Source organism: Cupriavidus pauculus, from assembly GCF_002858765.1.
In the GTDB taxonomy this organism is placed as follows: Bacteria; Pseudomonadota; Gammaproteobacteria; order Burkholderiales; family Burkholderiaceae; genus Cupriavidus; species Cupriavidus pauculus_B.
The window spans coordinates 224,710-282,380 of the sequence record NZ_PJRP01000008.1; the positions used below are offsets into that span (position 1 = coordinate 224,710).

A 57,671-nucleotide genomic window follows, 5' to 3' on the forward strand; every position below is an offset into this window, starting at 1 on the left:
GGCGTGGCCCGGCGAGGTCAGTGGGCTGGTGCTGGTCAATACGAGCATGCGGCCGTTCAGCCATCCCGCCGAACGGCTGCGGCCGCGCAACTGGTTGGCCATGCTGGGCATGGCCCGCCACTGGCACGACCGGGCGCGCTGCGAGCGCGTCGTCCACCGGCTGACCTGCGAACGGCTCGATACCCGAGACGCTGACCTGGCGCGCTGGGTGGACATCGGCCAGACCGCCTCGGTGTCGCGCGATGCGGCGTGGCTGCAACTGGTGGCCGCGGCGCGCTTCCGTGCGCAACGCCAGGCGCCGGGTTGCCCCACGCTGGTGGTGTCATCCGACGCCGACCGGCTGGTCAATCCCAACTGCTCTGCCCGCCTGGCGGCAGCCTGGGGGGTATCGCACGCGCGCCACCCCTGGGCCGGACACGACCTGCCCCATGACGATCCGCAGTGGCTTTGCGAAACGGCTGGCGCTGCGATGGATCGCCGCTGAGGCAACCGTCCGCTTCGTTTCCCCCCTGAATCCGACACCTGAAAGCACCTTTCACATTGCGAAATTGGTGCCGGGACGCCCTGCCCTCACGGTTTCGTTCTGAGAAAACGCGTTCCACATTGCAAAATTTGTCTTCTATCTTATTGAAACATAAGGATAAACAAAGTCTTATGTCTTATATAAGAGTTGGTTGCTGCGCAGCAAAAACCCCATACAATTATTTCCACGCTGCTTGCTTCGAGATACCCGGCGGCACACGCAACCCCTTACTCAAACGCGCTTACCTCTTAGGAAATTGACATGTCCCAGTACCAAGACGACATCAAGGCAATTGCTGGCTTGAAGGAAAACAACGGCAGCGCATGGAACGCCATCAACCCTGAGTATGCCGCCCGCATGCGTGCCCAGAACAGGTTCAAGACGGGTCTGGACATTGCCAAGTACACCGCGAAGATCATGCGCGCCGACATGGCTGCCTACGACGCCGATCCGGCCAAGTACACGCAGTCGCTGGGTTGCTGGCACGGCTTCATCGGCCAGCAGAAGATGATTTCCATCAAGAAGCACTTCAACAGCACCGACCGCCGCTATCTGTACCTGTCCGGCTGGATGGTGGCCGCGCTGCGCTCGGAATTCGGCCCGCTGCCCGACCAGTCGTTGCACGAGAAGACCTCGGTCAGCGCGCTGATCCGCGAACTCTATACGTTCCTGCGCCAGGCCGACGCCCGTGAACTGGGCGGCCTGTTCCGCGAACTGGACGCGGCCCAGGGCCCGGCCAAGGCTGCCATCCAGGCAAAGATCGACAACCACGTGACGCACGTGGTGCCCATCATCGCCGACATCGATGCTGGTTTCGGCAACGCCGAAGCCACGTATCTGCTGGCCAAGCAGTTCATCGAAGCGGGCGCCTGCTGCATCCAGATCGAAAACCAGGTGTCCGACGAGAAGCAGTGCGGCCACCAGGACGGCAAGGTCACCGTGCCGCACGAGGACTTCCTGGCCAAGGTCCGGGCCATCCGCTACGCCTTCCTGGAACTGGGCGTGGACGACGGCATCATCGTGACCCGTACCGACTCGCTGGGCGCCGGCCTGACCAAGCAGATCGCCGTGACCCACACGCCGGGCGACCTGGGCGACCAATACAACGCCTTCCTCGATTGCGAGGAAATCTCGGCCGACACGCTGGGCAACGGTGACGTGGTGATCAAGCAGAACGGCAAGCTGATGCGTCCCAAGCGCCTGCCCAGCAACCTGTTCCAGTTCCGCGCCGGCACGGGCGAAGCGCGTTGCGTGCTGGACAGCATCACCTCGCTGCAGAACGGCGCCGACCTGCTGTGGATCGAAACCGAAAAGCCGCATATCGAGCAGATCGCCGGCATGGTCCGCGAGATCCGCAAGGTCGTCCCGAACGCCAAGCTGGTGTACAACAACAGCCCGTCGTTCAACTGGACGCTGAATTTCCGCCAGCAGGCCTATGACGCGATGCAGGCCGCAGGCAAGGATGTGTCGTCTTACGAGCGCAGCCAGCTGATGAGCGTGGAATACGATCAGACCGAACTGGCGAAGCTTGCCGACGAGAAGATCCGCACCTTCCAGGCCGACGCGGCGCGCGAAGCCGGCATCTTCCACCACCTGATCACGCTGCCGACGTACCACACCGCCGCGCTGTCGACCGACAACCTGGCCAAGGAATACTTCGGCGAACAGGGCATGCTGGGCTATGTGGCTGGCGTGCAGCGCAAGGAAATCCGCCAGGGCATCGCCTGCGTCAAGCACCAGAACATGTCCGGCTCGGACATCGGCGACGACCACAAGGAATACTTCAGCGGCGACGCTGCGCTGAAGGCGGCAGGCAAAGACAACACCATGAACCAGTTCTGATACGAGTTCTGATTCTCGGTAGTACCTGGTCGAAACGCCAACCCATGACGGGTTGGCGTTTTTTTACGCTCGAAGCGTTGACTTTCCGAAAGTGGCTGGCGCGCCATTCATTAGCTGTCTTTATAGGCTCATGCCGTTCGGGGTTCTTAATCGCCCGCGTTCCCGCTGCTAGTCTTATGACCACGGCGTTGAACTCAGGAGAACCCCAATGCAAGCATTTGGCTACGCCACCCATTCTGCCGATTCCGAACTCGGACCCTTCCGCTTCGAGCGTCGCGAACCGCGCCCCCAGGATGTCGCCATCGACATCCTCTATTGCGGCATCTGCCATTCGGACATCCACTCCGCCCGTAACGAGTGGGGCGGGACGACCTATCCGTTCGTACCGGGCCATGAAATAGTCGGCCGCGTTTCGGCGGTCGGTGCCGGCGTCACGAAATACAAGGCCGGTGACCTGGTCGGCGTCGGCTGTCTGGTCGATAGCTGCCGCCATTGCCAGTCGTGCAGCGACGGCCTGGAGCAATACTGCGAAAACGGCTGGACGGGAACCTATAACGGCGAAGACAAAATCGGTGGCACCCGGCACACCGTCACATACGGTGGATATTCCGACAAAATCACAGTCGACCAGCGATTTGTACTCCGCATACCGGAGAACCTGGACCCGGCGGCGGCTGCGCCTTTGCTTTGCGCGGGCATTACCACCTACTCCCCGCTAAAACACTGGAAGGTGGGTCCCGGCCAGCGGGTTGGCATCGTCGGCCTTGGCGGGCTCGGGCATATGGGCGTGAAATTCGCGCATGCCATGGGCGCCCACGTCGTCATGATTACGACTTCACCCGAAAAAGGACAGGACGCCAGGAAACTCGGTGCGGACGACATCCTGATTTCCAAGGATGCCGACGCCATGGTGAATGCGGCCGGCACATTCGACTTTCTTCTGAATACCATCCCGGTTGGCCACGATACCGACCCATATATGAACCTTCTGAAGCGTGACGGGACGATGGTGATCGTCGGTGCCGTTGAAACGCTGACCCATACCAGCGGGGTTCCCTTTATTTTCCGACGTCGCTCGATGGCCGGTTCCTTGATTGGCGGCCTGCCGGAAACACAGGAGATGCTTGATTTTTGCGGCGAGCACAACATTACGTGCGACATCGAAATGGTGGCCATGAAGGACGTCAACACCGCCTATGACCGGACAGTGGCCGGCGACGTCAAATATCGCTTTGTCATCGACATGTCCACGCTCGGCCAGGCCGCAACGGCCAGCCCCACGGCCTGAATCTACCTGCGGAGAAACAGATGGCCAACGTCATCGTCGTCATCGGCCCGGGCGCCATCGGCATGGCCATCGCACGGCGCGTCGGAGTGGGCCGGCACCTTCTGCTTGCCGACCTTCACCAGCAGAATGCCGATGCCGCCGCGAAAACCCTGGCTGAAGCGGGATATGACGTCTCGACCACGGTTGTCGATATCTCGTCGCGGGCCTCGATCGAGGCATTGGTCGCTCAGGCAACATCGCTTGGGCCGGTGAATGGCCTGATCCACGCGGCGGGCGTCTCCCCCTCGCAAGCGTCCCCCGAGACGATTCTGAAAGTCGACCTTTACGGTACGGCCGTCATCCTGGAGACGTTCGGGACGGTCATCTCGGATGGGGGCTCGGGCGTCGTCATCGCGTCGCAGTCCGGTCACCGCCTGGCGCCGCTGCCCGAGGAACAATGCCGTGCGCTCGCGACGACCCCGACCGAGGCGTTGTTGCGGCTTCCCATGCTGCAGGGCGACCAGGTCAAGGATTCGCTTCACGCCTACCAGCTTTCCAAGCGCGGGAACGCCCTGCGCGTCATGGCCGAATCGGTCCGTTGGGGCGCGCGCGGGGCGCGCCTGAATACCATCAGCCCCGGCATCATCATGACGCCATTGGCCAAGGACGAGCTTTCAGGGCCTCGTGGTGCGGGCTATCGGCGCATGATCGAAGGGAGCACCGCGAAACGACCGGGCACGCCCGATGAAGTGGCCAACGTGGCGGCGCTGTTAATGGGACCGGACGGCGGCTTTATCACGGGCAGCGATTTTCTGATGGACGGCGGCGTCACCGCCGCGTACTGGTTTGGGGATTTGGCGCCACGGTGATTGCCGCTGTTGCTATCCGGTACTATCACCGTCGACAACAAAAACGGAGACAAACCTTGGCACGCGTTCGCGTTAATGGCTTCACGATCTCGCTCGACGGATACGGCGCCGGCCCCGATCAGGACATCGACAATCCGCTGGGCGTGGGTGGGACGGCATTGCACCAGTGGCTGCTTCCCACACGCACCTTCCAGCGGTCCCTGTTTGGCAAGGACGGCGGTACGACCGGCATTGACGATGACTTCGCCGCCCGTGGGTTTCAGAATGTCGGGGCCTGGATTCTGGGGAGAAACATGTTCAGCCCCATTCGGGGGGAGTGGCCGGACGAAAACTGGAAAGGCTGGTGGGGCGATAATCCGCCGTATCACGTTCCCGTCTTTATCCTGACCCATCACGCTCGCCCCTCCATCCAAATGGAAGGCGGGACGACATTCCATTTTGTGACGGGCGGCATTCGGGAGGCCCTCGACCGTGCACGCGAAGCCGCAGCCGGAATAGACGTGCGCATCGGTGGTGGCACCGACACCATCCGGCAGTATCTTCGCGAGGGCCTCGTCGATGAACTGCATATCGCTATCGCACCTGTCCTGCTGGGTCGGGGGGAATCGCTGTTCGGCGGGCTCGACCTGCGGGCGCTGGGATACCAGTGCGTGGAGTCCGTCGCCACGCAGAAGGCCACGCATGTCGTCCTGCGTCGTCAGGGCCACGCCATGCCTTGACGATCTCCCACCCTTGCTTTCATTATCGGTATTCAGCGTTTGATAACGACACGGAATACCATGCGTCTCGAGGATTTGAACTACTTTGTCGCCGTGGCCCAGGCAGGCCAGATAGCACGGGCGGCGGAGCAAATGGGACAAAGTCAGCCCGCGTTGACCAAGGCCATTCAGCGCCTGGAGCAACAACTGGGTATCCAGCTGTTTGTGCGATCGTCCCGGGGCATGGATCTGACCACCTCGGGTACGGTCTTTCTCGAACGCATTCTGAACGTCCGCAGTTCACTGCACGATGCGATCCGGGAAGCCAACGATCTTCACCTTGGCAAACTGGGCGTGGTTCGGGTGGGCGTACCGTCGTCGCTCGTCGGCTCGGTCTTCTCGGACGCCTTCGCAGACCTGATCCAACAGCGTCCGGCAGCGCGTGTACAAGTGACGATCGGCCTGAACGACCCGCTGGTGACTGGCTTGCGCCGCGGCGAGCTTGATCTGTGCATCGCCACGCTGCCACACAAGTCGGATGCCGAACTGAAACAGACACAGCTGTTCGACGACGATCTGGTCGTCGTGGCCCGTGACCAGCACCCGCTCCATGACAAACGGTCACTGCGCCTGGCACACCTTGGGGACTTTCCGTGGTTGCTGCCCAACGCCGACGTCATCGCCCGCAAGCTGGTCGATGCCTGCTTTACCGAGGCGGGCCTGCCGCCCCCGACTGTCGCGCTGGAAACGAACTCTTCGGCAGAAGGCCTGATGGCAGCGATTCGTAAAACCGACCTACTCACGGTGATTGGGCACGGCACGCTGGTGCAGTCCACGCGCGGATTGCGCGCGCTTGACATACCTGACCTCAGATGGTCGCGCAGCGTCGGCATCCTGCGTCGCCAGGACGGCTACCATTCTCCGCTGGCGAACCGGCTGGTGGAAATACTCATCAAGCGGGCCGCTACGCTTCGCACCGCAAACAGCAAGGGTTGAGATCACCGGCGCTGTCCGCGGGTTGTCTTCAATCGCCGTAGACGCCGACACGCCGGACCAAATCCCCCCACGCGGCGGCCTCGCCCTGCATCTGGCGCGCGATGTCGTCCGGCGCCATGGGTTTCCAGCTTGACCAGACTTCCGCGCGCTTGCGGCGCCATTCGTCCGTGGCGCTTGTCCTGTCCATGGACTGGTTGATTCGCTGCACCACGTCGGGCGAAGTGCCGTGGCGCGCCATCAGGGCGGTCCAGCCCGTCCGGTCATAGCCCGAAAAGCCTTGCTCCTTGAACGTGGGCACATCGGGCAGGTGCGGTGAGCGCTCATTGCCGGTCACCGCCAGGATCCTGACCTGCTGCTTCGCCAGAAGCGGGCGCAGATTCACGATGTCCAGCATCATGAACGATATCTGCCCGCGCAGCAGATCCATCAGCCCTGCGCCGGCCCCCTTGTACGGGATATGCGTGGCTGCGAATCCGAAGTCGTTGGTCAGCTGAAATCCATACAGGTGGGGAACGGTTCCGTTGCCGAGCGACGCGTAATTCAGCGCACCGCCCTGGCGACGTGCCCATGTCGTCCATTCGCGCAGCGTGCGGCTGGGGTTCGACGCAGGAATGGCCAGGCCGACCGGCGCGGAACCCGTCATGGCCACGGGTGTAAAGTCCGCCATGGGCCGATACGTCAGCTTGCGAAAATAGCTCTGCGTGATCGTGAAGTTCGCGCTGGCCAGCAGGAAGTCATAGCCTTCCGGCGGCGCCAGCAAGACGGACTGCGCGGCGATCTGGCCAGCGGCTCCCACCTTGTTGTCGACGATCATCGGCACGTTGCCCAGCGCCGGCGAGAGCGACTTCAGGTACTCGCGCAACTGCAAGTCCACAGGGTCGCCGGCTCCCGACGCGGTCACAAACCGGATCGGCCGGGAAGGCCATTTGTCCGCCATCGCCGGGCCGGCGAGGGCCAGCGCCAGGGTGCCACCTGCCCGCACCAGAAACCGCCGTCTCGCCATGCACGTGCCATACGTCACCGATTGATTTCCCACCGTCAAGCTCCTTCCGTCTTTCTGCATGTTACTCAGCCCTGCCCGTCCGCCAGACTGCGGTGTATCGCCAATGCCGCCGCTATCAGCGCGGCAGATGCCTCCAGCGCGCGCGCGGGATGGTCCGATCGACGGATATCGGCTGCGCTCGTGGGTCGTGCCGCGTCGTCCGGGCTCGACGAAAACTTGACGACGACCAGTTCCTTGCGCGGATTGATGTAGATGCGCTGGCCAAACCGGCCGCTGGCCTCGACGCTGCCGTCCCCGTCGTTGCATTGAAACCAGTAGTGGCGATAGCCATAGCCGTCGCGCCCCGATACCAGGTTGCCATTGGCGAAGCGGGATTGGTTGTCGGCTGGCTGGAATGCGATGCGCGCGGCAGCGGGCGGCATCGGGCCTGAGGCGTCGCCATGCATGGCGCGGCGCACCGCCTCTGCAAAGCGCGCCGCGTCGCGCAGCGTGGAATTCAAGCCGCCACTTGCCATCTCGGTGCCCACTCTGTCCACGCTGGCGTAGGCGTCGTCATCGGCCAGCATCGACCAAAGCCGGTCCGTTACGAGTTGCGACCAGCGCTGGTTCGTCAGCCGGCGCAGCGCCCAGGCAATCGCCTCCGCCGAGCCATTCTGGTAATACCAGACGGGCGCGTCGCTGGCCGCGCCGGTGGCGTGTGCGATCTTCAGGAAATCGTAGATGTTGTCGGGCGCCCCGTCCTTTCGCGGGACGATACCGACGGCCGCAAACAATCCCAGGTCCGGCGGCAGCGCCGGCGGGTAACCAACTGGCACCTCCATGTCGAGGTTGCGCTGCACGGTGGCGTCGCCGAACGGATTTCCCTTCAGCTCCGGCACGTATTGGCACAGCGGTGCCTGCGGGTCGAGCCGGCCTTCGTCGATCAGCATCGCCGCCAGCAAGCCCGTCACAGATTTGGTCATCGACGCCCAGATATGGGGCTGGTGCCGATGGAAGTCCCCAAAGTACCTTTCGCAGACCACGGCGCCCCGATGCAATGCGATGAAGCCATCGGTGTGGGTGGCGCGAAGGTAGTCGTCCAGACGCAGGCGCTGGCCGGCCACGGTCAAGGCGATAGCGTCCAGGTCGGAGCCCGGCGCCCCCGGCAACGGCAGGGGCTGCACGGCATGCCGGATGCCTGTCGTGGGCGCCAACTCCCGGGTATGGCTCAGGGTCCACCGCATGAACGGCGGACGCAATCCGCCGCCTCGCACCACCTGTTTGTCAGGGGGAGGCGGAAAACCCTTCATGACGCTGTCGTCCACATCCTGGGCGGGATGGGGTGCCGCGCCAGCCAGCGATGAGCCTGGCGGCATGGCGCGCAGCGCTGGCGCGAGGATAGCGAAAGGACGGCCGATCTTCATGATTTCTCTACCGGGGACGCGGGACATGGGCCATGGTGGCGTAGCGGACGGCGATTCGATATTCCGCAATGGAATGTATCCATGAATTAATGGAAGCTCGGGGGCCTCGGGTGGGCGGACATCCGTCAGGAAGGCCAATGCCCGCCGAGCGTGCGCCAGCAGACAGATCGAAGCGTCAGGGTGGCATCCCATGCAACGACACGCGCGATGGCCGCCTGACCGAACGCCCCGCGTCTGCCCGTGGCGCCGCAAGGGACGTGGATCCCTTGACCGACACGCCAGGCGCCAGCGCGAAACACGGGGCCGCCGGATTGCACACGCCGTGACATACCCATAACACATCGAGGAGGAGCAGACATGAGACTGAGACTTCTTGCACTTGTGGCGTTGCAGGCCCTGGCTTGCCAGGCGCACGCGCAATCGAGCGTGACGCTCTATGGCGTGGTGGACGTCAACGTCGAATTCGTCAATCACCTTGGTGCGGTACCGGTGGCCGCAAACGGCTTCAACTCCGGCCCGTCGCACAATGTCGTGCGGATGGATTCGGGCGGCGTATCCGGGTCGCGCTGGGGGCTGCGGGGCACCGAGGCCCTGGGGATGGGCCTCAAGGCGGTGTTCGTGCTGGAAAGTGGCTTCAATGCGGACAATGGCACCTCTCAGCAAGGCGGACGGCTGTTTGGGCGCCAGGCCTTCGTGGGCCTGCAAAGCGAGTTTGGCCAGTTGTCGCTCGGCCGCCAGTACACGTCGATGTTCGAGTCGCTGGCGAACTTTGTGCCGGCCGCCTATGCCACGCAATACGAGCCCGCCGTCGTGCTGGCCGGCGCCAATTTCCGCGAGGACAACACCGTCAAGTACACCGGCACTTTCGGCCCGGTCACGGCACTCGCGCACTGGTCATTCGGTACCGGCCTGGCGCTGCCGCCGACGGTTGGGGCGCCGTTCATTCTCGGTGGCAATGGCGAAGTACCGGGCCAGTTCCGACGCGACACCGCCTACGGCGCATCGGTGATCTATGCCGCGGGGCCGGTCGGCCTGGTCGTCAGCTACGACCAGTTCAATCCAACCATCGCCCCTGTCGCGGCGCCGGCCAACGCCGGCAGCGGTACGTTCAAGAAGGCGGCCGCGGGCGTCAGCTACGCGTTCGGCACCGCCAAGGTCATGGGCGGCTACCGCTGGGGCCAGAACAAGAATCAGGTGGGTGCGGAATTCTTCCGTGACAACTTCTACTGGATCGGCGGGACTTATCAACTTACGCCGTCAATCGGGCTGATGCTCGAATACAACTACGACGACGTCAAAAACCAGTTCGGCAATGCGAGCCAGCCCAATCCCTGGCAGATCGCGTTCATTTCAAACTACGCATTTTCCAAGCGCACGGACATTTACATCAGTGCGGCCTACGCGAAAAATGCGGGCCTCGGCCTGGAATCGGCGGCCATCTTCTATGCCAACAGTCTCTCGCTCGGCAACAGCTACGCCCTGGCGAACGGGCAGAGTTCCATGCTGGGCGTCGCATTGGGATTGCGCCACAAGTTCTAGATGAAAGCTGCGCGGTCAGGCGTCTTCCGCACACCCAAATAGCGACTACTATGAACGAGCGCAACGCTGCGTGGAGTAACGGCAACACTGATGGAGACCGCAATGGCGAAAAGACTGAGCCGGCTCGCAGTGACGGCTACGGCACTCATGACATTGGCACTGGCGACAGGCGCCCGCGCCGATGAAATCCCGCTGATTACCGGCAAGCAGTGGACGGACTCCACTGAACAGGCAAAGAAGGCCTATCTCGTTGGCATTGCCAACGTGGTCCAGGTCGATATCGCCTATCACGAAGGCAAGCCGCCGCCCGACACGCAGAGCATCGTGCCGCGCTTTGCAAGAGGGCTCAGGGGCCATTCGCTGGACTCCGTGCGCCAGGGCGTGGATCGCTGGTACGCGGCGCATCCTGACCAACTGCAGCGGCCGGTCATTGAAACGATCTGGTTCGAGATGGTCGTACCCGGCCTGCAGACCAAGAAGTAAGGTGACGCCATGAAACGACTCCAACTGGTGGGTGCGGTGCTGATCGCCGCCGGCGCTGCGGGATGCACGAATATGACACCCCAGCAGCAAGGCACCGTCACCGGTGCCGGCATCGGCGCCGCAGCGGGTGCCGGCATCGCCGCCATCGCGGGCGGCAGCGGCTGGACGGGCGCGGCAATTGGCGCCGTGGCTGGCGGCGTAGCGGGCAACATCAAGGGCAAGCAACAGCAGCAGTGGTAAATCGCTGTCGCCCCTAGGCGCCGATATCGTTCGGCGCCGATTCTGCATCCGATGGCCGCGCTGCCTGGCGCGTGCAGGAGGCCGTGCGAGGCGCTGCATGGCCATGCAGCGCCTCGCCAGGATGAATCGTCTTCCCCGGTGGCCACCCCCATCGACCTTTGCTCGCGCCACACGCGCACCCGCCCGTACTTGCCGTGGACGGCGCGCCGATCTACGCCTGCGCTACGCATCCCCCATTCCACACTGGACCAAGGGCCACGCCGCCACCCGGCCAGCGTCTCCAATAGCCCTTTGGGCCAATTGAGCGCCACATCGAGACCGGCTAGCGTGGCAATTCGGAAATGGTGTGGCAATAGGTGCCTGCGTGGATCACGCATTCCCACACGCCAGGTTGACGACCACCGCAAGCAGAGCGAAGGCACGAACGATGAAGGCGGTGCAAGAAGGTAGTCACGTTGATCGGGGCCAAGGCATGACGCATCCTCCAGGGCTCGGCAGGCAGCATCTCTGCGTCGCCATTCTCCTTGCCATCGCTACCGGCTCGGGACATGCCGAGTCGCCAGATGCGAACGGCTGGAAATTTGCGATTGCACCGTACCTCTGGCTACCCAACGTCAGCGGGGCCTTCAGCTTCTCCGGCAACGCATCGACCGGCGGTGGCAGGCTTGACATGGGAACCGGGCCCGACAGCTATCTCCAGAACCTGCAGTTCCTTTTCATGATGCAGGCCGAGGCCCGCAAGGGAGACTGGGCGATCATCGCCGATGCGGCCTACCTTGACTTCAGCAACCAGAACACCACCCTCAACACCGTCGGCACCGGCGGTGGCGCCGTTGCCATCCCGCGCGAACTGGCGACCAATACCGGCAGCAGCCTGAGCGGCGGGGTGTTCGGACTCGCCGCAGCCTACACGGCGTTGCGCGCCGCATGGGGCACGGTCGAGCCCCTCGGCGGGGTTCGATACCTGAACCTCAGTGCCAGCGCAAACTGGACGCTCTCCTCCACGTTCGTCCAGCAAGGCGCCACGCTGGCAACGCAGGGAAGCGTGGCCCAGACCGCGAATATCGTTGACGGAATCATTGGTGTCCGCGGGCGGATACGGCTTGGCAACAACGAGCGCTGGTATCTGCCGTATTACCTCGACGTCGGCACCGGCGCTTCCAGATATACCGTGCAGGCGTTCGGCGGGGCCGCCTATGCGGCATCGTGGGGGGACGTGCAACTGACCTATCGCTACCTGACCTACCAGCTCGGTGGTAGTGATCTCGTGCAAAGGCTTACGCTGAAGGGGCCCATGCTGAGTGTGGCGTTCCGCTTCTGAATTCCCGCGATGCCATAACCTGCCTCCCAAAGAAAAACCGCCCGATGGCGCAAACCATCGGGCGGTTTTTTTTTCAGCGACTTGGTGCAAGTCTGGGGCCTACAGCGATCCGCAAGTCACCTGGGATTCAAGCAAGGCCTTCGCACGCTGGTTGCACAGCGCGCCCAGCAGCGTCTCGGCCGCGGCGTCCAGGCGCTCGTGCGTACCAAACAGGCGCGCCGCGATCAGGCCGCTCTGCAGCGATCCGTAGATCACTTGCGCCAGCATGGCCGGGGGCACCGGATATGGCGTCTCACGCTCGTGCTGACCGCGCTCCAGCAGCTTTGTCAGCCACGATTCATTGATGTGATAGAAGTCCTTGAGCACATGGTGCACCGATTCGGGCAGGCTCAGGATCTCGGTGGACAGCATGCCGGCCAGGCAGATCTGCCCGGAACCGCAGGTCTGGCGCAGCGGGTCCAGATACTGGCGCGCCTGTTCCAGCACCGGCAGGCTCGAATCGATACCAGCCAGCCGCTCGGAAATGCGCCGGCTGTATTCCTTTACCGCTTCCAGGACCAGATCGTCCTTCGAGGGAAAGTAGTAATGGATGCTGGAGGTCTTGACCCCCACCAGCTCGGCCAGGTCACGATAGCTGAATCCATTGAAACCGCGGCTGCGGATCAGGACCAGCGTATGTTCGAGCAGTTGCTCGCGGACGGGTTGCGTTTTCATGGCTGGAACTTTATCTACACGAAGATAGATACTCAACCGGGATTTTCCCGGAGTCAACTGCCAGGCGGTTCAGGCCAGTGTCTGCACCACAATTGTGATGGCTGCACCACTGGCGGCGCAAAGCGCCAGCCATCCGCCCATGACCAGGGCATCGTGCCCGATCGCTTTCATGGTAGTTCGCCTGCAAAAACGCAGACGGACACCCTTGTGGGGTGCCGTCTGCGTCGGGGTCATCGCCAGATCATGGCGAGATTACTGGTCGTGGCCGGGATCAGGCCAGGGCGCCGTCGGTGTACACGTCAGCCGAGCGGGCACCGTCGAAGTACGGGTTGCGCGGGCCGTTGCCACGGGCACCGTCCAGGTACGGATCCACCTTGCGGGCCGGGCTGGCGGAAACGCCCTTGGTGTCCAGGCCGGCGACGAAGCGCGCACCGTCCAGGTACGGATCGGCCGTCCGGGCACCGTCGGTAAAGCCATCGCGGTTCGTGATACGGGCACCGTCGCTGTAGACATCGCGCTTGCCGACGCTGGCTACCAGGCCGTCGCGGTTGGTCACGCGGGCACCGTCGGTGTAGGCATCACGCTTGCCGATGCTGGCTACCAGGCCGTCGCGATTGGTGACGCGGGCACCGTCGGTGAAGGCATCGCGGTTACCGATGCGGGCGCCGTCGGTAAAGGCGCTGCGCTGGTCGTTCACACGATACGTATAGCCGTAGGCTTCGCCGCGCGGTTGTGCGGCCTGGGCAGCACCCGTCACGAAAGCGGCTGCGAGGGTGGCGGCGGTCAGGATGGTCTTGGCGTTCATGATGCTCTCCTTGCTTGGCCGGGTGATCTGGTTCGTTGGTCGATCGCCGGGCAATGGGTCTGTGCTGCAATTTCAGCGGCCTTCTTTTTGGTCCTCACCGTATCTACTATCTACTGCTAGATAGAGGACCAGGGCTAAAAAAAAGACCGCCTCCGGTTACTGAAACTGCCTGGTGTTGCTTGGACCGTTTCGCGTTGCCTTGCCGTCTTTGTCTGCCGGTTCGGCGCTGCGTCGCTGTCCATGGCTCGAATACTATCTACCTATAGATAGATAAGCAAGAAGGAATTCGGGATTCGGGTCAAAAAGATTTCTATCGGTCCGATTGAAGGCGTTAATTTCGCGGATATGTGATTGATCCATAAGGATTTATGGCATCCAAGGGGGCTTCACCTCGCACGGCGGCTGCTTCCTATTGGTATCACAGATGCTAGGGTTACCACACCTGCCCCGTCTTTTACATCGCCCCATGCCGCCCGTGTCGACCGCGCAATCCGCCCCGCTCAACTACCGACGCTGGTTTGCCGGCGCAATTGGCCTGGCCGGGCTGGCCGTGATGGCCGGCGTTGGCCGCCTGCTGCTGTACCGCGCCATCGAGCGCGAGGCGTTCGGGCCCGGCCAGGTCGGCACACTGTTGCCTGACGATCTGGGTGTGGCGTCGCGACAGTTCACGTTCGATAGTGGCGATCGGGCGTTGCATGCGTCCTGGGTAGCAGCCGCCGACCCGGCCGCCCCCGCGCTGGCGGTCTTCCATGGCGACGAGGAATGCCTGGCCGACTGGGCCCCCGTGCAGGCGTTGCTGCACGCGGCAGGCATCAGCTCGTTCGTGTTCGATTACAGCGGCTATGGCACCAGCACCGGCACGCCAAGCGTGAGCCACCTGCGCGAAGACGCGCTGACCGCATTCGCGCACTTCCGCGCGGCCACCCCGCAGGCGGCACGGCACTATGTCATGGGATATTCGCTCGGCAGCGGCGTGCTGCTCGATGTATTGGACGAACTACGACCCCTGCCCGACGGGCTGGTGATCGGGGCGGGCTTCTGCTCGGCCCGCGCGGCGGCCGTGGCTACCGGGCTGGTGCCGCGCTGGCTGGCCTGGGCGCTGCCGAACCCGTGGGACAACATCGCCCGGCTGCGGGGATCGACGCTGCCCGTGATGCTGATTCACAGCCGGCGCGACGAGACTATCCCGTTCCACCAGGCCGAGCACCTGGCCCGCGCGGCGCATGGCCCGAGCCGACTGGTGATTTTTGAAGACCTGCCGCACAACGCCGCCATCGAGACGCCGTTCATGAAGACGTTCTGGGCGCCCGTCATCGCGTGGCTGCAAGGCGGCAGGCTCTAGGACGACTGCACCCGGGCCTGTGCCCGGGCAGGCAGACGACTACAGCCTGAATTCGCCCACCACCCGCTGCAGTTCCTGGGCCTGATCGGCCAGCGCCGCCGACGCCGCAGCCGCCTGTTCCACCAGCGCGGCGTTCTGCTGCGTCACGTCATCCATCTGCGTGACGGCCACATTCACCTGTTCGATGCCTTCGCTCTGGTGCTCCGACGCCACGGCGATCTCGCTCAGGATCTGGGTCACACGACGCACGGCCTGGACGATTTCCTCCATGGTGTGGCCGGCCTGGCCCACCAGCGCCGAGCCATTTTCCACCTGGCGCGCCGAATCGCTGATCAGCACGTTGATTTCCTTGGCCGCCGCCGCACTGCGCTGGGCCAGCGTGCGTACCTCGCCCGCCACCACGGCGAAGCCTCGGCCCTGCTCGCCGGCACGTGCCGCTTCCACCGCGGCGTTCAGGGCCAGGATGTTGGTCTGGAACGCAATGCCCTCGATCACGGCGATGATGTCGGTCACCTTGCGCGAGCTGACGCTGATGGCGTCCATCGTCTGTACGACGTTGCTGACGATGGTGCCGCCGCGTTCGGCAATGCCCGACGCCGACGCGGCCAGGCCGTTGGCCGTACGGGCGCGTTCGGTGTTCTGCTTCACCATGGCGGTGAGTTCGCCCATGCTCGACGCGGTTTCCTCCAGCGTGGCCGCCTGTTCCTCCGTGCGCTGGGAAAGGTCCGTATTGCCCACCGCGATCTGCTGCGAGGCCGACGAGATCGAATCGCTGGCGCCCTTGATGCGCGTCACCAGGTCGGTGAGCATGTCTTCCATCTCGCCCAGCCCGCCCAGCAACCGGCCGAAATCGCCGCCGCGCTCGGTCTCGAAATCCTTGCTCAGGTCACCCGCCGCCACGGTTTCGGCGATGAACTCGGCCTCCTTGAGCGGCTCCTCGATCGCACTGGCCAGCCGGAACCAGCAAATCACGCTGAAAACCAGCACGACGATGGCCAGCGTCCACAGCCAGCTGCGCGTGCTGCCATCGGCCACCTGGCCCAGCGCCAGCACCAGCATGGCCGCCACCAGCAGCACGATTACCCCAAATGCCGCACCCAACCGGGTGCGCATACTCAAGTTGTCCCAGGCCATGCTCGGTTCCGCTCCTCGATTTTTGCCCCACGTTGTCCGGGGCTATCGATGGGCTAACGGCTGGTCTGTCGTAAAACTTTAGGGCCGGCTCTGCAGCGAATCGGCGGTCTGGAGGTCCGCGCCCCAGGCTTGCGCCAGTTGCCGGCAGCGACCCAGCGGCAGCGCCTGCCGCTCGACATCGACCACCACCACGTGGTCGGCCCAGGCCGGACGCGCCGGCGATTCGGCGCTGCGGCCATCGGTCAGCAGCCACAGCCAGCGCTGCTGGGCGGGCTGGCGCCGGGCTTGCCAGGCCAGCAACTGGTCGGCGCGCGCCGTGCCAAGCGACAGGGGCGTGCCGCCACCACCGGCAATCGGCCGGATCCAGTCGTCATTCCATGGACGCGCGCGCGATGGCGCCAAACGGACTTCGGCATGCCGGCCCGCGAAGCAGACCAGCGCCACATCGGCGCGCGCCTGATAGGCCCGTTCGAGCAGTCGCGCCAGCACGCCCTTGGCCTGCGCCAGTTGCTCGCCGTGGGCCATCGAGCCGGAACAATCGAGCACGAAGCAGTGCAGCACCCCGGCCCGGGCATCGGTGCGCCGGTAGCGCAGATGTGCGGCATCCAGCCACGCGCGCCGCTTGGCCGCCAGCGTGCGCGGCCAGTGAATGCGCGTCCCGGGCGTGGCGCCGTGCGCGGCATGGCGCGGCGATGCTGGACGGATGGATTGCCACCGATGGCCGCCGCGCCGGTCCTGGCCGGACGGCCCCCGGTGGCTCAGGCTTTTTTTGGCGGAAGCTTCCCGAAAGGCTTCAGCGCCTTGACCTCGGCCATGCCGGCCGCTTGCGGCGGGGGCAATGCACCCCACGGGTCGGCGGCCTCCGCTGTCTGGGGATGGGGCTGGGGCTCGGACTGTGCATGGGGCTGGGACGTCGGTGCCGGCCCCGGCTGCTGCGGCGCGGCCGCATGGCGGCGGTGATGCAGCACAAGCTCGGCCACGGCTTCCACATGGCTGGTATCGATATCCGCCGCGCCCTGCCAGGCAGCCAGCGCGCGGGCAGCGCGCAGCATCACCAGGTCAGCGCGCACACCGTCCACGGCGGCTTCCAGGCAAAGGGCGCTGACGCGGTCATGCACGGCGTCGCCGAATGCCAGCGCCCCAAGCGCCGCGCGGGCACGCACGACCTGGCCGGCCAGCGCCTGCTGGCGCTGTGCCACAGTGGCGCGGAAACCAGCGGGATCGGTATCGAACGCCAGACGGGCACGCACGATCTGCTGGCGCGCGGCCGGATCGTCGTAGTTCGACAGGGCCAGCGCCAGCCCGAACCGGTCCAGCAATTGCGGCCGCAGTTCGCCTTCCTCGGGATTCATCGTGCCAACCAGCACGAAGCGCGCCGGATGCTGGTGCGACACACCATCGCGCTCCACCACGTTGACGCCGCTGGCCGCTACGTCAAGCAACTGGTCCACCAGCGGATCGGGCAGCAGGTTCACTTCGTCGACGTACAGCACCCCGTCGTGCGCCCGTGCCAGCAGGCCGGGCTGAAACCGCACCTCGCCCTGCTGCAGCACGTGGCCCAGGTCCAGCGTGCCGGTCAGCTGCTCTTCGCTGGCGCCCAGCGGCAACGTCACGAACTGGCCATGCGGCAGCAATTCGGCCAGCGCCCGCGCCGCCGTAGACTTGGCGGTGCCGCGCGGCCCGGTGACCAGCACGCCGCCGATGCCGGGGTCGACGGCGGCCAGCAGCAGTGCCTGTTGCAGGGCTTCCTGCCCCACCAGGGCGCTGAACGGAAAGATCGGGCGCATGGCCGCGCCCTGGGCAGTGTGGGTCATTGCATCCCTTCCAGACGCTGTTCGTTGTCGAGCAGATGATGGGCGATGCGCTCGCGCTGGTCGCCCGGTTCCTGCCACAGTCCGCGCTCCATCGCTTCCAGCAGGCGCTCGCAGATGCCCTGCAGCGCGCGCGGATTGTGCCGCGCCAGGAAGTCGCGCGTGGCAGCGTCATGCACGTAGGCGTCGGCCACCAGCGCGTACTGGTGATCGCCCACCACGCGGGCGGTGGCGTCGTAGCCGAACAGGTAGTCCACCGTCGCCGCCATTTCAAACGCACCCTTGTAGCCGTGCCGCTTCACGCCATCGATCCACTTCGGATTGACTACGCGCGTACGGATCACGCGGGCGATCTCCTCGCCCAGCGTCCGCACGCGCGGCGCCGCCGGGTTGGCGTGATCGCCATGATAGATGGCCGGCTGCGTGCCACCCAGGTGGCGCACGGCCGCCACCATGCCGCCCTGGAACTGGTAGTAGTCGTTGGCGTCCAGGATGTCGTGCTCGCGGTTGTCCTGGTTCTGCAGCACCACGTCGATCTCGGCCAGCCGCGTGGCAAACGTGTCGCTGGCCTCCACGCCATCGGCCCGCTGGCCGTAGGCATAGCCGCCCGCGTGCAGGTAGGCATGGGCCAGGTCCCCATCTGTCTGCCAGCGTCGCCCGTCGATCAGCGCCTGCAGGCCCGTGCCATAGTCGCCCGGCCGCGCGCCGAATACGCGCCAGCTGGCCCGCTCCAACGCGGCGTCGGCATCCATGCCCTGCTGTGTCAGCGCGTGCTGTTCGGCCAGCACGCGGGCGCGGACCGGATTGATGTCCTCAGGCTCGTCCAGCGCCGCCACCGCCCGCACGGCGGCATCGAAGATTGCCACCAGGTTGGCGAACGCATCGCGGAAGAAGCCGGACACCCGCAGCGTCACGTCCACGCGCGGACGGTCGAAGATGGCCATCGGCAGGATCTCGAAATCGACCACGCGATGGCTGCCGTGCGCCCATTTCGGCCGCACGCCCAGCAGCGCCATGGCCTGCGCGATATCGTCGCCGCCCGTGCGCATGGTGGCCGTGCCCCAGACCGACAAGCCCACCGCTCGCGGGTACTCGCCGTGCTCCTGCAGGTGCCGCTCGATCAGCTGGTCGGCCGCACGCAGCCCCAGCGTCCACGCCGTGCGCGTGGGCACGGCGCGCGTGTCGACCGAATAGAAGTTACGCCCCGTGGGCAGCACGTCGGGCCGGCCGCGCGACGGCGCGCCGCTGGGGCCGGGCGGCACGAAGCGGCCCGCCAGCCCGCGTTCCAGTTGCAGCAGTTCCTGCGCGCCGCAGGCATCCAGACGCGGGGCCACCTGTTCGCGCAGGCGGGCCAGCACGGCACCTGATTGCGGGCCGACCGCCGCGTCCTCGTCCAGCAGGCGTAGCGCCAGCGCTTCCAGCCGCTCGCGCGTATCGCCATGATGGCGCCACGGCTCGTCGTCGATGTCGGCCAGCGCCGCCGGGCGGGGTCCGTGCCAGGGCGCGGCCCAGTCGGCGTCGAGCGGATCGAAACCATCACCCAGAGACAGGTCCGCCGCCAGCGCGGCCAGCAGGCTGGCGCGCCCATCCAGCCCATCGCCCACCGGATAACGCGCCAGCGCGGCCAGCGTATCGCGGCGCTGGCGCCCTTGCGGCGACATGCCGAACACATGCAGGCCGTCGCGGATCTGGGATTCCTTGAGTTCGCACAGCCAGGCGTCGGTCCGGTTCAGCAGCGCATCCTCTTCCTCGCCGCTGGCCGGGGCGTCGATGCCCAGTTCGCGGTGCAGCTGCTGGCCGACGATCGATTTCAGGATCTCCCGGCGCAACAGCTTGGCGCGGCGCGGGTCCACGGTCAACGCCTCGTAGTATTCGTCCACCTGGCGTTCCAGGTCCTGCAGCGGCCCGTAGTTCTCGGCGCGCGTGAGCGGCGGCATCAGGTGGTCGATGATCACGGCCTGGGCACGCCGCTTGGCCTGCGCGCCCTCGCCCGGATCATTGACGATAAACGGATACAGGTGCGGCAGCGGCCCCAGTATCGCGTCGGGCCAGCAGGCGTCCGACAGCGCCACGCTCTTGCCCGGCAACCACTCCAGGTTGCCATGCTTGCCGACGTGCACCACGGCGTCGATGGCGAAGGTGTGCCGCAGCCAGAAATAGAAGGCCAGGTAGCCATGCGGCGGCACCAGTTCGGCATCGTGATAGCTGGCGTAATCGTCCACGCCATAGGCCCGCGCGGGCTGGATGCCGACAAACACGTTGCCGGTGCGCACGCCGGCGATCATGAAGCGGCCATCGCGCACCATCGGATCGGCCTCGGGGCTGCCCCACCGGGCGGCGATGGCATCCTGGTTGGCCTGCGGCAACCGCGCCAGCCACGCCAGGTAGTCCGCCATCGCCACGCTCTGGAACGCGGGGCGCCACGCATGCTGCGCCAGATCGTTGGTCACGCCGCGCGTCAGGCCCTGCATCAGGGCATCGCCATCGGCGGGCAGCGGCCCCACGGCATAGCCGGCATCCTTCAACATCGTCAGGATCTGCACCACCGACGCCGGCGTGTCGAGCCCGACACCATTGCCGATGCGCCCTTCGCTGGCCGGATAGTTGGCCAGGATCAGCGCCAGGCGCTTTTCCGCGGCCGGCAGCGTGCGCAGCCGGCACCAGCGGCGCGCCAGCTCGGCCACGAAGCCAATTCGTTCCGGGTCTGGCCGGTAGCGCACGACATCCACTTCGGTATGCGGGCAGCGATAGGCCAGCCCCTTGAAGCTCACGGCGCGCGTGATGATGCGGCCGTCCACTTCGGGCATCGCCACGTGCATGGCGACGTCGCGGGTGCCCAGGCCCTGGCTGTCGGCCAGCCAGTCCTCTCGATTGCCACCGCTCAGGATCACCTGCAGCACCGGCGCGTCGTTGGCCAGCGGGGCGTCTGCGCCCGTGCCTGCAATGGCTGCGTCCTGGCCGGCGCTGTCGAGCGACGCCACCGAGAACGCCGTGGTATTGAGCACCAGCGACACGCCGTGCGCGTCGCACAGGCGCTGCAGCACCTCGCGGCAGATCGGTTCCTTGAGCGAGCTGACGGCCAGCGGCAGCGGGCACAGGCCCGCGTCGAGCAGTGCCTCGGCCATCGCATCGAACACATCGGTATTGCCGGCCTGCAGGTGCGACCGGTAGAACAGCAGCGGCACCACGGGCGCGCCGTCGAGCCCGCGCGCCGCCCATTCGCGTTGCCAGTCCTGCACCGTGGCCACGCCGTGATTGCGATGGTAGAGCGCGGCCTGCGGCAGCACCTGCGCCGGCAGCACCGGCAGGGTGTGGCCATAGGCATGCTGGCCCAGGCAGCGGAAGAACTGCTCGGCATTGCCCGCCCCGCCCTCGCGCAAATAGCGCCAGAGCTGGTGCGACAGCGCCGGCGGCGCATTGCCAAGCCGCGCCAGGTTGTCGTCCTCGTCCAGGTCGCCCGAGAACATCACCAGCAGCTGGCCGCGTGCGCGCGCCAGTTCGGGCAGGCGCTCCAGCCCGTAGGCCCAGTCGCTGGCCCCGCCCAGGTGGTCCACCACCACCACCCGCGCGTGCTGCAGCACCTCGTCGATATAGAGATCGAGCGACGCCGGCTGGCGCAGGTACATCTGGTTGGCCAGCCGCACGGTTGGATAGCCGTCGCCCAGTCTGGGCACGGCGGCGGCCAGCAGCGACAGCGTGGTATCGGCCGCGCTCAGGATGACAATGTCGCCCGGCGTCTGCTCGATGCGCAGCACCACGGCGCTGTCTTCGACAAAGCCGCCGGGCCGGGTGGACAGCAGGTGCATCGCTTCGGTCGCCTCGACTGCGTCAGCGGTCAGGCCGCCAGCGCGGCATCCAGCGACGCCTGCAGCACGGCGCCGTCGAGTTCCTGGCCGATCAGCACCACGCGCGTGCCCTGCGGCTCGCCGGCACGCCACGCGCGATCGAAATAGCTGTCGAAGCGCTGACCCACGCCATGCAGCACCAGCCGCATGGCCTTGCCCGGCAGCGTGGCAAAGCCCTTCACGCGATAGATCGTGTGCGCGGCCACCAGCTTCTGCAGCGCGGCCACCAGCGCATCGCGGTCTACGGTGCCGGCCTGCACTACCACCGAATCGAACTCGTCGTGATGGTGATCGGCGTGGTCGGGGTCATCGGCGCTGCCGTGATGATCGACGCGCAGGTGAATCGTGTCTTCCGACGCGCGCTGCAGGCCCAGCAGCATGCTCACGTCCAGCTTGCCGGCCTGCGCGGGCACGATCTTGACCTCCGCCGGAATCTCCGGCCGCACCAGCGCTTCCACGCTGGCGATCTGCGCGGCGTCCATCAGGTCGGTCTTGTTCAGGATCACCAGGTCGGCGCTGGCCAGCTGGTCTTCAAACAGTTCATGCAGCGGCGACTCGTGGTCCAGGTTCGGATCGGCCCGGCGTTGCGCATCAACCGCCACCGGATTCGCGGCGAACTGGCCGGCCGCCGCCGCGGGGCCATCGACCACGGTCACCACGGAATCCACCGTGAACGCATTGCGGATGCTGGGCCAGTGGAAGGCCTGCACCAGCGGCTTGGGCAGGGCCAGGCCAGACGTTTCGATCAGCACGTGATCGATCTGGTCGCGGCGCTCCAGCAACTGTTCCATGACCGGGAAGAACTCCTCCTGCACGGTGCAGCACAGGCAGCCGTTGGCCAGCTCGTACAGCTGGCCCGTGGGCTCGCCCGCGTCGTCGCAGCCGATACCGCATCCCTTCAGGATTTCGCCGTCGATGCCCAGTTCGCCAAACTCGTTGACGATCACCGCGATGCGGCGGCCGTTGGCGTTGTCGAGGATATGGCGCAGCAGCGTGGTCTTGCCGCTGCCAAGGAAGCCCGTAACGATGGTGGCCGGAATCTTGGAGGTTTGCATGCGGAGGCTCGGACGGAATTTGCGAAGGCGATCAGGATACGGAGATCCGAAGGGGCTGTCTATTTGCGTGTGGCGATGGGCTGCGCCTTCTCCTGCCTGCTGGAGAGGCCCAGCGATGCAATCCACGACGGTTGCGACTTGATTCGCCGCGCCCTCTCCCCCAGCCCCTCTCCCGCGCGCGGGAGAGGGGCTGGGGGAGAGGGGGAGCGCATCCCCCTCCATCAACGTCTCGCCCTGCGCCAACCGGCGTAGGCACCCGCGCCGATGGTCAGCGCCGCCAGCATCAGCGCGAGCGTCAGGTGACGGGCGCGTTCCGCCGGGGCCGCTGCCACCGGCATGGCCTGCGGCGCCAGCCGCTGACCGGTCACGTGTTCCGTGTCGGCCTGTGCGATTGCCGGCCCCGGCAGAGGAGCAGGCGCGACAGGGGCGGCAGGCTCCTGACGCACCGGCGCGGCCTTCGGCGCCGATGGCGTGGATCGCACCCCCTTTGTGCCCTGCCCGGCCGGCCCCACCACCGCATCGGCCAATTCGCGGCCCAGCGCCTTCATGTCGATGCGCGCGGCCTTGCCCTGTCGTGCGATATGCGCCATCAGCACCGGGTTGCCGCAGGTGTTGGCCGTGCAGGACAGCCCGTCGCGCCGCACGCTTTCCGCGTACTGGCGCAGCAGTTCGCGACGCTCGGCATCGGTAAAGCGGTAACTGCCCTGGCGGTCCACTTCGAGCAGGCGCGCCAGGATGCCCTGTTGCGCGTGCGGATTGTTCGCGCGGAAGAACGCATCCATGTCCATGCCGAGCTTGTCGGCCACATAGACGTCGTAGGTCCGTTGCCAGAACGCGCCGGGCATCTGCTCGGGCACCGTGGCCTGAAAGCCGTACAGGTGCTCCACTTCCTTGTACATCTCGCGGGCACCCGCATAGCCCGAGCGCTGCATCGCGCCGATCCACTTCGGATTCCACTGCCGCGCATTGAGTTCGGAAGCCAGCCACGTGCGCGCGTCCACGGTCTGCGTTTCGCCCGCGCGGCGCAGGTTATGCAGCCAGAGCGGCGGCGCCGTGCCGCTGACCGCCCGCGTGGCGGCCGTCAGCCCGCCCGCGTACTGGTAGGTGTCGTCGTTGTCCAGCGCCCCGTAGAGCGTGCTGGTGCGCGAGAACAGCACCGCCTGGTTCGATTTCAGGTGGGTGGCCAGCGCCGCCGGCGCCGATTCGCCCCAGCCATCGGCCGAATAGGCAAAGTTCATATAGCGCAGGTACTGCCGGGCCAGGCCGTCAGGCGGCCCCTGGGCGTCGCGGCTCTGCTCGACCATCTGCTGCACGCCGATCGCGTAATTGCCCGGCTTGGCGGCGAATACGCGCGCCCTCGCCAGCCTGCCGGCCTGTTCCGGGTCGACCCCCTGCCGGGCCAACTCCGCTGTCACGTCCCGATCATGGCGGCTAATTGCATTATTGCCAGCGGCGGCGGCCAGGCGAGCGGCCTTGTCCAGCAGCGCGATCTTGTCGCCAAACCCGTCGCGGTAGATGCCGGACGTCGTCAGCAGCACGTTCACGCGCGGCCGGCCCAGCTCGGCGTCGGGAATCAGCCGCACATCCTCGACATTGCCGCGCGCATTCCAGACCGGTTCCACCCCCATCAGGTACAGCGCCTCGGCTTCCATCGCGCCCTGATGGCGTTCGGTCTCGCCATACCAGAGCACCATCGACACCGACTCCGGCCATTTGCCGTGTTCGCGCCGAAAGCGCTCCAGTGTCTGTCCGGCCATCGTCTTGCCCAGCGCCCAGGCGGCGCGCGTGGGAATCCGGGCCCCGTCGAAGGCGTGCAGGTTGCGCCCCGTGGGCAAGCTGTCCGGAACCCGCACGGGGTCGCCCAGCGGCCCGCTGGTCAGGTAGCGGCCAGCCAGCACGGTGATCAGTCCATCCAGTTCCGACTGGGGCGATGCACGCAGATCCGCCAGCCATTGCCGGCCGGCCTCCAGCGCGCGGCGCACATCGTCGCTGGCGCCTGCCGGCAGGGCCGGTGGGCGGCCCGCTACCAGATCGGCGGCCCAGGCATGCAACTGCGCCGCATCGGCCTGGGTCCGGGTGCCCAGCATCATGGCCAGCGCGTCGATCTGGTCGGCTTGCGCCGGCATCTGACCCAGCACATGGATGCCCAGCGGCATCGGCTCGGCTTCCACCTTGTGCAGGAAGGCATGCACGACCGGCTCGATGGTGTCCCACGGGGCGTTGGCGTCCAGCCCCAGTTGCTGGTCAAGCTTCAGTGTCCGGATCTGTTCCAGCGCCTGCTTCCGGTACTGCGCCGACAACTCGGGCGCGCTGTCTTGCGTGGCATCGGCCTGTTCGATCGCTTCGTCCAGCGACGCCAGCACCGGCGGCTGCCCGGCGGCGGCCAGCAGCGGCGCCAGGTGACTCACCAGCACCGCCGCGTTGCGGCGCTTGGCCTGGATGGCCTCGCCACCGCCATCCTGGATATAGACATAGGCATTCGGCAGATCGCCAAGCAGGACTTCAGACGCATCGTCGCCAGACTGCCCCACCTGCTTGCCCGGCAGCCATTCGAGCGTGCCGTGCCGCCCCACATGCACTACGGCGTCGGCGCCAAACGCATGGCGATACCACAGGTAGGCGGCCACATAGGAATGCGGCGGGGGCGTGATGGTGTCGTGCGCGGCATCCGTCGCCCTGTCGAAGGTGGATCGCAGCGGTTGAGGGCCGATGAAGACATTGCCGAAGAACAGCCCCGGCACCACGAAGGCCGGGGCGCCGTTGGCATCGCGCGCGAGCATCAGCGGATTGCGTTCCGGCGGGCCCCAGGCGCGCAAGACCGACTCGCGGAACGGCGCGGGCAAGGCGTCGAACCATCGGCGGTATTGCGCCAGCGGCACCAGCTTGACGTGTCCGGCGCGGACCATGCGGTCAAGCTCGCCGGGCGACCACGTTTCCACATTGCGGCCGTTGGCTTCCAGCAGCGCGGTCAGCGTGGCGGTGTCGGGCATGTCGCGCCCGGTGTCGTAACCCGCCGCCTGCAGCCGCCGAAGGATCTGCGCGAGTGTGGGCAGCGTGGCCAGGTAGCTCGCGCCAATATTGCCCCGCCCCGGCGGATTGTTGTAGTAGAGCACCGCCACATGCTTGCGCGCGGCCGGCTTGTCTTGCAGTGCGATCCAGCGCTGCACGCGCGCGACAATCGCGTCGACGCGCTCGGGCACGGCGGCGCTCGCCTTGGCACCGTCGCGATCTTCCTGCGTGGCAAACAGCACCGGCTCGGTGGCCCCGCTGCGTTCGGGCGCACCCAGCAACAGCGGCAGCCGCTCGCCGGCAATGCCGCGCACGTCGCCATGCCAGGCCGCGGCGCTGTCACGCGTGGCAATCAGGTTGATGGTATGCAGGCCGTGGCGCGCCAGCCAATCCTTGTCCTCGGCGCGCGGAATCGTCAGGTTCAGGGCCAGCAGCGCGCGCAAGGGCGTGGCGCCGTCCTGCGTCAGCAAGGCATCGAGCCCCGACACCGGCCAGCCAAACACCGGCACGGCGCCGATGCCCTGCCGCTCCAGCGCATTCACCAAGGCATCCACATGGGCCAGATCGCGCTGGCGGTAGAGGGTGGCGTAGAACGAAATGCCGACCAGCGGTGCATCGGCGCGCATATGGCCCGTCGACCGATACCAGCGCAGGTAAGCGGCCAGCGACGCGAATGGTTGCGGTGCACGCGGATGGTAGATGCCGGCGGCGGGTGCGGGCCTGACCGGCGGCACGGCGATCGGTGTCACACCGGCGGCGCGCTGACGTGCGGCGACGGCCGCCGCGAGAGCCGCTGCCAGGTTGTCGACACCTCCCGCTTCCCAATAAGGCTGGACGGCGGCATTCAGCGCGGCGTCGGTGTGGATGCGCCATGCCGCTTCGGCCACGTCGGCGGGCACGGCCGATACCAGCGCGCCGCGCGCCTGCGCCCGCTGCACGCCCGGCGCCATCTGGCGCAGCACCGCAGCGGGCACGAACCACGCCTGGATGACGTCGGCCCGCGCCAGCGCGCCGGCATCGGGCGCGGTCGTCGCGAAGGTGAATTCGGCGACATCGTTGCCATGCGCGGCGCGGAATGCGTCGGCCGCGGCTGGCAGCAGGTGCGTTTGCGATGCCACGACCAGCACGCGCACCGGTGCCCCCCACGCCAGGATCGGCAGGATCAGGCACAGGCCAAAAATGTAGGGCAGCAGGCGCCGCCAGGCGGCAGGAATCGCGGACACGTCAGAAGCGGACTGGGAAGGCTTGAAGAGGGGCGAGAGAAGCGGCGCAAAAGGGACGCCGGCGCGGCATTTTAACCGCCAGGCAGGCCCGACCGTCATACCGCTGTGATGCAGCGGCCATCGGTACCGGGCCGGGTCTGCCCGCGCTGTTGCACGAGGCTGACGCTATGTGGTTTTTTTACCGACGGCAGATTTTTGCCATGTCCACCGCCGATAACGTTTTCAAACGGCAGCTTTCGCCACAATCTGCAAGTTCGCCGCAAGGTCCGATGTAAAAAAGACAAAGCCGGGACGTGCCCCAAGGCAGTTCCCGGCTGATGGGCGGTAAATCTACCCCACCATTCGGGTGACGGCAATCATTCTTGTGGGCGACCCCACATGATCCATGGTGACCCATCGTGTACCTTGCGCCGGATCGTCTATATTTGACCGCATGGCGCGCACACAACCGAAACGACTCACCAGCCGTACGACAGCCCCGGGAGGTAACTGCCATGCGTTCGCTTGCAAACTTGTTCAGTCCGCCGACGCCAGAGAAAATCGCCGAGAAGGAACTGCAAGACATGAGGCTGACGCTTTTCCAGGCAGAACGTCGCCTGCTTGAAGCGCAGATGCAAGTCGATTACTACCGCAACATGATCGCCTTCCTCGAAGAGGTTCACGCCACCGGCGTGGAAGGCGTGGCGGACCGGCGCTTTGCGGCGCCTCCGCAACCCGGCATGCCGCAACTGCAGGCGGCACCGGCCCGCAGCACGCCGGGCCTGGCCACGATTCCGATCGTCCCCTCGGCCGCCTGACGCCGCACCGAAGCCTGACAAGTCATCGCACGGACGCCTTGGCGCCCGTGCGATACTGGCCGCTTTCCCGCATCCACTGGAACGGCCATGAGCTTGCTGCCCGCGATTGAAATCGAAACCGCCCCCCATCCGACCCACGCCGTGATCTGGATGCATGGGCTGGGCGCGGACGGCAGCGACTTCGTGCCCGTGGTGCCCGAACTGGGCCTGCCCGACACGCTGGCCGTGCGCTTTGTCTTCCCGCATGCCCCGGCCATTCCGGTGACCTGCAATGGCGGCTACGTCATGCCCGCCTGGTACGACATCTATTCGCTCGACGAAGCCAGCCGCAAGGCCGACGTGTCGGGCATCGAGCAGTCGCGCGACGCCATCCGCGCGCTGATCGATCGCGAAAACGCCCGTGGCATTCCTGCCGCGAACATCGTGCTGGCAGGGTTCTCGCAAGGCGGCGCCATCGCCTACACCACGGCCCTGACGCATCCGCGGGCACTGGCCGGCGTAATCGCGCTGTCCACCTATATTCCGTCGCCCGAACTGATCGCGGCCGAAGCCACGCCGGCCAATGCCACCACGCCGATCTTCGCCGCCCACGGCACGGCTGACGATGTGGTGCCGCCGAGCCTTGGCACCCGCGCCCGCGATTTCCTCACCGAACGGGGCCAGCCGGTCGCCTGGCATGCGTACGCCAACATGCCGCACTCGGTCTGCCTGGAAGAAATCGCCGATATCGGCGCATGGCTGCAGGCGCGCTTCGGCTGACAGGCCTTAACGGGGGTTGCGCCACCGGTTGCGTTACCATCGCGCGCCCCGCCATTCAGAATTTTCGCCAATGATTCCCGCCTCGCCGCCGCCCCGCATCGACTTCAACACACGCAAGGCGCTGATGTTTGCGCTGATGGCCGAACGGCTATCCGCTTTCTATGAACACGGCCAATGGATGACCGAGGCACAGGGCGCCACGCTGGCCGGCAACTGGCTGTCACGCTCGAAGCTGCAACTGGCGCTGTCCGAGCGCCGCCTGCTATCGGACCTGAGCGACCAGCTGGCCCGCCAACTGGCCGCCACGCTGTCGCGCGAAGCCGGCCTGTATGCGTCGCACGAGATGATGGAAGCCCTGGACCCCAACTACCAGTCAGCCTTCGCCCACGACATGCTGGACGAATGCGAACGGATGCTGCGGGAGAATGGGGTGGAGGAGTAAAGTTGCTTAATAGCAACCTTGAGCGCCATAGACGGCCGAATTACTGACTTTTATCCGCGTTTCAATGAGTTATCCAACTCAGGATAATTTCGGATAAAACGGATGCGCCAGGTTCAAGTCACTCAGCGACCAGGACGGCTGGCCGCCGTCCGAAGACTGAGCGCTCCTACCGCCCCTACCAACCCTACCGCGCCTGCACCGCCGCGCGTTTCACGCTTTTCGGGTTCAGTCGTTCGGCATCGAGGCGGCGGAACACCAGGGCCGAGAACAGCGTGATGATGCCCACCGACAGGAATGCCAGGCGGTAGGCCGGCGCCGCGACACCGAATTTCACCGAGAACAGGCTCACGAGTCCGCCACCGATGGTGACGCCCAGGCCGATGGCCAGCATCTGCACCATCGAGAATAGGCTGTTGCCGCTGCCGGCGTCCTCGCGCGTCAGCCCCTTCAGCGTCACGCTGTTCATCGCTGCGAACTGCATGGAATTGGCGGCGCCAAAGATCGCCAGTTGCACGATCGACATGGCCAGCGGCCAGCCCGGCGACATGGCCGAGAACGACGCGATGGAAGCCCCCACGATCACCGTGTTGACCAGCAGGAACGTATCGTAGCCGAAGCGGTTCACCATCGGCACGATCCAGCGCTTGGAGATCGTTCCGGCAATCGCCACCGGCAGCAGCATCATGCCCGAGTGCAGCGGCGAATAGCCAAGCTGCAGCTGGAACAGCAGCGGCAGCAGGAACGGCACCGCGCCCGATCCGATACGGCAGACCAGGTTGCCGATCAGGCCCACGCTGAAGTTGGGCTCGCGGAACAGCGCCAGCCGGAACAAAGGCGTGGCATGGCGGCGTGCATGCGGTATATAGAGCAGCGCGCTGCTGATGCTGATGGCGGCCAGCAGGGCACTCCAAGCGCTATGCACGCCGTTTTCGAGCGCCAGCGAGAACGTGACCATGCATAGCGACAGCAGGCCGCAGCCGATCCAGTCGAACGGCGGCGCCTCGCCGGCCTCGCCCGCCGGCAGGTAGCGGCGCACCGCGAATAGCCCCACCAGGCCCACCGGCGCGTTGATCAGGAAGATCCAGTGCCACGACGCGCTCTGCACCAGCCAGCCGCCCAGCACCGGGCCAAAGATCGGTCCCACCTGCCCGGCGATGGACACGAATGCCAGCGCGGCGATGTACTGCTCGCCCGGGATATTGCGCAGCACGGCCAGCCGGCCGATCGGCAGCAGCATCGAGCCGCCAACGCCCTGCAGCACCCGTGCAATGACCAGTTGCGTGAGCGTATGGGCCGTGGCACAGAACACCGAACCCAGCACGAAGATCAGGATGGCGCTGAAGTAGACGCGCCGCGTGCCGAACTTGTCGGCCAACCAGCCCGATGCCGGCGTCAGCATCGCCATGGTCAGCGTATAGGCCACCACCACCGGTTTCAGGTCGAGCGGTCTTTCGCCCAGGCTGTGCGCCATCGACGGCAGCGCGGTATTGACGATCGTGGTGTCCAGCGTCTGCATGAAAAAGCCGGCGAAGACGATCCACAACATGGCCTTCTGGGAAAAGGCCGGGTTGGCGGCGGGGGCGGAGGCGGTATTCATTCGGGAAAATCCAGCGGTAATGCCTGTCCGGGGAAACCCGGACCGTGCAAGCATGGTACGCACCCGGCACCCCATCGGGAACCCCTCTGCCTTTATTGACTGCCATTGGAAAATCCGATGACAATGCCGCGATGCTCAATCCCGTCTGGATCCGCACCTTCGCCACGGTGGCCACCGCGCACAGCTTTACCGATGCCGGCCGCCAGCTTGGCTTGTCGCAATCGTCGGTCAGTGACCACATCCGCCGCCTGGAACAAAGCGTCAACCGGCGCCTGTTCGTGCGCGACACCCACTCGCTGGCGCTCACGCCCGATGGCGAGGCCCTGCTGGTGCATGCCCGCCTGATCCTGGAATCGCTGGCGCGCGCCGAGCAGCAATTCAGCGCGCCGCGCCTGCAGGGTCGCGTCCGGCTCGGTTGTTCCGAAGACCTAGCACAGGGGCCCTTGCCCAATGTGCTGGCGGCCTTCCGCGCCACGCACCCCGACGTGGAACTGGAAATCACGATCGGCATGACAAGCAAGCTGTACGAATGGATCGAGGCCGGCACGCTGGACCTGATCATCGGCAAACGGCGGGAGGGGGAACGGCGCGGCGTGCCGCTGTTTCGGGGCCAGCTTGAATGGCTGGCGCGGCCGGGCACCGTGGTCGATGTGGGGCAGCCGCTACCGCTGATCCTGGTCAACGAGCCCAGCGTCACGCGATCTGTGGTGCTCGACACCCTGGCCACGGCCGGCTGGCGCTGGCGCGTGGTCTGCACCAGCAGCAGTCACTCGGGCTGCATCGCCGCCGCACGCGGCGGCCTTGGCATCACGGTACGGGCGCAGAACCTGACCGGCGGCGGGCTGGTCCCCCCGGTCAACGTCGATGCCCTGCCCGCCCTGCCCGACGTCGAATTCATCACGCTGGCCGCGCGGCGCCTGTCGCGCCCGGCCGATACGCTGTTGCAACTGATCCGCAAGAGCGACCTGCGGGCGCGGATGGACTGACGCGCCAACCGGCCGGGCCGTTAGCGATCGGCCCGACGGTCAGGCCGCCGGCAGCAGCGTGCGCAACGCCTGCCAGGCCGTCAGCAGGTGATAGGGCGTGGTCGACGGCATTTCGGCGCGCACGACGGCGCCGTCCGGCGCTAGGCACTCGTGCCAGCCGCCGGCATGCAGAAAGCGCGCGCGGAACCGCTCGATCCAGGTTTCCAGTTCGGCCAGCGCCGCCGCGTCCTCGTCGACCGATGCCTTGACCATCAGCGCCCGCGCGAATTCGGTCTGCGCCCAGATCCGCTCGGTGGCGTCCTGCAGCGCGCCTTGGCCGTCCAGCGCGGCACAGACGCCAAAAGTGTCATCGGCCACGCCATGGCGGCGCGCGAACGCAAACGCCTGCGGCAATGAAGCGGCCAGCGGACCATCGGCAAATAGCGACGGGGCCGTCATGACCAGCGAATACCACTCGAACTGATGGCCGGGCTCGATCCGGTTGCCCACAGTGCCTTGCGGCAGTTCGGCAACGCACCCGTCGGCCGGGTCGACAAAACGGGTGTGCACGGCATCGGCCAGCGTTTTCAGGCGCTGCGCCATCCAGGCATCGCCGGTGACTTCCTGCGCCGCCAGGTAGGCCTCGGTCAGGTGCATGATCGGATTCTGCTGCACCCCGCTTTCGTTGGGCCAGAAGTTCTGGGCCAATGCCGCGTGATACAGGCCGTTGCCGTCGGCAAAGCGTGCCTCGATCACGGCGATGGTGCGCTGCATGACCTCCAGCGCGGCGGCGTTGCCACTGGCGCGGTAGTAATGCGCGCAGGCAAAGACCACGAAGGCGTGGGTATACAGATCGCGCGTGTTATCCAGCGGGGCGCCTTGCGCGTCGATGCTGTAAATCCAACCACCGGCGCCGTCGCCAAAATGGCGAACCAGCGAGTTGAACAGCGTTGCCGCGTGCGCCAGGTTGCCCATCGTCGCAAAGACATAGAGCTGGCGCGCGCAGGCCATGGCGCGATAGCGCTTATCGGGCAGGGGCTGGCCGGACACGCCGTCCAGCGCCTCGTGCGCGAGTTCCATCGACGCATTCCAACCCGGCCCGGTCCAGGCCGGCAGGACGGCGGTGTCGAAATGCGCCAGCAGCGCGGCAATGCGGTCGGTAAGGGTCGTGGAAACAGGCATGGTAGAGGTCCGGTCTTCCGTCCCCGGGCGCGGCATGGCACCCAGGAACCCAAGGCCGCACACGATATCAGGACCGATGCCCCCAGCATAGGCCGCCGACGCCGCACCGCATCATTTCCTGCTGGAAATGCCGCGCTGCGGTGCTATGTTGAAAGTCCACCGGGGCCGCCCGCCTCCGTGGGGAATCAAGGGAGTACCGCCATGCAGACCCATCCAATGTCCCTGTCCGACCAGCGCCGCACCCTGGTCATGCATGTCATGGAAGACCCGCCAGGACGCTACACCTGGCGCATCGTCGTGGAGGAAAAATGCGGCGGGGCCGATTGCGACAGCACCATCGAGGCCCACACCAACTACCCGTCGCACGCCGAAGCCGAAGCCGCCTGCTGGGCCGCCGGCAACGGCATGCTCGATGGACCGCGCACCACAAGCGAAGTCACCGGCTCCAGACTGCCCCACTGACCGAGCCACAGAGCATTGCAATGCGTGAATATGCGTGACATTGCGTGATGATGCGACCCAATGAGCGCTTGAAGCACCACTAAGCCCCTTGAACATGGCCGGTGTCCGCCATAGGCTGAAAACCCGTAGGGAGAAAAGCGATGGACAAGCCGACCGTTAGCCCCAACCGCTTTGTCGAAATCCTGAACGAGCGGCTGACCCAGCATCCCCTGTATCGCGAGGGGATGCATGTCTATGCCATTCCGGCCCATTCGGACACCCCGCGCAGTCTGGTCTGCGTGGGGCCACGTGGCACCGAGGGGATTTGCGCCACGATCGAAAACATCGTGCGCGGCGAGTGCGACGTCTTCCCGGACATTGCACAGGAACGGCATCGCCAACGACAGGGCCCGCAACGCGCGCATCAGGCACGCTGAACGGCAAGGTCATCCGATGACTGGCCATGGCCGGCGCACCGCGTCGGCCTGCCACGCCCCCCCCTTTTACCGCCCCACCAACCATCGCGCCGACCGGCCCGCTGACTGGCCCGCCGGCTGGACTGTCTTTTTCGACACAATCCTGCACCAACCGCTCCGGCTGGATACAATGACTGCCGCTATCCCTGCCCGGAGCGCCGATGAAGAAAGCATTCGATATCGAAGGCGAGGTAGACGGCTTGCCCGTTGCTCGCGCCAAGTCGATCCAGGAAACCAGCGAGGCCCGCGCCGCCGCCGTGGCCGCCACCATAGCCCGCGCAGCCATCGACCAGGCGGACCACGCCATGCGCAACTGGACCGATCCGCTCGACGGCTCGGTGCGCATCGGCTCCACCGAGCATCTGCGCATGTTCTGCAACATGTTGCTGCAGACCCACAACCCCTATAAACCGTCGGTCATCGACTGGCCGACACTGTCGCCCGACGCGCTCAAGCGCGTGACCTCGCTACCGATCTGGGATATCGCCGTGCAGACCGAGGGGCGCGCATCGGTGCGCGTGCACAGCTTTGCCGCCCGCCAGAAGGACGCCCTGCTGCGCAGCGCGCTGGAAATGGACGGCGACGAAGAGTCCCGCCACAAGGTAGTGCTCTCGAAGCTGGTGCAGGCGTATGGCATCACGCTGGCACCGGAGCCCGAATACGTGCCGCCCGCCGACGCGGAATGGGGCTGGCTGGTCACCGGCTACAGCGAATGCATCGACAGCTTCGCCGCGTTCGGCCTGTTCGCGGCGGCGAAGGATTCGGGGTTTTTCCCGGCCGAGCTCGTAGAAACATTTGAACCGGTGATCCAGGAAGAAGGCCGCCACATCCTGTTTTTTGCCAACTGGGTGGCCTGGTATCGAGCCAGCCTGCCCTGGTGGCGCCACCCGGCCTTTGCGCTCAAGGTCGCGCGCGTCTGGCTGTTCCTGATCCGGGAGCGCATCGGCCTGGCCAAGGGTATCGACGTCAAGGCGGACGGCACCGCGCAGGACGCCAACTTTCCGATGAACGCAGCCGAATCGCTAGGCCAGACGCTGTCGGCGGGCGCCATGATCGATCTGTGCCTGACCGAGAACGAACGGCGCATGGCGGGGTATGATGCGCGGCTTGTCCGGCCAACCACCGTGCCCAGGCTGGCCCGCCTGGCGCGGCGTTTCATCAAATAAGAACCCATGCTGCTGTTTGGATTGTCCCTGCTGACCCTGGTGGTCTGGTGCGTGCTTGTCTTCGCCCGCGCCGGATTCTGGCGCGTGCGCAAACCCGCGCCCTCCCCCCAACCAGCCCAATGGCCGCCCGTCATCGGCGTGATTCCGGCCCGCAACGAAGCCGACGTCATTGCTCGCGCCGTGACCGGGGTGTTGAGCCAGCAATATCCCGGCCGCTTGCAGTTGGTAGTGGTGGACGACCACAGTACCGACGGCACGGCCGATATTGCGCATGCCGCCGCCGTTTCGATCGGCAAGGGCGACGCGCTGGCCGTGATCGGCGCGCGGGACCTGCCGGCCGGCTGGAGCGGCAAGGTCTGGGCGCAGTCCGAGGGGCTGGCAGCCGCCGACCAGCGCATGCCTGACGCCGCGTTCGTGTTCCTGACCGATGCCGACATCTGGCACGGTCCGCAGACCGTCCGCGAACTGGTAGCCCGCGCCGAGCACGAGCAGCGCGACCTCACCTCGCTGATGGTGCGGCTGCGCTGCGAATCGTGGTGGGAACGCATGATCGTGCCGGCTTTTGTCTTCTACTTCGCCAAACTCTACCCCTTCAAGAGCGTGGCCGACCCGCGCAGCAAGGTGGCCGGTGCAGCCGGCGGCTGCATGCTGGCGCGCCGTTCGGCGCTGGCCCGCATTGGCGGGTTCGCGGCCATTCGCGGCGAGTTGATCGACGATTGCAGCCTGGCGGCGAAGATCAAGGCGGGAGGTTCGATCCGTCTGGATCTGGCCGACGACAGCGTGTCGCTGCGTCCCTACGACGACTGGCAGAGCCTGTGGCACATGATTGCGCGCAGCGCCTATACACAGCTGCACTATTCGCCGTTGATGCTAGCGGGCGCCACCCTGGGCATGATCCTGACTTATCTGGCACCGCCCGCACTGGCACTGGCCGGCGGTTCGGCAGCGTGGCCGGCCTGGCTGGCATGGATGCTAATGGCGGTCAGCTACCGCCCGATGCTGCGCGAATACCGCCAGCCCGCCTGGCTGGCGCCGCTGCTGCCGCTGACGGCCCTGTTCTATCTGGGTGCCACGCTCGATTCGGCACGCCGCTTCTATCTGCGCCGAGGCGGCCAGTGGAAGGGCCGCAACCAGGCGCCCGTCCGCTCCTGAGCGTCTTGGACGTCGGGCCGGCCTCGGCCCGACCCGACCCGACCGATCCGCCCGCTACTTCAGGTGGCCGTTGTCCCGGAACCAGTTCAACGCATCGCGCAGCGCCTCCTGATAGGGGCGCGCGGTGTATCCCAGTTCGCGCTCGGCCTTGGCCGAGGTAAAGAACATCCGGTATTGCGACATCTTCAGGCCGTCAACGGTCACGAACGGCTCTTTTTTCGTGAATTGCGCGACAGCTTCGGCCACCCGTGCAATCGGATACAGCGGCCAGCGCGGCAGTTCGATGGTGGGCGCCTTGCGGCCAGCCATGCCGGCGATGTCGGCCAGCATCTGCCGCAGCAGCACGTCCTGGCCGCCAAGGATGTAGCGCTCGCCGATGCGGCCTTTGTCCAGCGCCAGGAAATGACCGTTCGCCACGTCGTCCACATGGGCCAGGTTCAGGCCCGTATCGACAAATGCCGGGATCTTGCCGGTGGCCGCCTCGACGATGATCCGGCCAGTTGGTGTGGGCCGTACGTCACGCGGACCGATGGGCGTGGACGGATTCACGATCACGGCGGGCAGCCCTTCAGCCACCAGGCGCTCCACCTCGCGTTCGGCCAGCACCTTGCTGCGCTTGTAGGCGCCAATGGCCTCGTGGCCCGCCATGGCCGCGGTCTCATCCACCGGTCCGGTCGCACCGGCCACCCGCAGCGTGGCCACGCTGCTCGTATAGACGATGCGCTCCACACCGGCGTCGCGGGCCGCGTTCATCGTCGTGACCGTGCCGTCCACGTTGGAACGGACGATTTCCTCGGGATCAGGCGCCCACAGGCGGTAATCGGCCGCGACGTGGAACAGGTAACGCACCCCGGCCATGGCCCGCGCCATCAACGCCGGATCGCGCATGTCGCCCTCCACGACCTCAACCGGCAGGCCGGCCAGATTGGCGCGCGGGCTGGTGGCACGGACCAGCACCCGCACCTGGAAGCCGCGCTCCAGTGCCTGGCGCATGATCGAGGAACCCAGGAAGCCCGAGGCCCCTGTCACGAGAATGCAATTGTGAATTTCAAATCCCCTATGGGCGTTGCGGACGCGTTGAACGAGAATCCGCCGTTATACAAGTAGCAGGGCCGCATTTTCACCGGAATGACCCTGTTGGCAACAGCCAACGCGGCGGCATGAAAATCCGACCCGGTATATAGTACCTACCGTGAACCGGAAAAGTGATGCCGGAATACCAAAATAACTGATGTCTTCGAATCTTCACAAGAGGGTCGGGGGGCCGTCTCTATGCAGGTGATACTCGCCCAACCCAGGGGCTTTTGCGCCGGCGTAGTCAGAGCGATCGAGATCGTCGACCGTGCCCTGATCAAACACGGCGCCCCCGTGTATGTGCGCCACGAGATCGTGCACAACAAGCATGTTGTCGCGTCATTGCGGCAAAAAGGCGCACGCTTCGTCGAGGAACTCGACGAAGTGCCGAGTGACGCCGTCACCATTTTCAGTGCCCACGGTGTCTCGCGCAGTGTGATTGCCGAGGCACAGCGTCGCGAATTGCATGCGATCGATGCCACCTGCCCGCTCGTCATCAAGGTGCACAAGCAGGGCCGCCAGTACGCGGCCGCCGGTCGCCATGTGATCCTGATCGGCCACGCCGGCCACCCCGAGGTGGAAGGCACGATGGGGCAGATACCGGGCAAGGTGCTGCTGGTACAGAACGAGGCCGAAGTGGCCCGTCTGAACCTGCCCGCCGACGCACCTGTGGCATATATCACCCAGACCACGTTGTCGGTAGACGACACCCGTAATATCATTGCGGCGCTCCACCAGCGATTTTCCGATCTGGTGGGACCCAGCACGCGCGATATCTGCTATGCCACGCAAAATCGGCAAAGTGCGGTACGGGACTTATCGGCGCGGGTCGATGTCATTCTCGTGATCGGGGCGACCAACAGCTCGAACTCGAACCGGCTGCGCGAAATCGGCACGGAAAGTGGCGTGCCGAGTTACCTGATCGCCGACGGCAGCGAACTGGACCCGAACTGGGTCCGCAATGCCGAAGTGGTTGGCATTACCGCGGGTGCCTCGGCACCCGAAGACATGGTGGAAGACGTCATTGCCGCCCTGCGACGCCTTGGTCCGGTCAACGTATCGGTCATGGAAGGCATCGAGGAGCATGCCGAATTCCGCCTGCCGGCTGAACTAGCCGATGCAACGCTGGCCCCAGGGGCCAGAAGAACAACTGATATCAGTGACGTCCAGCTTGCCGACCACACGGCGGCCGGTTGAATGACACACTGAACCTGACAGGAAGCACCCCCTTGGCCATTCCGTTTCTCCAGGTCGCCCGCGTAGGCGCCTACATCGCACGCAAGCATCTGTCCGGGCAAAAGCGTTACCCGCTGGCCCTGATGCTCGAACCCCTTTTCCGCTGCAATCTGGCCTGCTCCGGCTGCGGCAAGATCGACTATCCGGACCCCATCCTGAACCAGCGCCTGTCGGTGCAGGAATGCCTGGAAGCGGTTGATGAATGCGGCGCACCCGTGGTGTCGATCGCCGGCGGCGAGCCGCTGCTGCACAAGGACATGCCGGAAATCGTGCGTGGCATCATCGCCCGCAAGCGTTTCGTCTACCTGTGCACCAACGCCCTGCTGATGGAAAAGAAGATCGACCAGTACGAGCCCAGCCCGTATTTCGTGTGGTCGATCCATCTGGACGGCGACCGCGAGATGCATGACCACTCGGTGAACCAGGAAGGCGTGTACGACCGCTGCGTCGAAGCCATCCGCATGGCCAAGGAACGTGGCTTCCGCGTGAACATCAACTGCACGCTGTTCAACGATGCCAAGCCGGACCGCGTGGCCAAGTTCTTCGACTCGGTCAAGGCCATGGGCGTGGACGGCATCACGGTGTCGCCGGGCTACGCCTACGAGCGCGCCCCGGACCAGCAGCACTTCCTGCACCGCGGCAAGACCAAGCAACTGTTCCGCGACATCCTGTCGCGCGGCAACGCCGGCAAGAACTGGGCGTTCAGCCAGTCCACGATGTTCCTGGACTTCCTGGCCGGCAACCAGACGTACAAGTGCACGCCGTGGGGCAACCCGGCACGCACCGTGTTCGGCTGGCAGCGTCCGTGCTACCTGGTCGGCGAAGGCTACGTGAAGACCTTCAAGGAACTGATGGAAGGCACCGACTGGGACGCCTACGGGGTTGGCAACTACGAAAAGTGCGCCAACTGCATGGTGCACAGCGGTTTCGAGGCAACGGCCGTGGCCGATACGTTCTCGCACCCGCTCAAGGCGCTGGGCGTGAGCCTGCGTGGCGTGAAGACCGATGGCCCGATGGCCCCGGATGTGCCGCTGGACAACCAGCGTCCCGCCGAATACGTGTTCTCGCGTCACGTGGAGATCAAGCTGGCCGAAATCGGCAACCTGAAGAAGGCGCAAGGCAGCCGCGCCGAAGCCGCGCAAGCCGCACAGGTTCACTGAACACCATGAAAAACGGCCGTTCGATCGTAATCGACGGCCGTTCTGAAGAAAAACCGGGACTGGGCAACCAGCCCGGTTTTTTTATGGCTGGCGCCCGGGCAGGCGTGCCGCTTACCCGCGTGCGTTGTGACTGTTCAGGTACTTGATCAGCCCATCGATGCCGTCGCGCGCCACGATGTCCGCGAACTGCTTGCGATACACCTCGATCAGCCACGCGCCCATCATGTTGATGTCGTAGATCTTCCAGCCGTCGGCGCCCTTCTGCAGACGGTAGTCGATCAGCATTTCGTCGCCATTGTTGAGCACCCGCGTGGCCACGACCGCATCATTGGCGTTATTGCCAGACTTGGCGGGCTTGTACGAGAACTTCGGGCTTTGCTCGCGCAGTTGCGACAGCGACACGGCATAGCTGCGCACCAGCAGTGCGGTGAACTGTTCCTGGAGCGTTTTTTGCTGCTCCGGAGTGGCCTGCTTCCAGGCATTGCCCACCGCGAGGCGGGTGGTACGGCCAAAATCGGTGTAAGGCAGGAATTCGCGCTGGACCACGCCGGTAATTTTTGCAAGGTCGCCGGCGCGGGTTTCAGGATCGGTTTTGATCTTGGTGATCACGCCCTCGACAGCAGACTGCACGAGCTTGTCCGGCGAGGCGCTGGTATTGACCTGCGCATGCGCGCCAGACATGACGACCACCGCGGCGATCGGCGCGATGATTGCGGCGGGGAAGATTCCGTAACGGTTCATGACTCATCAAAGCAATACGGCCGGGTTGGCCAGTCAGCCCAGTATATAGCGGATCGCGTTGTGGCCTCGCGGCAGGGCGCGCGTGGCGGCAGGTGCGGAATGCCCCGCTTCAACCGCTATACTCCGGGTGCCGCCCATGTGCCCCCGCCGGAACGGGCGCTGAAGAAACAGGACTCATGATCAGACCGCTGCTGGTTCGCACCGTCAAATTCGCCACCGTTCACGCCTGGCTCGTGATCGGCATCGCCCTGCTGCTGACCCTCGGCAGTGGCATCTATGTTGCTCGCAATTTCGCCATCAACACCGACATCAGCCGCCTGCTGGAATCGGACGCGCCCTGGGCCAGGAACGACGCCGCCATCAGCGCCGCGTTTCCGCAGCGCGACAAGATGATCCTGGCCGTCGTGCAGGCTCCCGCAAAGGAACTGGCCGACGCCGCCGCCAACGAGCTGGCCAATGCGCTGCGGCAGCAGCCCAACCGCTTCAAGGCCGTGGGGCAGCCCGGCTCGGGGCCGTTCTTCGAGCGCAATGGACTGCTGTTCGCCGATACCGCCAGCGTCCAGGACATGGCCGGCAAGCTTGGCCAGGCCCGGCCGCTGCTGAACAACCTGGCGCACGACCCCACGCTGCGCGGCCTGTCCGACCTGCTCACCACCACGCTGAACCTGCCGCTACAGCTTGGTCAGATCAAGCTGTCCGACATGGACCGGCTGCTGGGCGAAAGCGCCCGCACCATCGACGGCGTGCTGGCCGACAAGCCCGTGGCGCTGTCGTGGGCAGGACTGGTCGACGACAGCCTGAAGCCCAATGCCGACGGGCGCGCCTTCAGCTTCGTCACGCTGTCTCCGGTGCTGGACTTCAGCGACCTCAAGGCCGGCTCGGGTGCCAGCGACGCCATTCGCGCCGCCGCCACGCAACTGAAGCTGACCGAGCGCTACAACGCCGTGGTGCGCCTGACCGGCCCGCAGCCGCTGGCCGACGATGAATTTGCCTCGGTCAGCGAAGGCGCCGCGCTCAATGGCGTGCTGACGCTGATCGTGGTGATCGGCATCCTGTGGATGGCCCTGCGCTCCGCCCGCCTGATCACGGCGGTGCTGGTAAGCCTGATCTCGGGCCTGATCATGACGGCTGCGCTGGGCCTGATGATGGTGGGCGCGCTGAATATGATCTCGGTAGCCTTCGCCGTGCTGTTCGTCGGGCTGGGGGTGGATTTCGGCATCCAGTTCGGCGTCCGTTATCGTGCCGAGCGGCATGACCACGGCGACCTGGACCAGGCCCTGACACTGGCCGCCCGCGACGTGGCCGGCCCGCTGACGCTGGCCGCAGCCGCCACGGCGGCGGCCTTCTTCTGCTTCCTGCCCACCGATTACCGTGGCGTGGCCGAACTGGGCAAGATCGCCGGGGTGGGCATGTTCATCGCCTTCGCCACCACCTTCACGATGCTGCCGGCCCTGATCCGCGTGCTGGCACCGCGTGCCGAGGAAGAGATGCCCGGCTTTGGCTGGCTGGCACCGGCCGACACCTTTTTCGAGCGCCATCGCAAGGGCACGCTGGTAGGCGTGCTGGCCGTGCTGATTGGCGGCGCCCCGCTGCTGCCGCACCTGCGCTTCGACTTCGATCCGCTGCACCTGAAAGATCCACACTCGGAATCGATGTCGACGCTGCTGGCGCTCAAAGACGCGCCGCAGGCCGGCACGGACGACGTCAAGGTGCTGGCGCCGACGCTGAAGGATGCCGAAGGCACGGCCACGAAGCTCAAGGCGCTGCCCGAGGTGGCGCGCGTGGTCACGCTGAAGACCTTCATTCCCGACGACCAGGCGCCCAAGCTGGCCATCATCGCCGGCATGGCAAAGAGCCTGATGCCGGTGCTGACACAGCCGACCGCCACGCCGGCCACCGACGCGCTGCGCGTGGCGTCGCTACGCAATGCGTCGCGCCAGCTGTCGCTGGCCGCGCTCGATCATCCGGGCCCGGGCGCCGAATCGGCCGATCATCTGTCTCGCGCACTCAAGCAGCTGGCCGACGCGACGCCTGCCGTGCGCGACCGGGCGGAACTGGCCGTGGCCCTGCCGCTGCGCCTGGCGCTGGGCTCGCTGCAAAGCGCGCTGCAGCCCGAACCTGTGTCGCAGCAGACGCTGCCGCCTGAACTGGTGCGCGACTGGCTCGCGCCGGATGGCCAGGCACTGCTCAACGTGAGCCCGAAACTGCCGCCGCCCGGTGCCAAGAACGAAGCCGCCCGCGAGGCCGCGCTGAGCAGCTTCATCGCCGTGATGGCCCGCGTGCAGCCTGACGCCACTGGCGGCCCGATCGCCATTAAGGGGTCGGCCGATACCATCATGACCGCCTTCATCCACGCCGGCATCTGGGCGGTGCTGTCGATCACGGTGCTGCTATGGATCACCCTGCGCCGCGTGGGCGACGTGCTGCGGACCCTGATTCCGCTGCTGGTGTCCGGGCTGGTGACGCTGGAACTGTGCGTGGTGTTCGGCATCTCGCTGAACTTTGCCAACATCATCGCGCTGCCGCTGCTGCTGGGCATTGGCGTGGCATTCAAGATCTACTACGTGATCGCCTGGCGCCACGGCAAGACCAAGCTGCTGCAGTCCAGCCTCACGCACGCGGTGCTGTACAGCGCGGGCACCACGGCCACGGCCTTTGGCAGCCTCTGGCTGTCGCATCACCCGGGCACGGCCAGCATGGGCAAGCTGCTGGCGCTGGCGCTGCTCTGCACGCTGGCCGGTGCGGTGTTCTTCCAGCCGATCCTGATGGGCCGCCCGCGCCGCGAACTGAACGGCCGTGCGGAACCGCTCGGGCCGTCGCTACCCCCTCTCTCGGTGGCTACGACCATGGCACAATCTGCCGATAAATCTGCAGGGTCGGATTCTGGCAAGTCCCGGCGGTAGCCCGGGCGCCTACCGGCGCAGTTCGGACTGACGCGTCCCGGCACGACCGGGCGCGCCGTCCCCACATCACAAGAAACGAACAAGACTGTCTCGACATGCTCTCCCGTCTTTCGCTCCTGCGCGCCGCGGCGCCTGAATCGCCCCGGCTTGCCACCGCCCTGGCTGCCGCATCGCTGACCCTGCTGGCCACCGGTTGCGCCACGGGCCCCAATGCCAACCCGGCCGACCCGTTGGAGCCGATGAACCGGGCGGTCTTCACGGTCAACGACAAGGCCGACACCTACGTGGCCCAGCCGCTGGCCAAGGGCTACAAGGCTGTCACGCCGGAGCCGGCACGCCTGGCCGTCACGAACTTCTTCAACAACTTCTCGGACGTCGGCAACTTCGCCAACAACGTGCTCCAGGGCAAGCCCGTGGAAGCGGTGGAAACGATGATGCGCGTGGCGGTCAACACGGTGCTGGGTATCGGCGGCCTGATCGACGTGGCCACGGCAGCCGGCATGCCGCGCCACTCCACCGACTTCGGCCTGACGCTGGGTACCTGGGGCGTGCCGGCGGGTCCGTACCTGGTGCTACCGCTGTTCGGCCCCAGTTCGATCCGCGACGGCGTGGGCGTGGCAGGCAGCATCTTCCTGGACCCGGCGCACTACTTCGATACGGCCTGGCGCTATTCGATGTTTGGCGTCAACGTGGTGAACACCCGCACCAACATGCTGGGCGCCACCGACCTGCTGTCGCAGGCCGCGCTGGACAAGTACGCCTTCGTGCGCGACGCCTACACGCAGCGCCGCCAGTACCTGCTGACCGGCGGCGGCGACACGCTGCCGTCGTATGACGAGGACGAGGAATCGTCGACGCCGGCACCGGGGGGCAAGGCTGCATCCAAGACCCCGGAAGGCGAGGCCAAGCCCGACACGTCGACCAAACCCGAGACCCCGGCCACGCCGGCCCCGGCACCGGGCATGGCCAAGTAGCCAAAAAAAAACGCCCACGTCGGGGCACGACGTGGGCAGCAAAACCACGGATGCGGTGTCCGTGGCCCGACAGATCGTAGGCAATTTCTTAAATGGGGATTGCCAACAATTGTGTCGGCAAGGATCGTCGGCGTACGCTCGCCTTCGTCTTCGTGATGCGCGCGTTGCGCACCCGGTGTCAGACGTTCCGGTGTCAGCCGGCGCGCGAGCGCAGTGGCAGCCAGATCGAGAACGTGGCGCCCTCGCCTGCCGCGCTGCGCAGCATCACCCGTCCACCGTGGCGTTCTGCCACGGTTTTCACGAAGACCAGACCCAGGCCACTGCCCGACGGGGCATCGCTGGCCGGCGCATGCACGCGGCTGAAGGGCCGGAACAGGCGCGCCTGGGCCTCGGGCGCGATGCCGGTGCCCAGATCGGTCACCTCGATGGCCATGTACGGCCCGAGCCGGCGCAGGCCCACCGTCACCGGCGAGCCGTCCGGGCTGAACTTGATGGCATTGCTGACCAGGTTGGCGATCGCGCGCACCAGCAGCGCCGGCGCGGCGCGCAGCGTCACGCCGTCGCCATCGAGATCGAGCCGCAGTTCGATGCCGCGCGTCTTGGCCAGCGCCCATAGCTCGTCGGTCGCGTCCAGCACCAGTGCGGTCAGGTCGACCTCGGAAAATGCCAGGTTCTGCGATTCGGCTTGCGCCAGCCGGATGAAATCGTCCGCCAGCGCCAGCGTGCGATGGGCGTGCTCGCCGATGCGGCCCAGCAGTTCTGGCTGCGTCAGCGCCCGCTCGGGCCGCGCCTGCAGGTCGATCAGCGCCAGGATCGACGCCTGCGGCGAGCGCATGTCGTGCGACAGGAAATGCAGCGTCTGCTCGCGCTGGCGTTCGGCGCGGCGCACGGTCGTGATGTCGATCAGGCTGACGATGACACCCGCCGGGCGCCCCGTCTCGCCGTGCAGCGGCGCGCCATGCAACAGGTAGCGGCGATCGTCCTCGGTGGCCAGTTCCACGCCATGCGAATCCGAAGAGGACATCACGGGCGCGTCGGCATCCAGCGCGCCGCACAGCGCATCCCAGTACGCCAGCCCGGGGCCGGGTACCGGGAACAGCGTCTCGATGATGTCGGGCAGGCCCGGACGGTCCAGTCCGCCATAGGCATCGGCATAGGCGTCCGCGTAGGCATCGGCATACGCGCCGGCAGACGGCAGGTCGCCCAGCCCGGCGGGCTGCGGCAGGTCGTTGATGCCCTGCAGCACCACCGGCACCAGTGCCACCGCGCGCCGGTTGGCCACCAGGATGCCGCCGTCCAGGTTGCAGATCACGGTGGCCTCGGGCAGGCTTTCCAGCCCGTCCGACAGGAAGCGCCGCATGTCGCGCAGCCGGGCAGTCATGTCGTAGACGGCCTGCATGCGGCCATCGAGCGAATGGTCGACGCGAGTGGGTGCCCCCAGCAGGCCAGGCTCGCGCACCAGGCGTGCCAGTTCTTCGGACAGGAACCGCAGGGCGGCCTCCTGCCGCCGCCAGCTCCACAACGGATAGACGAGCAGGCAGCCGAACACCGCCGCCGACGGCGCGAACCAGAGCTGCATGCTGCCCACGAGCATGATGCTGCCGCCGATCAGGGCCGCCACCAGCACCGCCACCGCGATCAGCGCGTCACGCGGTGTCAGCATCCAGGCGGCCAGCGCCGCCAGCATCACCGGGAGCAACGTGGCGAACCATTTGGCCAGATCGGGTATCCGTACGATGCCCGTGCCATCGCGTAGCGCCTGCAGCGCGTTGGCCAGGATTTCCACGCCGCTCATGCCGCGCCCGTCGCGCGACACCGGCGTGGCGAATACATCGCCGATGCCGGTGGCCATCGCACCCACGATCACGTACTTGCCCCGGAAAAAGCCCGCGCCCAGCTGGCCCGACAGCACGTCGAGCACCGACACGCGCTCGAAAGTGCCCGGCGGCCCCGCGAACGGAATCCGCAGGCGATCCTGGCTGATCCAGCCCGCGCTGTCGATGCGTCGCGCGCGTTCGTGGCGGAACGACTCCGGCGACGGCGGCGACGCCTGTCCGAAAGCGGCCATCGCCGCCGAGAAATGCCAGACCGGCGGCGAATCGGCATCGCCCTCGCGCAGATAGACCGAGCGGGCCACGCCGTCGGCATCGACGCTCATGTTGATATGGCCGTTGGTGGCCGCGAACGCCTCAAGCGGATGGCGCATGACAGGGCCCGCCACGCCGGACTCCGCCACCACGGGCAGGATCACGTTGCGCGCCCGGGCGATGGCCTGCGCCAGTTCCATGTCATCGGCCGGATAGCGGATGTCCGGCTCGGACAGGATCACGTCCATGCCGATCACGCGCGGCTTGTCGGCCGCGATATGGTCGATCAGCGACGCCAGTACCGTGCGCCGCCATGGCCAGCGGCCGATGGCGCCGATGCTGGCATCGTCGATGGCCACCAGTACGATGTCGTTGCGCGGCGCATGGGGTTGGCTGGCGACGGCAAAGTCGAGCAGCGCCAGGTCTGCGCGCTCGAACCAGTCGAAACGCGCCACCACCGCCGTGACCACCACGACGGCGGCCAGCAGCAGCACCCACTCCACGCGGGTGCGTCGATGAAAGAAGGCGGCGGCCCGGCTAGCGGACTCCCGTCTCGACGCCACGGTCGGCGCCTCCCAACACCACCACGCCGCCGCGCATGTCGCGCAGCACGGCCGGCAGCACGATGCGCTGCGGCGTCGAGAATGCGGCCGCCGGTGGCGTATCGGTACCCTCGGCGCGCGCCACCCTGACGTAGTACGTGCCGGCATCGGGGCGCAGCAAGGCCAGTTCGTTGCGGGCGGCGGGCAGCGTCCGCAGCCCCTGGGCGAAGCCATCGTCGCTGGCGACCTGTACGACATAGCCAGCGCTGGCCGCGGCATCGGCAGGCCAGCGCACCAGCAGTTCGGCGCCGCTGTCGCGGGCGGCGGGCAGCGGCGGTGCGGGTTCCACGCGCAGGCGCTGCGCATCGCCCCAAGGCCCAGGCTGGCCGCGCGCATCGAGTGAACGCAGGCGCCACCACCACTGGCCCGCAGGCAGCGTCACATGGGATTCCACGCCGGTCTGGCGTCGGACGTCGGCCTGCCGCGTAAAGCCGGCATCTGCCGCCACGGCCAGCTCATACTCGGTGGCATCGGGCACACTGGCCCAGAGGAACTGCGCGTCACCGCCATAGGCCACGCCATCGGGGCGCGGCGCCAGCGAAAACGGCGCGGCCGGATGGCGCCTGACCGAAATCGGCAGCACGCCGGACTGACCGGTCATGCCGTCCGCAGCCAGCGCGTTGACGACGACATAGAGCGTGCCATCGGGCAAGTCGTCCAGCGTCGCGGCAGGTTCGGCCATCTCGGCGGCCGACACCCATTCAGTCAGCGCGGCATCCCGCGCCACACCAACGCGGTAGCGTGCGGCACCCGGCACGGCACGCCATTGCACGCCAAGCGACCGCGACATCACGGGCTGTGCCACGGGCGCCACCTCGGGCGCCGGCAGCAGCGCCACCGGCTTGCCCAGTTGGCCCTGCGCGGACACCCCCACGCCAAACCCGGCGGCCACGTCCTGTGTCGTGGTACGTGCGCCGACACCGACCCGGCCTTCGACCACTTCGCTACGGCTACCTGCGTGGTCCACGGCCACGCGATAGCGCGTGCCGCGCACCCCCGTCACCATGACCGGGGTGCGGATTTCATAACGCCCGACCCCGCCGCCCTTGGGCGCCACGCGCGAATCGGCTGCGCCGCGATCGATGCCGATCACGGTATCGGTAAGCCCGCTGCGCGCGAACGACCGCATCCGGCGCACGGCCATCGACGTATCGGCCGGCAGGGCCACGCGCGTGCCGTCCGGCAGTTCCAGCGTGACCGCGCCATCGGCGCCCGTGTCGACATGCGACGACTCGGCCAGCGCCTGGCCCACCTGCACGGGCCGGCCATCGGCCCGCACCTGGCCGCGCGCGAAGACCACGCGCGCCGTGGCGGGCGCCACCGGAATCCGGGACAACGGCATGCGGATATGCGACCCAGGCACCAGCCGGTACGGATCGGCCACGCGATTGCGGGTCTGCAGCAGGCGCCAGTCGTCGGGGCTCTGCATGTATCGGGCAGCCAGGCCGATCAGCGTGTCGCCCGGCTCCACTTCGTAGATAAAGTCACCGCCCTGGCTGCCGGCCGGGCCCGCCCACGATGTACTGCCAGGCAGAATCAGGCAGGCCATGCCGCCGCACAGCGCCGCACGGCCAAGCCAGCGCCGCCTACGCATCGGCGGCCCCTGCGCCCTCGAAGCGGTAGCCGTGCGAATAGACCGACGTCAGCCGCACACCGTGCTCGGGGCGCAGCGCCAGCTTGATTCGCAGGCGCGAGACATGGGTATCGAGCGTGCGCGAGCCGGCATCCATGGCACGGCCCCAGACAGCCTGCTCGATCACGTCGCGCGACAGCAGGCGGCCAATATTGCGGAACAGGAACAGCGCCAGGTCGAATTCACGCGGCGACAGGTCGGCGAGCTGCCCGGCCAGTGCGATGGTGCGACGGCGCGCGTCCACCACGTAGTCGCCCTGGCGGATCAGTTCGTCGTCGTGCACGGCGTCGGGGTAGGCACGACGCAGCAGCGCACGCACGCGCGCCACGAATTCGGCCGGGCGCAGCGGCTTGGCCAGGTAGTCGTCGGCGCCCACGCTCAGGCCCGCCACGATGTCGGCCTCGTCGATGCGGCTGGTCAGGAACAGGATGGGCGGCAGGCGGCCGGAGTGCTGGCGCACCCAGCTGACCAGCTCGTACCCGCTGGTATCCGGAAGTTGCCAGTCCATGAGGATCAGGTCGAACGCCTGGTCACGCAACGCGCGCAGGAAGGCGGAACCGGTCGCAAAGCTGGTGCAGCTGAAGCCCGCCTCTTCCAGCAGTTGCCGGATCTGTTCGGCCTGGGCGGCATCGTCCTCTACTGAGGCAATTCTCATTACATCCCTCTGATGACTGCGGCCTGTGTGTCTGGCACGGCGGCGTCATGTTACCGAAACGCGCCATGGCACGTCGAGGCTACATTAGAGGGGGGGCACTGCAGGGGGTGTTGCAGGCACGCCGCAGGCCGTCGGCCTGCCTTGCGGGCGTAATAAAAACGTGGCGCGCAGGTGGGGTAACCGGGCCATCGGGCGAAGGCGGCAGGGGCCGCCCCCCATACACGGGCGGCGGCCCCGGCACATGCCGGACGGCCTGCCGCCACGTTGCGGCAGTTACTGCAGCATGTAGGTTTCGTACTCGAGCCGGTCGAGCTTGCGATCCAGCAGGTACAGCGACAGCGCCACGACGATCAGCAGCGACACCGCGAAGCCGTAGCCGTACCAGGCCGGGCCCAGCGACAGCGTCAGCCGCGTCAGCACGAAGTTCAGCACCACGAACGTGCCGGTCAGCATCAGCACCTCGCGGCGGCGGTCCAGGTAGAAATAGATGTTCAGCACGCCCAGCAGCACCACCTGCAGGCTGGCGCCGATCACGTCCACGTAGAGCAGCGGCAGGTACAGCTCGGAGATGCCCAGCAGCCGCAGCAGCCAGCCGCCCACCACGAACAGCAGCAGCGACGCGATGGCCTGCACCTTGACGATCTCGTACAGGCCCAGGCGGATGGTCTGCACCATCGTATTGCGCATGTCCTCGATGTGCTCCAGCGAACTGCCGCCGCGCACCGCGTTGTAGAACGCGTCGTAGTACTCCACGAAGTCGGTCTCGATACGCACCAGGAACACGGCCATGCCCGGAATGATGGCCAGGTAGGCCAGGAACACCGGGATGTCGTAGATGATCGACGCATGCAGCGGCCCGATCACGGGCTGGCCCGTGGACGGCGCGTACCAGAACATGAACTTGTCGATCCAGATGCCCAGGTTGTAGAGCAGGCCGATGGCGATCAGGCTCGGGTAGGCAAAGCGCCGCTGGAAGACCTCGAACGAGATGAACCGGTGGCTCGTGTAGTTGCGGTAGATCAGCGTGATCATGCCCACCAGCAGGCACAGCTGGCCGAACACGAAGCCGCCCAGCAGCCCTTCCAGCCCGTGCGACCGCAGCGCCAGCGCCGCCAGCACCGTGATCGTGTAGCCGACGAAGAACGTCCAGACGATGGCCTTGTACTGCTTCATGCCCGACAGGAAGATGGCCGCGATCCAGATATTGCTCATGATCACGAAGCCCGCCATCATCTGCAGCCGGTACAGCACCGACTGCTCCGGGAACGCCCAGACCGCGCACGCCAGGCCGATGCCGCCGGCCAGCACCGTGCAGAGCAGCGCCACGGCGTGATAGTTCGACAGCACCAGGTCGGCGCGCTTTTCAAACAGGCGGTCTGACGTGAAGCGCGTGAACGACAGTTGCATCGGCCCGGTCAATATCAGGCTGCACGCTATCAGGTACGTCACCGACACCTGGAACTGCGTGATCAGGGCGCCAGGAATCACCCAGCCGATCGACAGCAGGCCGATCAGCAGGATGCCCAGGATCGACAGCACCCACGGCCCCGAGCTGATCACGCCCGCATAGGCGTAGGCGCTGAGCATGCCCGACAGGCTATCCCGCCGGAGCATCTTGCGAAGTTCAAATCCAATACCGGCCATCTCAGCGTCCTCCTGCCTGCGCGCCGTGGTGTACCGGGCACTTCGCGGGACTGGCGCCGCCATGCTCGCGGCGCGTGTTGTCCGGCATCGCCATCAGCCCGGTATAAAGCGTGCGATAGCTGCCCACCATCTGTTCCTGCGTGTAGTACTTTTCCACGCGCGCAATGCCCGAGGCCTGCGCCGCTTGCCAGCGATCCGGATGCTGCAGCAGCCCAAGCGCCGCACCGGCCAGCGCGGCCGGATCGGCAATGCGCACCACGTCGCCCGCGGCGCCCAGTGCGGCATCGTCGCCGGGCAGGCCGAACACCAGTTCGCTGCACGACCCCACGTCGGTGGTCACGCACGGCACGCCGGCGGCAAACCCTTCGAGCACTACCAGCGGCAGCGCCTCGGAGATCGAACTCAGCACCAGCACGCCCACCTTCGGCAGCAGGTCGTCGATCTTCTGGAAGCCCAGGAACTTGACCTTGTCGCCCAGGCCCAGGCTTTCGGCCAGGCTGCGGCATTCGCGCGCGTATTCGGCATCCTCGTCCTCGGGGCCGGCAATCCAGCCTTCGGCCTCGGGGTACTCGCGCACCACGGTCAGCATCGCGCGGATGAACGTCTTGATGTCCTTGATCGGCACCACGCGGCCGATCAGGCACAGCACCGGCGGCACGCCCGGCGCGCGCTTCTCGCGCAGCGCGGACAGGCGCGGCAGGTTGATGCCGTTCGGGATATTGCGCGTGCGCTCGGCCACCGCGCCATCCAGCACCTGGCGGCGGCGGTTGCCCTCGTAGAGCGCCGTGATCTCGTCGCCGGCCTCGTAGCAGACACGCCCCAGCGTTTCAAAGAAGCGCACCCAGAGTTCGCGGAAATAGCTGATCTGGGAAATGTCGCGCTCGAAGATGTTGCGGTTGTCGCGAATCCACTGGCTCTGGAACAGGTCGATCTTGCGTTCCTTGGTGTAGATGCCGTGCTCGGACACCAGCAGCGGGCGGCCGTTACGGTGGCGCAGCATCGCACCCAGAAAGCCCGCGTAGCCCGTGGACACCGTGTGGTAGACCTTGGCCGGGATCAGGCCGTCGGCAATCCGCACCAGCTGCCACAGCGGCTTGTGCATGATGCGGATCGTCCAGAAGTAGTCCGTGAACGACGGATCCGTACAGAACTGGCGGTACTGGCTCGTGATCGTGTCCCAGGCCCGCTTGCTGTACAGGAACGCGTCCTCGGACAACGCCCCGCCCTCGCGCAGCTGGGGCATCAGCTCGCGGATCAGTTCGCCAGCCTCGGCCTCCTTGCCCGGCTCGCGCAGCAGTTCGTGCAGCTTGTCCGACTTGTCGAACGCGCGTGCGTCGCCCGGCGTGCCATGCACCAGCGGCGGCGGCGGAAAGTCGTACAGGAAATGGGTCTCCAGATGCACGACGTTCTCGGGCAGCTGGTAGGCCATGTCGCCATAGTCCTCGCGGCGGCTGCCGATGAAGACGATGCCGAAACGGATATCGGGGAAGGCGCGGATCATCTGGTTGACCCAGCTCGACACGCCACCGCTTACATAGGGGAACGTGCCTTCGAGCAGCAGCATGACGTCCGCGGACGTTCCCTTGACCAGAATTTCGCTCATGATTGCCAGTACCGCAGCAGGGGCCGCACCAGCGGGAGCGGCGAAGGACTGTCGAAAGCCGCCATCAGGCGGCGCACCGCGGCATAGTCGCGTTCCAGGTAGGCGGCTTCGGCCAGCAGCGGCAGCACGCGCTCGCGTGCAAAGCCCAGGGCCTCGGCCCGCGCCAGGAACTCGCGCGCCTCGCCGGGCGCGTTGCGCGCCAGCGCCAGCCGGCCACGCATGTACCACAGCGCCGCATCGTTGCCGTCGATCTCCAGCGCCGCGCTGGCGTATCGTTCCACCTGGCTGGCCGTGTAGCGATACACGTCGCCCTGCACCAGGTTCTGGTAGATCAGTTCCCAGTACAGGTCGGCCAGCCGCTTGTTGATTTCCAGGCGTGCCTGCGGCGAATCTGCGCTCTCCAGCCGCGGCAGTTCGGCCAGGATCTTCTGCGTCAACTGCTTTTCTGCACCGTCCAGCATGCCGTAGGCCAGCAGGCGGATGTCGTCGGTGCTGTCGGCCAGCAGTTCGCGCAGCACAGGACTGGCCGTGCGCGTGGGCATCGATTGCATCGCCACCAGCGCCGTCATGCGTTCCGGCAACGGCGCGCGCGTGTTGCCAAGCTGCGCGCGCAGCCGCGCACCGCCGCCATGCGTCACGCGCTGGATCAGGTGCGTGACGAACTCGGGCAGCGCCACCGACGCAATGCCCGCGCTGTCGCTGCGCGTGCGGAACAGCTTCGAGAACAGCAGGCTGCCCGCGCAGACCAGCGTCCCGCCCAGCGGCACGAAGAAGCAGAACGCGGCCATATAGGTGTAGCTCCAGCCGAACGGCGTGCGGAAGCGGCGCGGCAGCAGGCGCCACACCGCCAGGCCCAGCAGCCCTGCGGCAATGGCCTGCAGCCCCAGGAACGACAGCAGCAGCGGCAGCCCGGTGCCGCCATGGAACAGCAGGTACAGGGCAGCGATCTGCGCGGCGGTGCCACCGATGGTGAGCTTGCCCATGCGTCAGCCCGCCTGCGTCTGTCCGGCGGACGGGGCGGCGCCCGTTCCCGGTGTGGCATCGGCGCCAACCGCCGGCGTGGCGTTGCCGTCCTTGCCGTCCTGGCCATCCAGATGGCAGCGGTGCAGCAGGCGCACCAGCGCTTCCTCGGCGCCGGCCGCCGGCACCGGCAGCGTATACACGCCGATGTGTGCGCTGGCGAAATCGGTGCCGAACTGCGCACGCAGCATGTCTTCGATGCGCACCAGATAGGCCGACACCGCCTGGCTGTCCGACAGCGGCATCAGCGTCAGCATGGCACGCTGATGCGCGCCCCGCGCCGGCCAGGCCACGTCCAGCGCCCGGCGGCTGCGCACCACCTGCTCGAACAGCGCGTCGCGCGCTTCGTCCAGGTCGAACACCAGCGCCACCACCGAACTCTGGATGCCGGTTTCGCGGTGCAGGCGCGACAGGCGCGCGTAGTCCAGCGCAAACGCGTACGGAATGGCCGGGGCCAGTTCCTGGATGCCGTGCGTGGCCTGGGCGTGCTCGACGCCGTCCGCGTAGTAGCCCATCAGCACCATCAGGAGCTGCAGGTTTTCATAGGTCAGCGACAGGAACGGCATGCGCTCCACGACCAGCACGCCGATCAGGCGGTCGGAACCGGCCAGCACCGGCGCCACGGCCACGTAGCGGGTCTCGGCGTCCTGCTGCAGGCCCGTGGTACGCAGATGCGCCAGTTCGCGTGTCTCCAGGCAATGGCGTACGAGCGGATCGTTCACGTCCAGCGTGAAGCCAGGACCCACGGCGGCAACGGCGTCGGGCAGGATCTTCTCGCCCGTGCATGCGAACAGCGCGGCGCCTTCCAGCTGGCAGGCCTGCGCCACCACCTGCAGCATCGGCTGGGCGCCGGCCAGGCGCTCGGCGTGGGCACCGCGTGCGGCGTCCTGCATGGCCACGGCGCGCAGCTGCGACAGCGTGTCGCGCAGCGTGGTCGGGCGGGCCAGCAGGTCGTTTTCCAGCCGGGCGTGCGAGATGCGCAGCAGGTAGTGGTTCTTGGTCAGCGCGGAAAGGCGCTCGTCCAGGTAGCGGTTCACGGCACGCGCACGTGCCAGACGCGTGTTCCACACGTCGCCAAACTGTCCGGCGACCAGCACCAGCAGCAAGCCGCCCAGGAAGAACATGCGCGGAAACGCCTCGCCATGACTGCCCAGGACGTCAAAGAAAAACCATCCACCCAGCAGCATCAGCACCGCGCCCACGCCCACCAGCGTGCCGTAGCGCAACGCCAGGATGACAGGCAGCAGCCATGCCCACGGAAAGCCCAGACCCAGCAGCAGCGGGTTTTGCGGCAGGATCGCCCAGGTGATGGCCATGGCCACCGCCATCACGACGATCATCTCCAGCACGGCCGCCGCCCCGCCTCCCGAGGGCGCCAGCCAGCGCGCATAGCGCCCGCCCAGGCCGATGCCCTGGCCTTGGCGAGTTGCCTGGCGCGTTTTTTCCGCGGTGTTAGCCACGCTTGTCACCCGTCCTTTCCGGATCAATCTTTACGAATCTCAACCTTGCATCAGCGGCGCCAGCAGGCGGCGCAGCAGCTTCTGGGCCACGCCCGACAGCGACTCGCGGCTCCAGCCGGCGTTACTGCCCGTGGCAGACCACACCACCTGGCCAGTCGACACTTCGATCAGTTGCAGCGAGATGCCCACAGCCGGTTCGCCATCGACACCCACCTTGTAGCGCCATTCCTGCACGGCACCCGTCAGCGCATAGCGCGCCCGTTCGCTGCGCGCCCAGTCCAGCGCCTTGTTCACCGACTCGCGCTCGGCCGGCTCGAACAGCGTCTCGGGGTTCAGCGCCGCCGGATAACGCTTCAGGTTGGCCACGCCACCGGTCTTCAGCAGCGCTTCCGCGATGGCCTCAGCGCGCAGGCCGGCCTGCGGCGTCTCGGTGTAGTTCACGATCGGCAGCACTGCCACGGTGTCGCCCGCGGCCATCTGCGGCGCACGGCCCACGTCAGTCACGGCGCAGCCGGCCAGCCACAGCGCTGCGCCGATTGCGGCACCCCATGCCATCAGGCGGCCCATGCGGGTATTGGTCTTGTTCATCTTCGATCCCCTCGTTACCTTGAAATCCAGTCAGTCGTTTATTAATAGAGCCAGCGATAACGCAGGCCAACTTCGGTCAGCGGCGTACCGTTGGTGCGGGACGCGGTGTCATGCGAAACATACAGCGACAGGTGATCGTTACCGAACACCGATCCGGCGATCCCGGCCTGGCCATGGAAGTTGTGGCCGGCACGCGAGTCGTACAGCGCACCAACTTCCAGGAACGGCCGCCATTTGCGCGTGTAGTCGTTGATCAGGTCGGTGCCGAAACCGAACAGCACACCGGCCTGCGTGAAGCTCTGCGGCATGTAGAACGTCGGGTTGGCCTCATCATCGTCGGCTGGCAGCAGCCGCTGCATCGTGGGCGACAGCGTGCCGCCGTTGGCGCTGTAGATGCCGCGCGTGCCGACGATGCGCACCGTGTAGTCCGGATACTGCGTGCGGATGCGGTAGCCGGCCTCCACGTCGTAGACCATGCCATGGCCCAGCGCGGTGCGGTCCTGGCCGTAGAAGTGGTTGTACTGCACGCGGCCGCTGATGAATTCACGCAAACCCAGGCGCCACGTGGCACCGAATTCGACCACGTCCTTCATGCCGCCCACGCGCAGCTGCGACGACTCGTCGGCCTGCTGGTTGTAGCCCACCGTGCCGGTGTACGACACGCGGTTTTCCAGGTTCCAGTTGCCGGTCAGGCGTGCCGTGGTGACGGTCTGCAGGCCGTCGCGGCGCCCCACGCCCAGCAGCCAGTTCTTCTGGGTGTCGCGGTACGTCAGCGCCAGTTCGGCCCGGCGGTCGGACGCGGGGACGTTGTCCAGCTGCGTGCGGTCGGTGGTGCGCTGGTCGCGGAACACGCCGCGCAGGTTCACGGCGTAGCCGTCCCACAGGCGCGCGCCGCCGGCCAGACTGTACTCGTAATACTCCAGCGGCTTCTGGTGCGCGAACGTCACGCGCGGCTCGATCGCCTGCGCGTTGAACAGCAGCGCATCCTCCAGCGTCTGCTGCAGCACGTCGTCCGTGCGGGCCAGGTCCTGTGTCTCGAACGCCTGCGTCTGCGCGGCAGACAGGCGATCGAGCTGACGGTTGGCCTCGATCTGGCTGGCCACCGGCACGCGACCGGCCTGGCGTTCCATGATCCGGTCCAACTGGTTCAGGTCGTTGTTGTCCAGTGCAATCGACACCTCGGCATACGCCGGACGCTGCAGCGTGCGCGCATACTGGCGCGCCAGCCATGCACGGGCCAGTTCGTTCGATTCCGAGGACATCGCCCACGCCAGCGCCACCTCGCGGCTGGCCGCCGAAATCTGGCTTTGCCGCCGCCGTTCGCGCTCGGTCAGCGTTGCGGGCGGCGCCACTTCCAGCGGCGGCAGGCCCGGCACGTTCCCCAGTTGTGACGGCGAATTCGGATCTCCGGGCATCGTGCGGCGCGCGGACACTTCGGCGCGGTCGCGCCGCAGCATCTCGATCACCATGCTGCGCGAAACGTCGCCCGACGCGAAGATCTGGCCCAGCGCCACCTCCTGGCGGCGCAGGTCGGCGCGGGCCGGGCCGCCCTGGTTGTCCTCCTCCTCGCCGTCGGCCTGGTCGTCCTCGTCGGCATTGCGCTGCGACGCGTCGGCGCCCATCAGGCCACGGGTCGACCACTGGTGATGCAGGTCCACCCATGCCTGCCTGCGGATTCGCCACGCCAGCGACGTCTGGCCAATGGCCTCGTGGGCGTCGGCAATCAGCCCCAGCCACAGCGGGTCGGCACTCTTGCCTTCCTGGATCTTGCGCAGGTAGTGCAGCGCGGTGCGGCCGTCCTGGAAGCGCATGGCGCCGGCGGCATAGGCGCCCCAGAGGCTGGGGTCGTCCTCGGCCTCGGGCTTCAGGCGCTGCATCACGGCACGCACTTCGCTGTCGGTGCCCATGTCCACCAGCGCCCACAGCAGCGCGGCATAGGTCTCGCTGTCGGCGTCGGCCTGGCTGACCGCATGGCGCAGGTCGGCCAGCGAACGATCACGGTCGCCGGTCAGACGCCAGTATTCGGCGCGGCGCATCAGGAACGCCGCCGAGCTTTCGGCCTCGCGCTTCTGCGCGGGCGTCAGGCCGGCCAGCAGGCGGTCGATCCGCACGTACGCATGGGCACGCGTGTAGTAGTACACCGCCAGTTGCAGCTGCTCCAGCTTGCCGTTCTTGCGCCAGCCGGCCTCGGC

The 57,671-nt window shown here is 66.5% G+C and carries 46 protein-coding genes (2 of these 46 only partly in view); 23 read left to right on the plus strand and 23 right to left on the minus strand.

All coding sequences use genetic code 11. The annotated features are described in order from the left end of the window. From CYJ10_RS18320 to CYJ10_RS18345, 6 genes are all read left to right on the plus strand, one after another. A protein-coding gene (locus CYJ10_RS18320; protein ID WP_101682896.1) for an alpha/beta fold hydrolase crosses the window boundary here: on the plus strand, positions 1 to 484 show its 3' portion. Its footprint begins 266 nt before the window's first position; 484 of the gene's 750 nt are visible here — the last part of the coding sequence; its start codon lies beyond the left edge, outside the window; it ends in the stop codon at positions 482 to 484. Positions 485 to 784: 300 nt separating this feature from the next. Beyond that, positions 785 to 2,365 carry an isocitrate lyase gene (locus CYJ10_RS18325; protein WP_101682897.1) on the plus strand — a complete coding sequence of 527 codons (1,581 nt, stop codon included), beginning with the start codon at positions 785 to 787 and terminating at the stop codon, positions 2,363 to 2,365. 208 nt (positions 2,366 to 2,573) lie between these two features. Next, entirely contained in the window at positions 2,574 to 3,653 is a 1,080-nt protein-coding gene (locus CYJ10_RS18330; protein ID WP_101682898.1) for an NAD(P)-dependent alcohol dehydrogenase, read from the plus strand. Positions 3,654 to 3,673: 20 nt separating this feature from the next. Next, positions 3,674 to 4,501, plus strand: coding sequence for an SDR family oxidoreductase (locus tag CYJ10_RS18335; protein ID WP_101682899.1), 828 nt, complete (start codon positions 3,674 to 3,676; stop codon positions 4,499 to 4,501). A 56-nt stretch (positions 4,502 to 4,557) separates the two neighbouring features. Continuing rightward, the gene (locus CYJ10_RS18340; protein WP_101682900.1) at positions 4,558 to 5,220 is read left to right on the plus strand and encodes a dihydrofolate reductase family protein; all 663 of its coding nucleotides are present in this window, start codon (positions 4,558 to 4,560) and stop codon (positions 5,218 to 5,220) included. A gap of 60 nt (positions 5,221 to 5,280) precedes the next feature. Then, complete coding sequence (locus CYJ10_RS18345; RefSeq protein ID WP_101682901.1) at positions 5,281 to 6,195, plus strand: LysR family transcriptional regulator; 915 nt, start codon at positions 5,281 to 5,283, stop codon at positions 6,193 to 6,195. A 28-nt stretch (positions 6,196 to 6,223) separates the two neighbouring features. Here CYJ10_RS18345 and CYJ10_RS18350 read toward each other — a convergent pair whose 3' ends face one another. Further along, positions 6,224 to 7,231, minus strand: coding sequence for a Bug family tripartite tricarboxylate transporter substrate binding protein (locus CYJ10_RS18350; RefSeq protein ID WP_180862977.1), 1,008 nt, complete (start codon positions 7,229 to 7,231; stop codon positions 6,224 to 6,226). 32 nt (positions 7,232 to 7,263) lie between these two features. Beyond that, positions 7,264 to 8,601 (minus strand): serine hydrolase domain-containing protein, encoded by a 1,338-nt coding sequence (locus CYJ10_RS18355; RefSeq protein WP_257993411.1) that lies wholly within the window; start codon positions 8,599 to 8,601, stop codon positions 7,264 to 7,266. A gap of 357 nt (positions 8,602 to 8,958) precedes the next feature. Here CYJ10_RS18355 and CYJ10_RS18360 point away from each other — a divergent pair, with 357 nt between their 5' ends. The 4 genes from CYJ10_RS18360 (at position 8,959) to CYJ10_RS18375 (ending at position 12,184) form a co-directional block, all read left to right on the plus strand. After that, the gene (locus tag CYJ10_RS18360) at positions 8,959 to 10,140 is read left to right on the plus strand and encodes a porin (protein ID WP_101682904.1); all 1,182 of its coding nucleotides are present in this window, start codon (positions 8,959 to 8,961) and stop codon (positions 10,138 to 10,140) included. 102 nt (positions 10,141 to 10,242) lie between these two features. Continuing rightward, complete coding sequence (locus tag CYJ10_RS18365; protein ID WP_180862978.1) at positions 10,243 to 10,623, plus strand: hypothetical protein; 381 nt, start codon at positions 10,243 to 10,245, stop codon at positions 10,621 to 10,623. 9 nt (positions 10,624 to 10,632) lie between these two features. After that, complete coding sequence (locus tag CYJ10_RS18370) at positions 10,633 to 10,863, plus strand: YMGG-like glycine zipper-containing protein (protein ID WP_101682905.1); 231 nt, start codon at positions 10,633 to 10,635, stop codon at positions 10,861 to 10,863. A gap of 472 nt (positions 10,864 to 11,335) precedes the next feature. Then, positions 11,336 to 12,184, plus strand: coding sequence for a hypothetical protein (locus tag CYJ10_RS18375; protein WP_101682974.1), 849 nt, complete (start codon positions 11,336 to 11,338; stop codon positions 12,182 to 12,184). Between the two features lie 99 nt (positions 12,185 to 12,283). Here CYJ10_RS18375 and CYJ10_RS18380 read toward each other — a convergent pair whose 3' ends face one another. Continuing rightward, positions 12,284 to 12,898 (minus strand): TetR/AcrR family transcriptional regulator, encoded by a 615-nt coding sequence (locus CYJ10_RS18380; protein ID WP_101682906.1) that lies wholly within the window; start codon positions 12,896 to 12,898, stop codon positions 12,284 to 12,286. 271 nt (positions 12,899 to 13,169) lie between these two features. Continuing rightward, positions 13,170 to 13,703, minus strand: coding sequence for a copper resistance protein CopQ (locus CYJ10_RS18385; protein WP_101682907.1), 534 nt, complete (start codon positions 13,701 to 13,703; stop codon positions 13,170 to 13,172). 466 nt (positions 13,704 to 14,169) lie between these two features. Between CYJ10_RS18385 and CYJ10_RS18390 the strand changes: the two genes are divergently transcribed. Beyond that, positions 14,170 to 15,045, plus strand: a complete 876-nt coding sequence (locus tag CYJ10_RS18390) for an alpha/beta hydrolase (RefSeq protein WP_101682908.1) — start codon at positions 14,170 to 14,172, stop codon at positions 15,043 to 15,045. Between the two features lie 39 nt (positions 15,046 to 15,084). On the opposite strand, the gene CYJ10_RS18395 is transcribed toward CYJ10_RS18390, so the two are convergent. The 6 genes from CYJ10_RS18395 to CYJ10_RS18420 form a co-directional block, all read right to left on the minus strand. Beyond that, on the minus strand, positions 15,085 to 16,158 hold the full coding sequence (locus CYJ10_RS18395; protein WP_101682909.1) for a methyl-accepting chemotaxis protein: 1,074 nt from the start codon (positions 16,156 to 16,158) through the stop codon (positions 15,085 to 15,087). Between the two features lie 99 nt (positions 16,159 to 16,257). Next, positions 16,258 to 16,884: a vWA domain-containing protein gene (locus CYJ10_RS18400; protein ID WP_257993416.1), complete on the minus strand. Its 627-nt coding sequence runs from the start codon at positions 16,882 to 16,884 to the stop codon at positions 16,258 to 16,260. Between the two features lie 53 nt (positions 16,885 to 16,937). After that, entirely contained in the window at positions 16,938 to 17,993 is a 1,056-nt protein-coding gene (locus tag CYJ10_RS18405) for an ATP-binding protein (RefSeq protein WP_101682911.1), read from the minus strand. Continuing rightward, a complete protein-coding gene (cobN, locus tag CYJ10_RS18410; RefSeq protein ID WP_101682912.1) occupies positions 17,990 to 21,796 on the minus strand; it encodes a cobaltochelatase subunit CobN in 3,807 nt (1,268 codons plus the stop codon). The genes CYJ10_RS18405 and cobN overlap by 4 nt, the downstream gene beginning before the upstream one ends. A 29-nt stretch (positions 21,797 to 21,825) precedes the next feature. Continuing rightward, positions 21,826 to 22,890: a cobalamin biosynthesis protein CobW gene (gene cobW / locus CYJ10_RS18415; RefSeq protein ID WP_101682913.1), complete on the minus strand. Its 1,065-nt coding sequence runs from the start codon at positions 22,888 to 22,890 to the stop codon at positions 21,826 to 21,828. A gap of 221 nt (positions 22,891 to 23,111) precedes the next feature. Continuing rightward, positions 23,112 to 27,122, minus strand: coding sequence for a cobaltochelatase subunit CobN (locus CYJ10_RS18420; protein WP_180862979.1), 4,011 nt, complete (start codon positions 27,120 to 27,122; stop codon positions 23,112 to 23,114). A gap of 494 nt (positions 27,123 to 27,616) precedes the next feature. Here CYJ10_RS18420 and CYJ10_RS18425 point away from each other — a divergent pair, with 494 nt between their 5' ends. The 3 genes from CYJ10_RS18425 to CYJ10_RS18435 all read left to right on the plus strand — a co-directional run bounded on the left by CYJ10_RS18425 (position 27,617) and on the right by CYJ10_RS18435 (position 29,120). Further along, positions 27,617 to 27,919, plus strand: coding sequence for a hypothetical protein (locus CYJ10_RS18425; protein ID WP_101682915.1), 303 nt, complete (start codon positions 27,617 to 27,619; stop codon positions 27,917 to 27,919). Between the two features lie 87 nt (positions 27,920 to 28,006). Further along, entirely contained in the window at positions 28,007 to 28,678 is a 672-nt protein-coding gene (locus CYJ10_RS18430; protein WP_101682916.1) for an alpha/beta hydrolase, read from the plus strand. A 70-nt stretch (positions 28,679 to 28,748) separates the two neighbouring features. Then, complete coding sequence (locus CYJ10_RS18435) at positions 28,749 to 29,120, plus strand: hypothetical protein (RefSeq protein ID WP_066737097.1); 372 nt, start codon at positions 28,749 to 28,751, stop codon at positions 29,118 to 29,120. 184 nt (positions 29,121 to 29,304) lie between these two features. Here the strand turns inward: CYJ10_RS18435 and mdtD are convergent, their stop codons facing one another. Beyond that, positions 29,305 to 30,717 (minus strand): multidrug transporter subunit MdtD, encoded by a 1,413-nt coding sequence (gene mdtD, locus CYJ10_RS18440; protein ID WP_101682917.1) that lies wholly within the window; start codon positions 30,715 to 30,717, stop codon positions 29,305 to 29,307. A 131-nt stretch (positions 30,718 to 30,848) separates the two neighbouring features. Here mdtD and CYJ10_RS18445 point away from each other — a divergent pair, with 131 nt between their 5' ends. Further along, positions 30,849 to 31,703: a LysR family transcriptional regulator gene (locus tag CYJ10_RS18445; protein WP_092598093.1), complete on the plus strand. Its 855-nt coding sequence runs from the start codon at positions 30,849 to 30,851 to the stop codon at positions 31,701 to 31,703. A 39-nt stretch (positions 31,704 to 31,742) separates the two neighbouring features. Here the strand turns inward: CYJ10_RS18445 and CYJ10_RS18450 are convergent, their stop codons facing one another. Beyond that, positions 31,743 to 32,864, minus strand: coding sequence for an AGE family epimerase/isomerase (locus tag CYJ10_RS18450; protein ID WP_101682918.1), 1,122 nt, complete (start codon positions 32,862 to 32,864; stop codon positions 31,743 to 31,745). A gap of 201 nt (positions 32,865 to 33,065) precedes the next feature. On the opposite strand from CYJ10_RS18450, the gene CYJ10_RS18455 reads away from it, so the two are divergent. From CYJ10_RS18455 to CYJ10_RS18470, 4 genes are all read left to right on the plus strand, one after another. Then, positions 33,066 to 33,326 carry a hypothetical protein gene (locus CYJ10_RS18455; protein WP_101682919.1) on the plus strand — a complete coding sequence of 87 codons (261 nt, stop codon included), beginning with the start codon at positions 33,066 to 33,068 and terminating at the stop codon, positions 33,324 to 33,326. Positions 33,327 to 33,466: 140 nt separating this feature from the next. Beyond that, positions 33,467 to 33,742 (plus strand): hypothetical protein, encoded by a 276-nt coding sequence (locus CYJ10_RS18460; RefSeq protein ID WP_101682920.1) that lies wholly within the window; start codon positions 33,467 to 33,469, stop codon positions 33,740 to 33,742. 344 nt (positions 33,743 to 34,086) lie between these two features. Next, entirely contained in the window at positions 34,087 to 34,947 is an 861-nt protein-coding gene (locus tag CYJ10_RS18465; RefSeq protein WP_180862986.1) for a ferritin-like domain-containing protein, read from the plus strand. Positions 34,948 to 34,953: 6 nt separating this feature from the next. After that, entirely contained in the window at positions 34,954 to 36,099 is a 1,146-nt protein-coding gene (locus tag CYJ10_RS18470) for a glycosyltransferase (protein ID WP_180862980.1), read from the plus strand. Positions 36,100 to 36,153: 54 nt separating this feature from the next. On the opposite strand, the gene hpnA is transcribed toward CYJ10_RS18470, so the two are convergent. Then, a complete protein-coding gene (gene hpnA / locus CYJ10_RS18475; RefSeq protein ID WP_101682922.1) occupies positions 36,154 to 37,146 on the minus strand; it encodes a hopanoid-associated sugar epimerase in 993 nt (330 codons plus the stop codon). Between the two features lie 225 nt (positions 37,147 to 37,371). On the opposite strand from hpnA, the gene ispH reads away from it, so the two are divergent. Together ispH and hpnH are read left to right on the plus strand one after the other, a co-directional pair. Then, the gene (gene ispH, locus CYJ10_RS18480; protein ID WP_101682923.1) at positions 37,372 to 38,370 is read left to right on the plus strand and encodes a 4-hydroxy-3-methylbut-2-enyl diphosphate reductase; all 999 of its coding nucleotides are present in this window, start codon (positions 37,372 to 37,374) and stop codon (positions 38,368 to 38,370) included. A 32-nt stretch (positions 38,371 to 38,402) separates the two neighbouring features. Next, positions 38,403 to 39,569 carry an adenosyl-hopene transferase HpnH gene (hpnH, locus tag CYJ10_RS18485; protein ID WP_101682924.1) on the plus strand — a complete coding sequence of 389 codons (1,167 nt, stop codon included), beginning with the start codon at positions 38,403 to 38,405 and terminating at the stop codon, positions 39,567 to 39,569. 111 nt (positions 39,570 to 39,680) lie between these two features. Here hpnH and CYJ10_RS18490 read toward each other — a convergent pair whose 3' ends face one another. After that, a complete protein-coding gene (locus CYJ10_RS18490) occupies positions 39,681 to 40,310 on the minus strand; it encodes an MlaC/ttg2D family ABC transporter substrate-binding protein (protein WP_101682925.1) in 630 nt (209 codons plus the stop codon). Positions 40,311 to 40,486: 176 nt separating this feature from the next. On the opposite strand from CYJ10_RS18490, the gene CYJ10_RS18495 reads away from it, so the two are divergent. Both CYJ10_RS18495 and CYJ10_RS18500 read left to right on the plus strand, forming a co-directional pair. Next, positions 40,487 to 43,213 (plus strand): hopanoid transporter HpnN, encoded by a 2,727-nt coding sequence (locus tag CYJ10_RS18495; RefSeq protein ID WP_101682926.1) that lies wholly within the window; start codon positions 40,487 to 40,489, stop codon positions 43,211 to 43,213. A 95-nt stretch (positions 43,214 to 43,308) separates the two neighbouring features. Then, on the plus strand, positions 43,309 to 44,187 hold the full coding sequence (locus CYJ10_RS18500) for an MlaA family lipoprotein (RefSeq protein ID WP_101682927.1): 879 nt from the start codon (positions 43,309 to 43,311) through the stop codon (positions 44,185 to 44,187). Between the two features lie 193 nt (positions 44,188 to 44,380). Here the strand turns inward: CYJ10_RS18500 and CYJ10_RS18505 are convergent, their stop codons facing one another. The 9 genes from CYJ10_RS18505 to CYJ10_RS18545 all read right to left on the minus strand — a co-directional run. Continuing rightward, complete coding sequence (locus CYJ10_RS18505; protein WP_101682928.1) at positions 44,381 to 46,837, minus strand: CHASE2 domain-containing protein; 2,457 nt, start codon at positions 46,835 to 46,837, stop codon at positions 44,381 to 44,383. Beyond that, positions 46,812 to 48,470, minus strand: coding sequence for a FecR domain-containing protein (locus tag CYJ10_RS18510; protein ID WP_101682929.1), 1,659 nt, complete (start codon positions 48,468 to 48,470; stop codon positions 46,812 to 46,814). Before CYJ10_RS18510 ends, CYJ10_RS18505 begins: the two co-directional genes overlap by 26 nt. After that, positions 48,463 to 49,164 (minus strand): response regulator transcription factor, encoded by a 702-nt coding sequence (locus tag CYJ10_RS18515; protein ID WP_101682930.1) that lies wholly within the window; start codon positions 49,162 to 49,164, stop codon positions 48,463 to 48,465. Before CYJ10_RS18515 ends, CYJ10_RS18510 begins: the two co-directional genes overlap by 8 nt. 273 nt (positions 49,165 to 49,437) lie before the next feature. Further along, a complete protein-coding gene (pelG, locus tag CYJ10_RS18520) occupies positions 49,438 to 50,808 on the minus strand; it encodes an exopolysaccharide Pel transporter PelG (protein ID WP_101682931.1) in 1,371 nt (456 codons plus the stop codon). Between the two features lies 1 nt (position 50,809). Then, on the minus strand, positions 50,810 to 52,411 hold the full coding sequence (gene pelF, locus CYJ10_RS18525; protein WP_101682932.1) for a GT4 family glycosyltransferase PelF: 1,602 nt from the start codon (positions 52,409 to 52,411) through the stop codon (positions 50,810 to 50,812). Then, positions 52,408 to 53,394, minus strand: a complete 987-nt coding sequence (locus tag CYJ10_RS18530) for a tetratricopeptide repeat protein (protein ID WP_101682933.1) — start codon at positions 53,392 to 53,394, stop codon at positions 52,408 to 52,410. The genes pelF and CYJ10_RS18530 overlap by 4 nt, the downstream gene beginning before the upstream one ends. 3 nt (positions 53,395 to 53,397) lie before the next feature. Then, entirely contained in the window at positions 53,398 to 54,900 is a 1,503-nt protein-coding gene (locus tag CYJ10_RS18535; RefSeq protein ID WP_101682934.1) for a PelD GGDEF domain-containing protein, read from the minus strand. A gap of 30 nt (positions 54,901 to 54,930) precedes the next feature. Beyond that, positions 54,931 to 55,479, minus strand: coding sequence for a penicillin-binding protein activator LpoB (locus CYJ10_RS18540; RefSeq protein WP_101682935.1), 549 nt, complete (start codon positions 55,477 to 55,479; stop codon positions 54,931 to 54,933). Positions 55,480 to 55,520: 41 nt separating this feature from the next. Next, positions 55,521 to 57,671: the 3' portion of a tetratricopeptide repeat protein gene (locus CYJ10_RS18545; RefSeq protein ID WP_101682936.1), read on the minus strand. The gene runs 2,061 nt beyond the window's last position; the window shows 2,151 of its 4,212 coding nt (coding positions 2,062-4,212); its start codon lies off the right edge, out of view; its stop codon occupies positions 55,521 to 55,523.

Bases quoted from the DNA above. Each gene is read 5' to 3' on its own strand.
- CYJ10_RS18325 (WP_101682897.1), top strand. From the start codon at position 785: ATGTCCCAGTACCAAGACGACATCAAGGCAATTGCTGGCTTGAAGGAA.
- CYJ10_RS18330 (WP_101682898.1), top strand. From the start codon at position 2,574: ATGCAAGCATTTGGCTACGCCACCCATTCTGCCGATTCCGAACTCGGA.
- CYJ10_RS18335 (WP_101682899.1), top strand. From the start codon at position 3,674: ATGGCCAACGTCATCGTCGTCATCGGCCCGGGCGCCATCGGCATGGCC.
- CYJ10_RS18345 (WP_101682901.1), top strand. From the start codon at position 5,281: ATGCGTCTCGAGGATTTGAACTACTTTGTCGCCGTGGCCCAGGCAGGC.
- CYJ10_RS18355 (WP_257993411.1), bottom strand. From the start codon at position 8,601: ATGAAGATCGGCCGTCCTTTCGCTATCCTCGCGCCAGCGCTGCGCGCC.
- CYJ10_RS18360 (WP_101682904.1), top strand. From the start codon at position 8,959: ATGAGACTGAGACTTCTTGCACTTGTGGCGTTGCAGGCCCTGGCTTGC.
- CYJ10_RS18365 (WP_180862978.1), top strand. From the start codon at position 10,243: ATGGCGAAAAGACTGAGCCGGCTCGCAGTGACGGCTACGGCACTCATG.
- CYJ10_RS18370 (WP_101682905.1), top strand. From the start codon at position 10,633: ATGAAACGACTCCAACTGGTGGGTGCGGTGCTGATCGCCGCCGGCGCT.
- CYJ10_RS18375 (WP_101682974.1), top strand. From the start codon at position 11,336: ATGACGCATCCTCCAGGGCTCGGCAGGCAGCATCTCTGCGTCGCCATT.
- CYJ10_RS18380 (WP_101682906.1), bottom strand. From the start codon at position 12,898: ATGAAAACGCAACCCGTCCGCGAGCAACTGCTCGAACATACGCTGGTC.
- CYJ10_RS18385 (WP_101682907.1), bottom strand. From the start codon at position 13,703: ATGAACGCCAAGACCATCCTGACCGCCGCCACCCTCGCAGCCGCTTTC.
- CYJ10_RS18390 (WP_101682908.1), top strand. From the start codon at position 14,170: ATGCCGCCCGTGTCGACCGCGCAATCCGCCCCGCTCAACTACCGACGC.
- CYJ10_RS18395 (WP_101682909.1), bottom strand. From the start codon at position 16,158: ATGCGCACCCGGTTGGGTGCGGCATTTGGGGTAATCGTGCTGCTGGTG.
- CYJ10_RS18405 (WP_101682911.1), bottom strand. From the start codon at position 17,993: ATGACCCACACTGCCCAGGGCGCGGCCATGCGCCCGATCTTTCCGTTC.
- cobN (WP_101682912.1), bottom strand. From the start codon at position 21,796: ATGCACCTGCTGTCCACCCGGCCCGGCGGCTTTGTCGAAGACAGCGCC.
- cobW (WP_101682913.1), bottom strand. From the start codon at position 22,890: ATGCAAACCTCCAAGATTCCGGCCACCATCGTTACGGGCTTCCTTGGC.
- CYJ10_RS18425 (WP_101682915.1), top strand. From the start codon at position 27,617: ATGCGTTCGCTTGCAAACTTGTTCAGTCCGCCGACGCCAGAGAAAATC.
- CYJ10_RS18430 (WP_101682916.1), top strand. From the start codon at position 28,007: ATGAGCTTGCTGCCCGCGATTGAAATCGAAACCGCCCCCCATCCGACC.
- CYJ10_RS18435 (WP_066737097.1), top strand. From the start codon at position 28,749: ATGATTCCCGCCTCGCCGCCGCCCCGCATCGACTTCAACACACGCAAG.
- mdtD (WP_101682917.1), bottom strand. From the start codon at position 30,717: ATGAATACCGCCTCCGCCCCCGCCGCCAACCCGGCCTTTTCCCAGAAG.
- CYJ10_RS18445 (WP_092598093.1), top strand. From the start codon at position 30,849: ATGCTCAATCCCGTCTGGATCCGCACCTTCGCCACGGTGGCCACCGCG.
- CYJ10_RS18450 (WP_101682918.1), bottom strand. From the start codon at position 32,864: ATGCCTGTTTCCACGACCCTTACCGACCGCATTGCCGCGCTGCTGGCG.
- CYJ10_RS18455 (WP_101682919.1), top strand. From the start codon at position 33,066: ATGCAGACCCATCCAATGTCCCTGTCCGACCAGCGCCGCACCCTGGTC.
- CYJ10_RS18460 (WP_101682920.1), top strand. From the start codon at position 33,467: ATGGACAAGCCGACCGTTAGCCCCAACCGCTTTGTCGAAATCCTGAAC.
- CYJ10_RS18465 (WP_180862986.1), top strand. From the start codon at position 34,087: ATGCGCAACTGGACCGATCCGCTCGACGGCTCGGTGCGCATCGGCTCC.
- CYJ10_RS18470 (WP_180862980.1), top strand. From the start codon at position 34,954: ATGCTGCTGTTTGGATTGTCCCTGCTGACCCTGGTGGTCTGGTGCGTG.
- ispH (WP_101682923.1), top strand. From the start codon at position 37,372: ATGCAGGTGATACTCGCCCAACCCAGGGGCTTTTGCGCCGGCGTAGTC.
- CYJ10_RS18490 (WP_101682925.1), bottom strand. From the start codon at position 40,310: ATGAACCGTTACGGAATCTTCCCCGCCGCAATCATCGCGCCGATCGCC.
- CYJ10_RS18495 (WP_101682926.1), top strand. From the start codon at position 40,487: ATGATCAGACCGCTGCTGGTTCGCACCGTCAAATTCGCCACCGTTCAC.
- CYJ10_RS18500 (WP_101682927.1), top strand. From the start codon at position 43,309: ATGCTCTCCCGTCTTTCGCTCCTGCGCGCCGCGGCGCCTGAATCGCCC.
- CYJ10_RS18510 (WP_101682929.1), bottom strand. From the start codon at position 48,470: ATGCGTAGGCGGCGCTGGCTTGGCCGTGCGGCGCTGTGCGGCGGCATG.
- CYJ10_RS18515 (WP_101682930.1), bottom strand. From the start codon at position 49,164: ATGAGAATTGCCTCAGTAGAGGACGATGCCGCCCAGGCCGAACAGATC.
- pelG (WP_101682931.1), bottom strand. From the start codon at position 50,808: ATGGCCGGTATTGGATTTGAACTTCGCAAGATGCTCCGGCGGGATAGC.
- pelF (WP_101682932.1), bottom strand. From the start codon at position 52,411: ATGAGCGAAATTCTGGTCAAGGGAACGTCCGCGGACGTCATGCTGCTG.
- CYJ10_RS18530 (WP_101682933.1), bottom strand. From the start codon at position 53,394: ATGGGCAAGCTCACCATCGGTGGCACCGCCGCGCAGATCGCTGCCCTG.
- CYJ10_RS18540 (WP_101682935.1), bottom strand. From the start codon at position 55,479: ATGAACAAGACCAATACCCGCATGGGCCGCCTGATGGCATGGGGTGCC.